Raw genomic sequence first — 57,671 nt, forward strand, 5'->3', positions numbered from 1 at the left:
CCCCGCTTTTTCCAGACCTAAATTCCATCCAAAATACATTCCTGAAATTACATAACCTACTCCCAAACCCCAAAGTAATAGAGGGGACAACGATTTTTTTAAATGTGTACTCATAAAATTTTGCTTTTGATTATTAAATGTTTTGTTTTTGAAATTGAAATCTTTGTTAAATATTACATATTCGTCTGCTGTTTTAAGAAAATTCTGTTTTTTTAAAGAATTATTAAATTTAGATTTAAAATCGATACAACAAGGAATTATTGCTGATTTTTATTGTAATCTCAGTTTTTGTTCGTAAAAACGCATTAAATAAAAGAATTTTGTTTATAAATATGCGATATATATTTATTTTTTATATTCAGTAACGATTTCTTTGACTATTTTTACCATTCCAAAATTTATATAAAATGAGTACAAACTTTAAAGTAAAAGTAAATGACACTTTTCAATTTGATTTTGAAAAGGAAAGTGTTTTACAACTCGATGCTGTTGTTGTTGATGAATATAAACTTCATGTTTTGCATCAAAATAGCCCCTATAATGCCGAAATCATCTCGTCTGATTTCAATCAAAAAAGCTATACCGTAAAAGTGAATAACAACAATTATACGGTTGCTATTTCAAACGAATTGGATTCACTCATCAAAGAAATGGGATTTGAAGTTGGTTTGACCAAACAAGTCAATGCCATCAAAGCGCCTATGCCAGGTTTGATACTAGAAATTAGTGTAGAAGTTGGACAAACGGTTAAAGAAAATGACAACTTAATTATTTTGGGAGCCATGAAAATGGAAAATAGTTTTCTTTCACCAAGAGAAGGAGTTATCAAAACTATTTTGGTCAATACTGGAGATGCAGTAGAAAAAGGACAGTTGTTAATTGAGTTTGAATAGAGAGATAAGAAGCAAGAACCAAGAAAGTAAGGAAACAAGAAGCAAGAAATGGATTAAAGGTATTTTATTTTTAATCATACTGCGAAACGGACTTTACTCTTTTATCTATTAAAATATGAAAAAAATATTAGTTGCCAATAGAGGAGAAATTGCTATTAGAGTAATGAAAACTGCTCAAAAAATGGGTATTAAAACAGTAGCAGTTTATTCTACTGTTGATAGAAATGCTCCTCATGTTAAATATGCTGATGAAGCTGTTTGCATAGGAGAAGCTCCTTCAAGTCAATCCTATTTATTAGGAAGCAAAATTATAGAAGTAGCCAAGTCATTAAACGTAGATGCTATTCACCCTGGATATGGATTCTTGAGTGAGAATGCTGATTTTGCTGAAGAATGTGAAAGAAATAATATCATGTTTATAGGGCCAAAGTCGAAAGCTATTCATATTATGGGGAGTAAGCTCGCTGCCAAAGATGCCGTGAAAGAATACAATATTCCAATGGTTCCGGGTATTGATCATGCCATTACAGACATCGAAGAAGCTAAGAAAGCTGCAGCTAAAATTGGTTTTCCAATACTAATCAAAGCTTCTGCTGGTGGTGGTGGAAAAGGAATGCGTGTGGTAGAAAGTGAAGGCGATTTTGAATCTCAAATGAATCGAGCCATAAGTGAAGCGATTGCTGCTTTTGGAGATGGTTCTGTTTTTATAGAGAAATATGTGGCCTCTCCTAGACATATAGAAATTCAGGTTATGGCAGACAGTCATGGGAATATTTTGTATTTGTTTGAAAGAGAATGTAGTATTCAGCGCCGTCATCAAAAAGTAGTTGAAGAAGCGCCTTCAGCAGTTTTGACTCCAGAATTGAGAAAAAGAATGGGGGAAGCGGCTGTTTTGGTAGCCAAGTCTTGTGATTATTTAGGTGCTGGAACGGTTGAGTTTTTATTGGATGAAAACAATAATTTCTATTTTCTAGAAATGAATACTCGTTTGCAAGTAGAACATCCCGTTACAGAAATTATTGCAGGAGTCGACTTGGTAGAAATGCAAATAAAAGTGGCTAGAGGCGAAGCTTTGACTCTAAAACAAGAAGATTTGACAATCAAAGGTCATGCTCTAGAATTACGTATTTATGCAGAAGATCCTATGAATGATTTCTTACCAAGTGTAGGACATCTGGATGTATATCAGTTGCCTGTAGGTGATGGGATTCGGGTAGATAATGGTTTCGAACAAGGCATGGATATTCCAATTTATTATGATCCTATGTTGGCGAAGTTAATTACTTATGGCGAAACCAGAGAAGAAGCTATTCAAATCATGCTGAAAGCCATTGATGGATATAAAATAGAAGGGGTTGAAACTACTTTGCCATTTGGAAAATTTGTTTTTGAACATGAAGCATTTCGTTCTGGGAATTTTGACACGCATTTTGTAAAAAAATATTACAGTGCTGAAATGTTAAAAAATCAAATTGCAAAAGAAGCTGAAATCGCTGCTCTTGTAGCCTTGAAACAGTATCTAGAAGATCAAAAAATACTACGTTTACCTATACAATAAATTATGCAAGACAAAATAAAAGTATTAGACGATAAAATTGCTGAAGCCCATTTGGGTGGAGGAAAAAAAAGAATTGAGAAGCAACACGAAAAGAAAAAGTTAACCGCCAGAGAGCGCGTAAACTATTTGCTAGACGAAGGTTCTTTTGAAGAAATAGGAATGTTGGTGACGCACCGAACTACTGATTTTGGAATGGAGAAAGAAATCTATTTTGGAGATGGTGTTATTACAGGGTACGGAACTATAAACGGAAGATTGGTGTATCTATTTGCACAAGATTTTACTGTTTTTGGAGGTGCATTATCCGAAACCCATGCGGAGAAAATATGCAAAGTCATGGATCTGGCGGTAAAAATGGGAGCACCCATGATTGGACTGAATGATTCTGGTGGAGCACGTATTCAAGAAGGCGTTCGTTCTTTGGGAGGTTATGCTGATATTTTTTTTAGAAACGTACAAGCCAGTGGTGTGATTCCACAAATATCGGCTATTATGGGACCTTGTGCCGGTGGAGCGGTTTATTCTCCAGCTATGACCGATTTTACCATGATGGTCGAGGACACGAGTTATATGTTTGTAACGGGACCGAATGTAGTGAAAACAGTAACCAATGAAACCGTGACTTCAGAAGAATTGGGTGGTGCAAGTACACATTCTACCAAATCGGGTGTTGCTCATATTACTTCTAGTAATGATATAGAATGTTTGGAAGATTTGAAACGATTGTTGAGTTATTTACCACAAAGTAATAAAGAAACGCCTCGTAATTTGCCTTATGAATTGAAAGATGAGGTACGAATGAGTTTAGCGAATATCATTCCAGACAATCCAAACAAGCCTTATGATATGCATGAGGTTATTAAAGGAGTAATTGATGAAGATTCTTTCTATGAAGTTCATAAAAATTACGCCGAAAATATTCTTGTAGGTTTTGCTCGTTTGGGAGGCAGAAGCATTGGAATTATAGCCAACCAACCGATGTTTTTGGCAGGTTGTCTCGATGTAAACAGTTCGAAAAAAGCGGCACGATTTACTCGTTTTTGTGACGCTTTTAATATTCCGTTATTAGTATTGGTAGATGTACCAGGGTTTTTACCAGGAACAGACCAAGAGTGGAACGGAATCATTGTTCACGGAGCCAAATTATTGTACGCCTTAAGCGAAGCAACCGTGCCAAGAGTAACCGTAATCACTCGTAAAGCCTATGGTGGAGCGTATGATGTAATGAACTCCAAGCACATTGGTGCCGACATGAATTTTGCTTGGCCTACTGCCGAAATTGCCGTAATGGGAGCCAAAGGCGCCTCTGAAATTATATTCAAAAAAGAAATTCACGATGCCGAAGACCATGAAGCCAAACTCTTGGAAAAAGAAGCTGAATATGCCGACTTGTTTGCCAATCCGTACACAGCAGCACAACGTGGTTTTGTAGATGAGGTTATCCTACCACAAGACACAAGACGTAAATTGATAAAAGCATTTAGTATGCTCGAAAATAAAGTAAGTGTTACTCCAAATAGAAAACACGGAAATATTCCTTTGTAATTCTTTTATAAAAAATGGAAAAACCACTTGATTAGTGGAAATGCCCCAAATAGTGTCTAACTTTTTGGGGCATTTTTCATTCTACTTTAAACCGAAACCCAATCCCGTGTAAATTCTCAATGGCAATCCCTTTTTCGTTGGCCAAAATTTTGCGCAAGCGGGAAATGAAAACATCAAGACTTCGACCCATAAAATAATCATCGTCTCCCCAAAGAGAAGTTAGGATTTGTTCTCGTTTTAAAACTACATTTTTATTGTCGAGGAAAAATTTTAAAAGATCGGCTTCACGTTGGGTAAGGCTGATTTTTTCAGTTTCATTGAATAAAACAAAATTTTTGGTGTCGAATTGGTATTTTCCTATTTGATAAATACTCTTTTCAATCGCCTTATTCTTATGGGAACGTCTTAAGAATATTTCAATTTTTAGTAATAATTCTTCGATGCTGAAAGGCTTTACCAAATAATCATCGGCACCCAAACGGAGACCTTTGATGCGGTCTTCTTTCAGTGTTTTTGCCGAAAGGAAAATAATGGGAACATTGGCATCGAGTTTCCTGATTTCGGTGGCTAATTCAAATCCATCCATTTTTGGCATCATAATATCCAAAATACAAATGTCAAAACGGCCTTTTTTGAAGGCTTCAAAACCAGATGCTCCATCTTCGCAATGCGTTACTTCGTACAGGTTTTGTTCTAGGTTGTCTTTGGTTAGAAATGCTAATGTTGCATCATCTTCGGTATATAATATTCGAACTGGACTCATTAATTTTGTGGAATTAGTAGTGAAAAGGTACAACCTTTTTCTGGATTGCATTTTACGGTTATTTTCCAGTGATGCAGGTCACACACTTTCTTGGCATAGTACAAACCCAAACCAAAACCAGTCACTTCATTGCTTTTTTGACTTGGAATTCTATAAAATTTATCAAATATAAAGGGAATGTTTTTAGAGGAGATTCCAATGCCATTGTCAGTAAAATCAAATTGTAAATGCTTTCCAACTTTTGCAATAGCGATACTGATTTCGGGTTTGTTTTCACAGTATTTTATGGCATTATCCAACAGGTTGTAAACCAAATTGGAGAAATGAAATTCATCGGCTTCGATGGTAACTGCTGCTAAATTTGTTTTAATTTCTATTTTGGTTTCGGGATGTTTTAGTTTAATGTTCTCGATTACAGATTCTAGAATTGGCAGAATATCTAGCTGGTTTTTATTTAAAACTAATGGAGCATTGTCAGACTTTGCAACGGTTAAAATTTTTTCGATATGCTGGTTCAACTTATTGCTTTGGTCAATGATAATGTGGGTGTACTTTTCCAGTTTTTCATCTTGCAGAATTGGATTTTGCCTGATGAGGTAATTGGAAGCAATTAGTATGGAGGACAAAGGCGTTTTGAATTCGTGCGTCATATTGTTAATAAAATCGCGTTGCAAATCGGAATATTTCTTTTGCTGTAAAAGCGTAAAAATAGAATACACATAGACCAGTAAAATAACAATTAATGCAATCGAAAGCACAAACCAAAATCGTAAGGAACTGAACAAATAACTCGTTTCATTGGGAAACCGAATGGCAAAATAATAGACTAAATTTTTATGTTTTGGAAAATGTACAGAATGTTTGGTTTGTTTTTTTTCGGATAAGGAGATGTAATTGCCGTAGACCATTTCGTCGCTTTGGCAATTGTACATAGCATATTCAAAATCGGTGGTGATATTCATTTTCTTGAACTCGGAGATGAGATAAAATTCTAAAATTTCGGGTTCAAAGTCGTTATCAATATTAACGATATAATAATCATTGGATATTTTTCGTACTGGATTTTTGCCAGGAAGTTCTTGGTTGGTTCCCTGATATAATTTTTTGGCTACTTCCAGTAAGGTGACGTGTGTTTTTTGGCTGAACTTTTTTTCTTCAATACTAAAGGCTTCTTTGGTCCAAAGCAATTGTGCCACAAGGATTCCTATAATGGCGATTAATCCGATCAGGATGCTGCTATTGAGTTTGTTTAATTTCATGAATGAGATTTCGGACTGTAATATTAATCAATATTTGGTTGCCTTTTATGCGTTAACAAGTCGTTAACAAAGATTGGATACCGCTTAACAAGGAGGTTTGTTTTTCTAATCTACTTTTGAATGGATCAAATAAAACAAACCATTAACCAGAATCTGAACCATTTCGATAATTTGAGACAGGTTTTAAAAAAGAAAATAAATTATGAAAATGATTAAAATTTCAATGTTGGCATTAACTCTAGGTTTAATGTCATTTTCGGCCATCGCTCCTGTAAAAACGTTAGTTTCAAAAGTGGCTGTTGCAGCCTCTTCAATCGTATGGAAAAGTGAGACGATAGATGTGGGTACAATTCCACAAAACACTCCAAAACCTATTGTTTTCGAATTCAAAAATACAGGAAAAACAACTGTTCTGGTTACCAATGTGCAAGGTTCATGCGGATGTACGGCAACAGATTATACCAAAACGCCAATTGCTCCAGGGAAATCGGGTACGGTTACAGCAACTTATAATGCGGCTAATGCAGGAGCATTTACCAAAACAGTATCGGTAACGACTAATAATGATGCGACTCCTAAAGTTTTGACCATAAAAGGAACTGTTGTTGCGGCATCAACTGGCGTGAAAAGCTAATTTTAGAATCAATAAAGTATCAGGAACCACCTAAAGAGGTGGTTTTTTTTGTACATAACCCCTTCGGTAGCTGAGGTGTTTAATTACAGTTTATGTCAAAAAGATATAAATTGTTGCAGTCTATATAATTTAGTTGAATTTTTTTAAGGAACATGTAACTTGTTTAATTTTAAATAAATAGATTCCAAAGTGAAATTGGAAAGATAGGATACGAAAAAAAAATAAGATTTAAAAAGACACTGGTTTAAAAAAAAAGGCAATAACAAGAATTGGTTTGTTAAACTCAAAACACAAATATTCAATGTGTTATGCTTTTTTTGTATTGTAAAAAAACAGTATATTGCGATACTATTTATGCCATAATTCTTCTAACTAAATGAGATTAAAATTAACGACTTATTCTAAATTGGTATTGTTGATCATTGGGATTTGCTCGCTTTTTATATTCCTATTTCTGTCACTTTACCTTTATACAATCAAACAAGAAAACCAAGTTTTTAGATCAAATACAGATCAATACCAAACTGAAATAAACAGATTGTTTGATTTTAATTCGAAAACTCAAATTGTTACGATAAACGATCTTAGTTATTGGGATGCATTAGTCAATTTTACAAAATCAAAAGATACGATTTGGTTTAATAGTTACATCGTAAATGAATTTCCTACCTACGAAGTGGATTATATTGGGGTTTATGATTTAAAGAGAAAATTTATCGTAAATACGGCTAACCCTAATTTTAAATCCAAAGATTTTATTCCAGCCCAAGCTATGATGTATTTGTATAAAAGCAAGTTTTCTAGGTTTTACATGCGTGTTCCCGAAGGAGTAATCGAAGTGTTTGGGGGAACTATTCATCCTTCAAATGATCCCAAAAAAGTAAAAACAAAACCATCAGGTTATCTGTTTATGGCTCGTTTATTGGATCAAAAATATTTTAAAAATTTAGAAGATATCTGTAGCTCCAATATTCAACTTTTAAACAACGTCGTAACGGATACTAGTTGCAATAAAAAAGTAACTTCAATAATAAAACTTAGAGATGCTGATAATCTTGTAGTAGCCAAATTATTGTTTCAGAGACCTTCGTATCTCAATTTTGAAAAAACCAAAGAATTGCTGTTGATTATAGTAGTTGTTACCTTAATTAGTCTTATTGCTTCAATATATTATTCTAGAAAATGGGTGTACAAACCTTTGCGGTTGGTTACTAATATTTTAGAGACAAATCGTGAAATTTCAATCACTCTCTTGAAAAAAGAACCTGGCGAATTTGGCTATATCGGGAATTTATTTGATGATCATAGAAAGAACCGATTTCAATTGGAGAAGTCTAAAGTAAAAGCGGAAGAAAGCGATAAGCTTAAGTCTACTTTTTTAGCTAATTTATCACATGAAATTAGAACGCCAATGAATGCAATAATTGGTTTTTCTGATTTGCTTTTGGATGATAATATAAGTGAAGAATTCAAAAAAAAATACCTAAAAATCATTAAGAGTAGTGGCAAAAATCTAGTTTCAATTATTGAAGATCTTATTGAAATGTCAAAAATTGATGCCAAACAAATTACACCCAATTACAAAGGATTGAATATAGAAAAATTTGTAAATGAGTTGTATAGTACTCTGAAAGTAATTATTCCAGAAGATAAAAAGGTTGATTTTTATTTGATAGAAAGTACAGAAAAGTTACAAAATGATATTTTAACAGATGAGGTTAAATTGAGACAAGTCATGGTTAATTTATTGACAAATGCCATAAAATTTACAGATAGAGGATATGTTTCTTTTGGCTACAGTCTAAATCATGAAATAAAGACCATAGAGTTTAGAGTTGAAGATACAGGTTTAGGAATTAGTGAAAAAGATTTAAAAGTTGTTTTTGACCGCTTTAGAAGAGTAGAAGATGATTATTCTATATCACTTAGTGGCTTGGGTTTGGGTTTGTCTATTTCTAAAGCTTATGTAGAAATGCTGGGAGGTAAAATTACAGTTGAATCTTTTTATGGTAAAGGTTCGGTTTTTAAATTTACCATTCCATTGGTTTATGATACTAACACTATTGATAGAGATTTAAAAACGGATGGAAATGTGCGTTTTGATTTTGGGTTAAAAACCATATTAGTTGCCGAAGATGATAATATTAATTATTTATTGTTAAAAAGGATATTAGAGTTAAAAAGTCATACCGTTTTGAGAGCTCGAAATGGTCTAGAAGCAGTAGATATAAGTACCGATAATGATGCTGTTGACTTGGTTTTTATGGATATAAAAATGCCAATTTTAGATGGTTATCAAGCCTTCGAAAAAATAAAACAAGTTAGGCCAGACCTCCTTGTTATTGCTCAAACTGCTCATTCTTCAGTAGAAGATAAAGAAAGAATTATCAAGGCAGGATTTTCGGGGTATATCACTAAACCATTAGACAGAGAAAAAATCTATGAAATGATAAATGATGTGTTTCAAAATGAAAGTGTTTGTTAAAGGAGCACAAAAAAAGAGAATTTCTTAAATTGAAATTCTCTTTTTTTTGTGGTGTATTTTTTCTAAACCAAATGTTCATCAGCAATGGATAAAGCTTGTGAAATAATGGCTAATCCTTCGTCTATTTCAGATTCGGTGATGCATAACGGCGGAGCTATAAAAATGTAGCCCCAACGCACAAAAGTATATAATCCCAGGGCTCTTAGTTTGGCAGCAATCCCGTTGGTTACTTTTAGTTCATCGCCACTGGCATTGTAGGGAGCGATTAATTCTCCCGTAGTTTTGTTTTTTAGAATATCTAAACATCCCAACAGGCCTGTGTTCCTAAAAGCCCCCATGCTTGGATGTTTCGCTCGCATTGCCTCGATTTTAGATTCTAGATAAGCGCCCATTTTTTGAGTGTTTGCTATTAAACTGTCACTTTCGTAAATGTTTATTACCGCCAATGCAGCCGCCAAAGCTACGGGATGGGCATTGTATGTAAGGCCAATCATCATTGGGGTATTATCAAATTTTGCCGCTATTTTATCCGAGACCATCAAACAACCTAATGGAAGATAGGACGCTGTTAATCCTTTGGCCATACACACCATATCAGGGATAATGTCATGGTTTTCAAATCCAAACCATTTTCCGGTTCTTCCAAATCCGCTCATGACTTCATCGGCAATAAAAAGGATGTCGTATTTTTCGCAAAGGGCTTTAACTCCCTTTAAATATCCTTTTGGATAATGCAAACAACCAGACGAACCGCTTTCTCCTTCAAAAATAAAGGCTGCAATGTTTGTTTTTCCTTCAAAATGAATGATTCTTTCTACGTATTCAAGGCTTAAATTCAATTTTGTGGTCTCATCGAGATCTTTCATGCCAAAGAAATAGTAAGGATCGTCTAAAAGTACTGCATTGGGCATTTGTTGAGCATCATTGGCTAGTTTTCTGGGATCTCCACCTACTGACATTCCGCCAATTGAACCTCCATGAAAAGCTCGGTATCTCCCAATGATTTTATGTCTCCCAGTATATAATCTCGCCAGTTTTATGGCATTATCTACAGAGGAAGTACCGCACAATGTAAAGAATGCTTTATTCAAATCACCAGGACATATTTCGGACAATTTTCTAGCCAGTTTTGCTCTTATTTCGGTGGTGCAGGTTGGTGTTACAAAACTCACTTTTTGCATTTGTTCCACTACTGCAGCGGTAACTCTTTGATCGCCATGGCCTATATTTACCGACATTAATCCAGATGAAAAATCGATTATTTTGTTGCCATCGTAATCGTATAAATAAACACCTTCGGCTCTTTCTATTGCTATTGGGTTTACACTGGCTTGTGCCGACCATGAAAATAAACTAAATTCTTTGCTGTCACTTATGATTTGTTCTTTGCTTAACATTGTTTATTTTAATTTGTTATAGTTTGTAATTAGTTGACGGTAAGGTCGTAACTGTAGAGGTAGTCTTCCCTTACAAAGCCCATCTTGTTGTATAAACCTTGGGCTACTGTATTGCTTTTTGCGGTTCGTAATCGTATGACATTGGAACCCAATTCTTTTGCGAACTCAACTGTTTTTAGAATTAGTTTTTCGCCAATTCCTTTTTTTCGAATAGAAGCATCAACAAATAGATCATTTAAAATCAAAATTTTATTGAGTGCCAATGAAGAAAAAGTAACGTAAATAAGAGCGAAACCAATGATTTTATCTGGATTAGCATCGTCGCTAGCGATGAAAATAGTAGCCTCATTATTTTCCATTCGTTCCTTTAGATATTCTCTGTGCTTTTCATAATCGGACGGTTTCTTATAAAAAACGACATATTGGTCAAATAAATTAGTCAATTGATCTAAGTCTTGTAGTGTAGCTTTTCGTATCATAATGAGTTGGTTTTGTGTGGTTAGAAAATTAAATTTACAAAAAAAATTCTAAAATCCCTAGCTCATCCAGTTTGTTCCCGCTTCCGGATTCCATTTGGTGGTGGTTTTCTTTTCTTTGGTAAAAAAGCCAATAGCACTTTTTCCGGTAATATCGCCAGAACCAAAACGGGATTGATTCCACCCTCCAAAACCAAAAGGCTCTCTTGGGACTGGCACTCCTATATTTATACCACACATTCCAGCCGAAGCATGCTCGGTAACATAACTGGCCAAACCACCACTTTGGGTAAAGACCGAACAGGAATTGCCATACGGATTGGCGTTTTCTATTTCCAATGCTTCATCAATGGTATTCACGCGAACGATAGCTAGAACTGGGCCAAAAACTTCTTCTCTGGCAATTTTCATATCGGCGGTGGCATAGTCAATTAAGGTTGTGCCTACATAAAAGCCATTTTCTTTTCCGGGAACAGTAGTGTTGCGACCATCCAAAATAATTTTAGCACCTTGTTGTTCAGCCTCGGTAATATAGGCTTCAATTCTTTCTTTGGCTGCTTTAGAAATAACCGAGCCTAGAGTAGTTCCACATTGAATTTTTTGGGCATCAGCAATTAGTCGATCCAGTATCGCATCACAATTTCCTACTGCAATTAAGGTTGCTGCAGCCATACATCTTTGTCCTGCACAACCGCTCATTGAAGCAACAATATTAGAGGAAGCCATTTCAGGATGGGCATCGGGTAATAATAGGATATGGTTTTTTGCGCCTCCAAGTGCCAGTACCTGTTTTAAATTGTTACTCGCTCTTTGGTACACAATTTTGGCGACTTTGGTAGAACCTACAAAAGTGACCGCTTGAATTCCGGGATGGTCACAAATGTTTTCTACGGTAGTTTGTGTTCCATTTATGATATTGAACAATCCATCAGGTAACCCAGCTTCTTTTAAGAGTTTGGCAGTATATTGACTGCTTATCGGTACCGCTTCCGATGGTTTTAGGATAAAAGCATTTCCAAGGGCAATTGCGTTTACGATTGTCCAATGTGGTACCATAGTCGGAAAATTAAAGGGTACAATAGAAGCTACAATCCCTAAAGGAACTTTTGTGGAAGAACAGAAAACACCTTTACTTACTTCCATGTTTTCACCATTCATAAATTGAGGTAAAGAACAGGCAAATTCAGTTAGTTCAATGGCTTTGTCAATTTCGGCTTTGGCTTCGCTATGAATTTTTCCGTTTTCTCTATGGATGATTTCGGTTAGTTCTTCGCTATTTTTTTCTAATAATTGTTTGTATTTATAAAATACTTGCACTCTTTCTTTTAAGGTAACTTTTTGCCAAGCCTTTTGCGCTTTTTGTGCTGTGGCTATAATTTCATTCAAATCTTCCATGGTAGATTCGCAGAAAGTAGATAATTCCTTACCGTCTAAAGGGGAGATAATCGAATGGATTTTTGTAGAACTTCCAGTCTTAAACTCCCCATTTATAAAGTTTTTTACTTCGTTAAATGACATAATGATTGTTTTTTGGTTTTTCCAAATATACAAAAATTAATAAAAAATCAATAAATTTTTTTGCGTGTATTAAAAATATTGTTAGATTTACAAAATAATCGCATAGATGTTAATTTATTTACAACTATAAAAAGTTAAAAATAACTCTTCTATATGGGTTGTTAATTTAAATCCTGACCAGTTTAAATTATTTTGATTAACCAAAACCAAAAACTAATCTACTAAAATTATGAAATCAGTATCTACTATTATTGGAGTTGCCTTATTATTCTTGGCCACACTTTGTTATTTTGTCCATTGGCATGCTTTAGTCCCTGCATTTACCGTATTGGGAATTGCCATGATTACCCGAAAAGCTTTAGAGCCTTTAATTATTGGTTGTGCTATCGGGTTTGTTTTATTGGCACAGCATGGCGGTTCTGAGGTGTATTTTCCAGAAGGGAAAGGAATGATTTTTCCTTTGAATATGTTTGATGGGATGTTTACTTCGATTTCGAGAGATGCACACGATCAAGGATTAATATGGGTTATTTTGGTTTGTATATTATATGGAGCGTTTGTTCAGTTGTTAAATGCGTCTGGTGGGATTAAAGCCGTTGCTAGATATTCTGAAAATCATGTAAAAAACAAAAAGCAATCTTTAATAATGACTTATTTTTTAAGTTTTTTCTTTTTCTTGGATGATTATTTGAGTGCCTTGTCAGTTGGAAACACGATGAGACCTATAACCGATAAATTTGGGGTTTCTAGAGAAAAATTAGCTTTGGTATTGACTACGGTTTGCGTACCTATTACTATTATTTTCCCTATTTCGACTTGGACTATATTTTACGGAACACAAATTGTTGCTATAGACGGTGGTGTTTTAGATAGTGCGGGTGTGGCAATGACCAATCCAATTCAGGCTTTTTTGGGAACTATACCTTATAATTTTTCGGCATGGATTTCATTAATCATGGGAGCTTTGATTGTTTTTAAATTAATTCCGGATTCAAAGGCAATTAAAGAAGCCGAAGCCAATGTTAAGCCTATCGATCAATCGATGGTTAAAGCACCAAAACCAAATGCTAAACCAGGTAAATTAGTTTATTTTATTCTTCCAATACTAGTTTTAATATGGTGTACTGTTTTTCCTTACCCATTTGATATGGATTATTGGGGAACCTTCACTTTTTCGACTGAATACATCTTTGGTAGTATCGATGCTTTACGCGGTATTGTTACAGCGGTAGTGTTTACGTATTTATACTTTTTACTTTTCAGAGTAATTAAATTTACTAAAATATCGAAACATTTTGTTTTAGGATTAGAAACTATAACATTCGTATTAACGGTTTTAGGCTTTACTTATTTGTTAAAAGACGTTCAAAACGCATTAGGATTTAATGAATTTGTTGCCGCAAAACTACAAGGAATCAGCTGGTTGAATAGTGCTACTTTGCCATTTATTGTTTTCGCTTTGGTATCCTGGATTTGTTGGGCAACAGGTTCAAACTGGGGTATTTATGCTATTTTGGTTCCTACTACAGCATTGTTGGCGCATACATTGGGAGCTAATTTTTGGTTAACCCAAGGCGCATTGGCCTCAGGGACAGTTTGGGGAGCGGCCGCTTGTTTCTTCTCGGATAATAGAGTACTAACGGCACAATCTTGTAAAGTCGATATGATGCAACATGCTATTACGCAATTTCCGTATCAATTGACAATATTTGTTGCTTCCTCGTTGTTATATCTTATAGCTGGTTTTATATTGTAAATGAATGGGTTATGATTAAAAAAGACGTCTTGTTTAATGAGTTTTTAATCCGAAATGCAACTCCGGAGGATGCAGTTCAGATGGAATATGTTCAGCAACAATGTTATCCTACTTTGGATCCAACAGAGTTGTTAAACAGGAATCATTTTATAAATCATATCAAAGTATTTCCGGAGGGGCAGATTGTGTTAGAAAGAGACGGGGTAATTGTGGGTTCTGCGAGTACGTTTCGATGTAATTTTCCAACACAGGAGTCTACTTTTTTGGAGTCATCGGATAATTTATGGATTACCAATGCACATGTTCCAGACGGAGAATGGATGTACGGAATAGACATGGGGATTTTGCCTGAATATCGAGGATTAGGGCTTTCTAAAGAAATGTACACTGTTAGACAGGAAATATGTAAAGAACTGGGTTTGAAAGGACAGCTTATAGCGGGAATGACCATAGGTTATGGAAAAATGAAAGAGAAAATGACCATTCAAGAATATTGTTACGCATTAGAAATCAAGAAGTTTACGGATCCAACCGTAACACCTCAAAAGAAAGCGGGGTTTAGATGGATAAAACCATTGTACAATCATATCAATGATCCCGAAGCCGGTTTTGCTTGTGTTTTTATGTACTATCCTGTAGATGATAATTATAAGCTAGAGTGTAAACTTTAAAATTAATCAAATAAAGAAGTAATGTATGATTGATAAAAAGATTTTGAACGATAGATTTTTGATACGCCATGCAAAAGTTGAGGATGCCATTCAGATGGAATACGTACAATCAAGATGTTATCCTACTTTGCATGAGTCCGAAATCTTGAATAGAGATCATTTTGCCAATCATATTAAGGTTTTTCCGGAGGGGCAAATCGTTGTAGAAAAAGATGGGAGTATAGTTGCTTCGGCCAGTACTTTCAGATGTGATTTTCCGGAACACGACAGTACTTTTCTGGAAGAAACAGATCATTTATGGATTACCAAAGTGCAAATTCCAAATGGCGATTGGATGTACGGAATAGACATGGGTGTTTTGCCGGAATATAGAGGAATTGGACTTTCTAGAGAGATGTATAAAGCGCGAAATGAGGTGTGTAAGGAATTGGGTTTGAAAGGACAAATTATTGCAGGAATGACCATTGGTTATGGAAAAGTAAAAGATCAAATGACCATTGCTGAATACTGCGAAGCATTAATAAAAAATGAATTGACAGATCCAACGATTACGCCACAACGAAATGCCGGATTTCGATGGATTCGCCCTTTATACAATTATATCAATGACCCTGAATCTGGATTTGGAAGTATATTAATGTATAGACCTGTCGATGAGAATTATTATTTGGAAATTGAAAAAATCTAAAGAAGTTGAAAAAAATAAAATATAAAAAGTCTAATCCTGACGTTTCAGGGGTAAGAAATCTAAAGTCTAAAATTTAAAATTTAAAATAAAAAAATGGGAACTCAAATTAAAAAAGTATCAGAAATTCCAGGTCCAAAGAGTAAAGAAATGTTAGCAAGAAGAGCAGCGGCTTTACCTGCAGGTCTTGGAAAATCTACCGAAGTGGTAGTTGAAAAAGCCGAAGGAGCATTGGTATGGGATGTAGACGGGAATCAATTAATTGATTTTGCAGGTGGAATCGGAATGGTAAATTTAGGACACAGACCCCAAGTGGTGGTTGATGCCGTAAAAGCACAATTGGACAAGCATATTCATCCAGGGGCTTTGGTAACTACATTTGAATTGTACCTAGAATTTGCTGAGTTGTTAAATAAAATTGTTCCGGGAGATTATCCTAAGAAAACATTATTGGCCAATTCAGGTTCAGAAGCGGTGGAGAATGCAGTAGCTATTGCTCGTTATTATACGAAAAGACCAGCAGTAATTTGCTTTGAAGGGGCTTATCATGGGCGTACCATGCTTACGTTGAGTTTGACCAGTAAATATGGTTTATTCAAGAGAGGATTTGGAAGCTATGCCCAAGATATTTATCGTTTTCATTCTCCAAATGTCTACAGAAGACCCAACAGCATGACAGAGGATGAGTATATCGATTTTTGTATCGAACGTTTTGATCAAAATTTAATTTCACACGTTGATCCATCAGCGGTTGCGGCTATTATCATTGAGCCAGTTCAAGGCGAAGGTGGATTTATTCCAGTGCCAAAACGTTTCTTGGAAAAAATCAGAAAAGTGTGTGACGAACACGGTATCGTTTTCATTGCCGATGAGGTTCAAGCCGGTGCAGGAAGAACAGGAAAATTCCTTTCTATTGAGCATTCTGGTGTAATTCCGGATATCGTTACTATGGCAAAATCAATTGGTTCTGGTTTACCAATCTCTGCCATTACTGGAAAAGCCGAAATTATGGATGCACCACATTTAGGTGGAATTGGAGGAACGTATAGCGGAAGCCCGATTGCAGTGGCTGGAGCTTTGGCAACGGTTAAAGAATTGATTAAGCCAGAATTTCTAGATCGTGCCACGCATGTAGGTAAAATTATTACCGACAGAATTAATGCCATGAAAGAAAAATTCGAAGTTATAGCCGAAGTTCGTGGAATCGGAGCGATGCTTGTGGTTGAATTCGTAAAAGACAGAATTACCAAAGAACCCGATATGGATTTTGCTATGGCGGTTATCAAAAAATCGGTGGCCAATGGTGTGATTCTAATTCGCGCCGGATTGTACACGAACTGCATTCGTTTCTTGCCTCCAATTGTAATCACCGATGAACAATTACACGAAGGATTGGATGTAATCGAAACTGCAATTCAAGATGTATTGAACGAGAGAGTTTAAGGGAAAGTGTTCAGTTCCCGATAGCTATCGGGACAGTTTTTTAGTGATCAGTCTCAGTTTTCAGTTTTTTAATGTTCAGTCTCATGGAGTTGAGGATTTTTCTAACTTCTGACTTCCAACTTCTAACTTTTTAAAATAATGAATTTCCAATTAATACATAATGCCACTATTATTACTATGGATGACGCTTTTGCAAAAGCAGATTCCATGGTGATTAATGATTCAGGAAAAATTGAAGCGATTGGGTCAGCAATCGAGCTTCGAAATCAATTTGGTTTTTTTCAAGAGGAGATTGATTTTCAGGGTAAAACAATTGTTCCGGGACTGAATGATGCACACATTCACGTCTGGAAAATTGGACATCTTCGAACGTATATGTTAGATGTTCGAGGCATAAAATCGTTAGTCGAATTCAAACAAAAGCTAAAAGATTTTGCTGCCAAAAATCCAAAATCAGAGTGGATTATGGCTCGTGGTATCAATGAAATGGTACTCGAAGAAAAGCGTTTGCCTACCAAAGAAGATTTAGATGAAATCATTTCAGATCGACCTGTTTTTGTCATTCGGACCTGTGCTCATATTGGTATAGCTAATTCCAAAGCGATGGAGATTTCGGGAGTGAGTGAAGCTACTGAAGTGCCTTTTGGAGGCGAAATTCGCAAAAATCAAGACGGCAGTTTGCAAGGTATTTTTACCGAAAGGGCTTTGGGTTTAATCATGAATAACATTCCGCCTTTTACTTTTGAGGAATATAAGAACATGATTCTAGAAGCGCATTCGTATTTGTTAAGCCTCGGAATAACAAGCGCAACAGATCCTGCAGCTAATGAAGAACTGCTTGCAGCTTATATTCAATTGGATGCAGCAGGTTTGCTAAAAGTGAGAATGAATGTTTTCCCGCTTCGAATTCCAGACGGTAGCGACGAAATTCAGGTTTTGCCGGAACAATATGAGTCGGAATTTTTACAGATAAAAACGGTAAAGTTCTTTTCGGATGGCGGGTTGAGTTCGGCTACTGCTGCTTTGAATGTTCCGTATAAAAATACCGATGGCTACAAAGGAGTTTTGAGATTGGATTATGATAAATTTTATAACACTGCCAAAGAAGCGGTTGCTAAAGGTTTTTCGGTAGCTACGCATGCTATTGGTCATCAAGCAGTCGATTTGACTTTGAAAGTATATAGTGATTTGTTTAAAATCGATCCCACATTAAGACACAGAATTGAGCATGTTGGGTTTTTATCCCAAGATAATATTAATGATTTCAAGCGAATGAATATGACTGCTGCCATGCAACCTATATTTATTTATGAGTTGGCCAATAATTTCAAGAGTACGTTACCCGATGAATTATTGGATGTGGTTTACCCGTGCAAAACAGTTTTAGACAACGGAATCAATTTGGCTTTATCTACCGATGGACCGGTGGTGAAAGAGATTAATCCGTGGATCAATATCGAAACGGCAATTACCCGAAAAGCCGCTGATGGCTCTGTTATTGGCGAAAGCCAAAAAATCACTTTGCAACAAGCTTTATATGGGTATACCGTAGGAAGTGCAGTCGCTGATAATCTGGAAAATGCAAAAGGGAGTTTAACCGTTGGGAAATATGCTGATTTTATAGTTTTAAATGAAAATCCTTTTGAATTAAATGATGTTTCGAATGTTGAAACACTAGAAACGTGGGTTCAAGGAGAATTAAAATACAAAAAATAACTTTGTTTTTTAAAAATAAAACAAAATAATCGTTTTTTATTGTAAATAAATTAATTACATTTGACTTGTTATAAAATTTTACAAAAAACAAGCTAGAGATGAGTGTATTAGACGATGAATTAGATTTCCAAATTTTGACATTATTGCAAAAAGACGGTAGAATGTCATTTACTGAAATTTCGAAAGAGATTAATGTTGCTGTTAGTACCATTAGACACCGTTATATCAACTTGGTTGAAGATGGGACTTTAAAAATTATTGGAAGGATTGATCCGAATAAAATTGGGTTTAATGCCTATGCCAGTATTTTGATTTCGGTAAAACCAAAAACATTTATGAATTCCATATTCGAACAGCTGGCCAGTTTGCCGGAAGTTAGCTTTTTGGCATCGGTTTCAGGTGATTTTGATATTGAAGCGAACGTAATGTGCCGAGATATGGAACATTTGAATGAATTAATTGGAGATAAAATACATGTTTTGGAAGGGGTTTTTGATACTAAAACCAATATGTATATGAAAATTTATAAAATCGCACAACCCGATTTGGAGTTGGCAAAATTATCAAGCAAGCAAAATGAATAATACAGATAAATTATACGAAAGAAGAAAGAAAAGTGTTCCAAACGCTTTAGGAATTTTTAATCCCTCTAGTATTCAATCAGCCAAAGGAGCTATAATCACTGATGCCGATGGTAGAGAATTGATTGATTTTGCGGGTGGAATTGGAGTAAATAATGTAGGGCATGGAGTACCTGAAATTATTGAAGCGATTCAAAAACAAGCCGAAAAATTTATTCATGCTTCCTTTAATGTTTCGGTTTATGATCAATATTTAGATCTTACCGAGAAATTATGTGAGTTATTGCCACATGGCGAAGGTACCAAAGCAATGCTGACACTTTCGGGTGCTGAATCTGTTGAGAATGCTATCAAAATTGCTCGTGCCGTAACGGGAAAAGCGGGAATTATATGTTATGATGGTTCTTTTCATGGGCGTACAATGATGGCAATGACATTAACTTCAAACGTGAAGTATAAAGAAGGAGCAGGACCTTATGCCCCGGAGGTATATCGATTGGAATATCCGTATTACAAACCTAGTATGAGCTCTAGAATGACTTCGGATGAGTTTGATGATTTGATGATTATGAAGTTGCATAAAACTTTTTCGTCAACAGTTTCGATCAATCAAACGGCAGCCATTATTTTAGAATTGGTTCAAGGAGAAGGTGGTTTTACGGTTGCATCCAAAAAATACGTTCAATATTTACGCAAGTTTTGTACCGAAAATAATATCTGTCTAATTTTTGATGAGGTACAATCAGGTTTTGGTCGTACCGGAAAATGGGCAGCCTATGAGCATTATGATGTTACTCCAGATTTGTCTACTTGGGCAAAATCTATGGGTGGCGGAATGCCTATTGGTGCCGTAATTGGCAAGCAAGAAATTATGGATGCCATAAAGCCAGGACTTATTGGCGGAACCTATTTGGGTGGACCATTGAGTTGTGTGGCTTCATTGGCGAGTATCAATTACATGCAAAAAAATGACATCAACGCTGCTGGTCAAAAAGTCGGTAAAATTGTTAATGATAAATTCAAATACTGGCAGTCTTTATATCCTAAAACCATTACTGATGTTCGTGGATTAGGGGCTATGTTAGCCTTTGAGATAACAAACTCAGAAACTGGTATTCCAGACGGTGTTGCCACAAAAGCAATTGTAGACAAATGTTTGGCTAAAGGTTTGATTGTGATTACTTCTGGTACTTATGGAAACTGTATTAGAATTCTAAGTCCGTTGTTTATTGAAGACGAAGTTTTGCACAAAGGATTAATGATTTTGGAAGAAACGATAAAAGAGGTTTTAGCCCCCTAACCCCCGAAGGGGGAATAGAGGATTGGTGAAGTAAAGTGGTATAATCGATTTCAATTGCCTCCAGCTTTAGCTGGAGGAAAATGAATGGATGTCAAATTGGCTTTAGCCAAAATAGTTGTGCTTTTTTGGCTAAAGCCATTCAATACTATTTCTATTTTATCCCTCCAGCTAAAGCTGGAGGCAATTAAAAGTTTGTCTCTATAGATATTAGTATTATAAAAGAGAGAATTAGAACTCAATAAATTAACTTAAAATATTCCCCCTTTTGGGGGTCAGGGGGCTATGAGAAAGCAATATATAAATGGAGAATGGTGCGACGCAATTGACGGTGCAAAATGGGATTTGCAAAGTCCATCGACGGAAGAAATTTTAGATAAAGTTCCTTTCGGAAATGCATCCGATTGTAAATTGGCTATTGATGCAGCAGACTCAGCTTTTAAAGGATGGAAAAATACAACACCTTATTTTAGAGCGGAGTTTCTAAAAAAAGCAGCTACTTACATTAGAGAAAATGCTGAGGCTTTCGCCAAAGAAACGGCTTTAGAAACTGGAAAACCCATGCTGGAAGCAAGAGGGGAATGGCAAGTTGCCGCCAATCTTTTCGAATGGTATGCCGAAGAAGGAAAACGCAGTTACGGAAGAGTAATTCCTTCTAGTAGAATTGACAAACGTTCGATGGTTATTTATCAACCTTTGGGTGTTATTGGAATTATTACCGCTTGGAATTTCCCAGCGTATAATCCCGCAAGAGCAGTAGGAGCAGCATTGGCAGCGGGTTGCAGTGTAGTTTTAAGAGGATCTGAATTTACACCTTTGACCAGTTTTAATTTGGCGAAAGCCTTTCATGAAGCTGGAATTCCAAAAGGAGTTTTCAATTTAATTAATACCGAACCCGTTTCTACAGGGACTGAAATGATTGAAAATCCTTTGCTGAAAAAAATAAGTTTTACGGGAAGTACCCGTGTTGGAAAAATATTAATGGATGGTGCTTCTAAAACTTCGACTAAATTATCATTGGAATTAGGAGGAAATGCTCCTGTAATTATTGATAAAGATGTCGATGTGGAGGCTATTGCGCATCAGGCTTTGGTTGCCAAATTAAGAAATTGTGGGCAAGTTTGTGTTGCGCCACAGCGTTTTTATGTCCATTCCAGTATTTTTAATCAATTTGTTGCCATTGTAAAAGAGGATATTGCTAAACTAAAAACAGGCATAAATGGTGGCAACATTGATTTTGTTGGACCGCTGATCAATAAAACCCAACAAAACCATTCCTTGGCTATGCTCGAAAAAGCCAAAAACGAGGGTGCAATCGTTCATATAGGTGGTGAAAAATCGGATAAAGGATTTTTTGTACATCCCGCGTTGATTGAGGCTAGACAAAATCAAGCATTTATTAAAACGGAAGTGTTTGGACCATTGATGATTGTTATTCCTTTTGATACCCAAGAAGAGGTTATCGAATGGGCTAACGATACGGAATATGGGTTGGCTTCTTACGTTTTTACCAATCACATTAAAAATGCGAATGTTTATGCCGAAAACCTAGAATTCGGAATGGTAGGTATCAACGAATGGGCTGCGCATGGAACGGAATTACCTTTCGTTGGAATAAAAAGCAGTGGTATCGGACACGAATCAGGGTCAGAAGGATTGAAAGAATATTTAGAAATGAAATTGATTAGTTACGGGAATATGTCATAAATGTCAATATGATAAACCTGACGGGTTTTTAAAACCCGTCAGGTCTGCAAATCGAAAACCATAAATCAGATGAAAAAAGAAATTTTAGGTAAATACATTTTACAAACACCTTTACCAGAACATGCAAAACAACAGGCAGAATTACAGGAAATTGTATTTCCAACTTTATCTGCCGAAGAATTAATTACAGAAGAAAAATACAAAAGACATTTGGAGATTTTTCCCGAAGGGCAATTTATAGTGTTGGATGGAGATAAAGTAATTGCTTCGTGCACGACTTTGCGTCAAAATTACCATAAAGGACATCATACTTTTTTGGAGATTTCAGATGATTTATGGTTGGGGACACACGATCCAAAAGCGGATTGGATTTATGGACTGGATGTTTCGGTTCATCCCGATTATCAGGGAAAAGGAATTGGTAGAGAAATATACAATGCACGTCACGAAGTAGCCAAACAATTAGGATGTTTGGGACAAATGACCGCAGGAATGCCAATTGGTTATGACAAAGTGAAAGACCAAATGACCATTGCAGAGTATTGTGATAAACTGATAAAAGGAGAAATTATTGATCCAACCGTTACGGCTCAAACCAAATGCGGATTTATTTTAGTTGAGCCTTTATTCGATTATTTAGACGATCCACGAAGCGGAAATTGTTCGGTTTTAATGTATTGGCCTTTGGATCCAGCAACTAAATTAAGTGAGCATCATTGAGAAGGAAGTCTTCAGTATTCAGTTTTCTAGTATTCAGTTTTGTACAAAATTATAATAACACAATGTAACTCGGTTTCGGCTCCCCTCTCCTTTGGAGAGGGGCTGGGGGTGAGGAAATCTAAAAAAAAATGATATTCAAATCTATAAATCCGTTTACACAAGCAGTACTAGCAGAGCATGAGGTATTAACCAATGCTCAGTTGACTCAAAAACTGCAATTATCGGAATCAGCTTTCAAGAATTGGCGTATAACGACTTTTCAGGAAAGAGCCGATAAAATGAAAAAGTTGGCAGACATCCTAAGAGCCAACAAAGACGAACTGGGATTGCTTATTTCGAATGAAATGGGTAAAATTCTACCCGAAGGAATTGCCGAAGTAGAAAAATCAGCAGGAAACTGTGATTTCTATGCGGATAATGCCGAGAAAATGCTCAAAGATGAGTATTACGATACGCCTTTCAAAAGTATGTCGGTTTATGATCCGTCAGGGGCTGTTTTCGCCATTATGCCTTGGAATTATCCTTTTTGGCAAGTGTTGCGTTATGCGGCACCGGCAATCATGGCGGGAAATGTGACGCTTTTAAAACACGCTCCAAATGTAATTGGTTGTGCCAAAGCCATCGAAAATGCATTTTTGGAAGCTGGTTTCCCAGAAGGTGTTTTTCAGCAAATCAACATTGATATTCCACAAGTAGAAAGTGTCATCGCAGCTGATATTGTACACGGAATTACCTTAACGGGTAGTGAAATGGCAGGTTCTTCGGTTGCAGCATTGGCTGGAAAGCATATCAAAAAATCGGTAATGGAGTTGGGTGGATCGGATGCTTTCATAGTCTTGAATGATGCCGATCTAGAAAAAGCCGCTACGGTAGCCACACAATCGAGAATGCTCAACGCAGGTCAGGCTTGCATTTGTGCCAAGCGTTTTATCGTTACCGAAAAAGTAGCCGATGAGTTTGCTGCTCTTTTTGCCAATAAAGTAGGAGCGTTGCAACAGGGGAATCCATTGCAAAACGGAATTCACATGGGGCCTTTGGCGCGAATTGATTTGGCCGAAAAGTTAAGCTATCAATTAGAGCATTCGGTAAAACAAGGTGCCAAAATGGTAGTAGGAGGAGAGCGCGATCATTGTAATTTTCAGCCCACGTTAATTGATTTTGTAGATACCAATAATATTGCTTTTCAAGAAGAGACTTTCGGTCCATTGGCAACTATTATAAGAGCTAAAGACGAGAATGATGCCATTGCGATTGCCAACAATCATCGCTATGGTTTGGCTTCGGCAATTTGGACAGAAGACAGAGAACGGGCTTACACATTGGCCAGAAGAATCGAAGCAGGAAATGTTTTTGTCAATTCCTTGGTGCGATCAGATTCTAGAATTCCTTTTGGAGGCACCAAAAAATCAGGCTATGGAAGAGAATTATCCGAAATAGGTATCAAAGAATTTATGAACATGAAATCAGTGATTATTGAGTAGTTGTTTCGGCTCAATTCTAATAGTAGCAGCTAAGAATAAAATTCAAAACATATAAGTACTATAAGTTCATTTAAGTCTAGTTGTCTTTACTTGGCTTATGCGTCTTAAATTCAATACCAAATTTAATTAACACCAAAAAACCAAAACCAAATTAACATGAAGAAAGCAATAGTAGTTTTAGCATTAATGCTAACGAGTAGTTTAACATTTGCACAAGATACTGTCAAAGACACAACAACAATTGAAGAAGTAGAACCAAAATTTACCGCAGCAGTTGACGTTGTTTATCCGTATTTGTGGAGAGGTATAAAATATAATGGTGACAAAGTAGCTTTTCAGCCGTATATGAATTATGCTTTTACCGATAAATTAAGTGTAGGAGTATGGGCAACAACCAACTTTTCTAATGCTGCTGATGCCTATAATGAATTCGATTGGAATATTGCGTATCAAATTTCACCAGTTGTAAGTGTCATGTTAAGTGACTATTATTGGCCAGCAACTAAAAAAGCTAATGAAGAGGATCCTGCTAATTCAAGAGATTCTTATTTTGATTATTCTGAAGGTTCGGCTCAAACTTTAGATTTTTCAGTTTTATTTGATTTCTCTGAAAAAGGAGTACCGTTAGATTTTCAATGGAATACTATAATCGGTGGAAATGATTTTAATTATGATGAGAATGAAAATCCTACAACAAGAGCCTTTTCTAGTTATGCTGAAGTAGGATATACGCACAGTTTTGAAAGTGTTGGAGTAGATGTGAGACCATTTGTCGGTGCTGCAGTTATCAATGGTGGTTATTATGGTGCTGATGCTAATGGCGAATCTGGGTTTACCTTTAATAATGTTGGTGTAAATGTTTCGAAAGAAATTAAAGTTGCAAAAAATTACAGTATTCCAGTATTTGTAAGATACACAAACAACGATTATGGAGTTCAAGAGTTTGATGGAAATGGAGATTTGACTAAAACTGTTCGTAATTTCTTTTCTTGTGGAGTTACTTTTACAATTAAATAAATTGTATGCAAAGCTTTTTATAAAATTTCAAACAATCGTTTTGAAATTATGCTTTTGATAAGCTTAATGAAGTAGTCTTTACTAAATAGTTGTATTTTTTTTTAGAATCCTTAAACTCATTTCAATGATGAGTTTAAGGATTTTTTTTGTTCCAATAAAAAGCAAAGGAGTTAATTGTGTTTTTTGGTTCTACACTCAATCGTGTGGGTTTTAAAAATTAAAAATTTAATTTTTCTTTGCACCATTAAGTTATTAAGGTTCATTAAGTCCTAGAAAACTTAATTTTTCTTAATCTCTTAATGGTAAAAATTTTTCTTTATTTTTTTCTTACCCACACAATTCATGGTAGAACCTGTTTTTTGATTTTTTGATTTTCTCTTTTGAAGTTAATGCTGGAAAAAAATGAAGTGTAATTTTTGAGGATGTGTTTTTAGGATTTTGGTATGGGCTGCTTTATGTCTGAGGTATAATTCGATAATTTTTTTAAAAACAATCAAAATGTATAAAACTGTTGTAATTTAAAACTACCCTATATTTTTATGGGGTATGTATTTTAAATTTAAAATATACTTGTAATTTTGTTTGTTTTTGTTGTTTAATTTTAATGCATGTGTTGGGTTTTATTGGGTATTTTTAAAAAATAGTGATTATTGAATTTTTAAAATAAGTGTTAAAAAACGGGAAATACATATTATTTTTTGATGATTTTTGGATATCGATAATTCTTTTCAGAAATTTTAAAAAAAGGCTTTCAGTTAATCAAAAGTTAATAATTTCACTCAAAATAAATAACCAAAACCAATTTTAAAAACCAATTAAACATGAAAAAAGGGATAGCTATTTTAGTATTATTACTAACAACAAGTATAACATTTGCACAAGAATCAGAAGTATCAGCAGGGCCTCCTGCAACCACATTTGGAGGGTCGGCGGATGCGTATTATAAATATGATTTTTCGGGAGTGCCAAATGGTTATACCAGTTTTACCAATACGGATAACTCATTTGAATTAGGAATGGTTTCCCTTGAGGCCTCTCATAAATGGAAAAAAGCTGCTGTTTTTGTTGATTTAGGATTTGGTGGAAGAGCCAAAGAATTTACATATAATGATAACCAATATTCATTTATGATTAAACAATTGACATTTACCTATGACATCTCAGATAGCTTTAAAGTTACTGCAGGTGCCTTTGGGACTCACATTGGTTATGAGTTGCTAGATGCAGTGGATAATAAAAACTACAGTATGTCTTATGCTTTTACTTATGGACCATTCTTTAATACAGGTGTGAAAGCACAATATACTTCTGGTAAATTTAGTTTTATGGCTGGGGTTACGAATCCTACTGATTTTAAATCGGCTATGGAAACCAGTACTGATGCAAAAACTTTTATAGGACAAGTTGCTTATGTGGGAGAAACAGGAAGTGCTTATTTCAATGTGTCAACAGGTGCTTCTAATGGAAGTCCGATAAGAGATGGCAATGGTGATGTTATTGCGCCTTCAGACGAGGATAAATCACAGTTTGATTTTGTGGCAACCAAAAAATTGGGAGATAAATTTACTCTTGGCTTTAACGCAACATATGCCAATACTAGTAATAATGTAGATAGTGATTTAGACGGTGATTGGTTTTCATTAGTGTTGTATCCAACTTATGCCTTCAGTCCATCTCTTTTATTAGCGTATAGATTGGAATATATGGATACAAAAGATGCAGCTGCTTCAGTTGGAATGTTAGCTGGATCTTCTGTAATTGGGAATACATTATCTTTAAACTATAAAGTAGGTAACTTAACAATTATACCAGAATTTAGGATAGACTCTGCTTCAGAAGATATTTTTGAAGACAATGATGGCGCATTTAATGGAGTAAACACATACGCTCTAGTTGCCGCCACTTATACATTCTAAGTTTAATGCCGAATATTTTTTTTTTGCTGTCAAGACACTTTTATAGGGTTTTGGCAGCTTTTTTTTGTTTGAAAATTAAAGCCCAAAATTCATTATAGCTTTTTTATAGCTTTGAATTTTGGGCTTTTATTATCTTTAAAACTCATGTAAACCCGTAGCCCTTTTGATCGTTATGGATTCCATTTTTGAATAGTTATCGGTAGCTGTAATTGTTACTTTATATTTTCCTTCTTTCAATTTTGAAACATCGATGTTTTTATTCATTATTTTTCCAGGATGGTTGAATTGTGTTGAACTTACCAATTTTCCATTGGCATCTTTGATAGTAATTGTAACTGTATCTGGGTTTTTGCTGTTGAATTTGATATGAAATTCATCGTCAATGTCTTCAGTAGGATAAACAATACTAGAAGCTGTTGGAGTGATTTTGGTATCAATCACTTTATTAAATGTTGGAGAAACATAGACTTCTTTTCCGCCAAGTAGGGTCAATTCTACTTTTGCCTTGCTAATGGTATTTACTGGAATGGTAAAAATATCCCTGTCTAAAATGATAAGATCGGCATATTTTCCAACTTCTAATGAGCCTGTTTTGTCTTCTTGTCTCATGACATAAGCGGCGTTGATCGTATAACTTTTTACAGCTTCTTCAACACTTGGTAAGGCTTGAGGTTTTCTTGTAACCGCACCTTGTAAACCAACAAGAGGGTTCAACTCACTCACATCATAATCACTACTTAAAGTTACTTTTGCTCCAGAATCGAATAAACTTTTTAAGGGAATTTGTACATTCGATCTTTCAATTCCAATGAATTCATCATTATCATGCCAGTGACTTGGTTGACAAAAATCACCTACTACTTGCATGTCAGCAATTGCATTTAACTTTTTGAAACGTGGAATGTCTTTTGGATCCACTGTTTCAAGATGCGTAACTCTATGTCTTGCATCAATATCACCATTTAGTTTTCTTGCTCCTTCAATTGCATTTAGGGTTTCATAAACTCCTCTATCTCCAATAGCATGTATATGTGCATCATACCCTATTTTTTCCAATTCAGCGATAAAATGAGTCATTCTTTTTTCACTAATATAATTCAAACCTTTATGTCCAAAAGGAAACCCCATATCTTTTACATAAGGTTCTTTCAAGGCTGCCGTCGTGTTAAAAATAAGTCCGTCACTATACATTTTAAATTCAGTAGTACGCAACAGATCATCTCCTTTGTCATACATACGTGTTAAATTCTCAATTGTACTTTCATCAGAATCTCCTGGATATACCCATGGAGTAAGCACTACTCTTGCAGTCAATAAATTATTTTTCTTAATGTCCTTCCATGTTTTATCGAAGTTTTGTTTCCAATAGGTTCTTGCTTCACAAAAAGAGGTAATTCCGTTTTTAGCAATCAATGGAAGTCCAGTATTTACCAATCCGTCATAATTCATTTTTTCAATAGTTGGATTAATTGCAATGGCAGTTTGCAAAGCAATATCTCCGGCATTGTCTAATAAAATACCATTAGGCTCTCCCTTGGTATTTTTCATGATATGTCCGCCTACAGGATCAGGTGATTTTGAGTTAAATCCTAACAATTTTAATCCAGCAGTATTTGTCCATCCAGAATGTGATGTATATTCCCAGACATACATAGGTTCATTAGGCGAAATTTTATCTAATATTAATCTAGGTTCTATATTAGATTTCATTAAAATTTCAATACTATGACCAAATCCCATTCTCCATCCATTTGAATTTACAGGAGGTACATTTGCTTTTAATTCTGTCAGATATTGATCTGGATTGGTAATTCCTTCGGTAAAGAAAAAATTGCCAATTGCATCAGTAAAAGCTTCCAATGGGTGCATGTGTACATCGTGAAAGCCGGGTAATACCAGTCTTCCGCTTAAATCTTTAACTTTTGTTTCTTTTCCGATACACGCTTTGGCATCAGCATCAGTTCCAGTAAAAATGATTTTGTCTTCTTTGATCGCAATGGCCTGATCAAAATGCCCGCCTTTGGTATATACTTTCGCATTTACAAAAACGGTATCAGCTACTTCTTTTTCTGCGCCGCAAGAAAAGACAATGGAAATTACAGTTAAAAGTAAAATGAAGTAAATTACATTTTTTAAATTCATGATATTAGGTTTTGTTATAATGATAAATTTACTCTTGATTATTGCCAATAAATCGTCTCTTAATTGGCTCATAAGTATCAATTCGTCTGTCTCTTAAAAAAGGCCACAATTTTCTATAATGATCTGATTTTGCTAAATCTAGCGTTTGTACATGAGCAACTTCTCCTTCATGTGGCGCTTGAAACAAAACAGTTCCGTATTGATTGGTGATGAACGACCCTCCCCAGAATTTAGAATTTCCTTCAACACCCGTACGATTCACGCTTACCACATTTACCCCATTGGCAACAGAGTGTGATTTCTGGATAGTTTGCCAAGCATTAAATTGTTCTTTATTGGTTTCTTCGTCTAATGCAAGATGCCAACCAATAGCAGTTGGATAAAATAATATTTCGGCTCCCATTAATGCTGTAATTCTTGCCGCTTCTGGATACCATTGATCCCAGCAGATAAGAACCCCAATGGTGGCGAATTTAGTTTTAAATACTTTATATCCGGTGTCTCCAGGAGCAAAATAAAATTTTTCATAATATCCTGGGTCATCTGGAATATGGTTTTTTCTGTATTTTCCTAAGTAGCTTCCATCGGCATCGATCACAACGGTTGTATTGTAATAAAGGCCTGGTGCTGCTTTTTCAAACAAAGACAATACCAAAACCACATTTAATTCTTTGGCGATTACGGAGTATTTTTCAGTCGTTTCCCCCGGAATAGTTTCGGCATAATCAAAATTGGCATAATCTTCAACGTCGCAAAAATATAGGGATTTGTATAATTCTTGCAAACAAATGATTTGCGCGCCATTTTTTGCCAATTCATAGATTTTAGCATCTACCTTTTTTATGTTTTCTTCTACTACTTTTGAGCAGGATATTTGTGCAATCCCAATGTTTACTTTTGACATGTTTTTTAATTTAAAGGTTTTTATTTTCTAAAGGGTTAGTTTTAAGGTTGGTTGTTTTTTAATAAATCTTCGTATATTTTGATGACTTCATTAATTCTATCGTTCATTTCATCTTTATGTTTGAGCCACAATTCATTTATTCCGGGAGCGGCTTCGTGGTATTCAATTTCCAATAGTTCCTTTAGATTATTATCTCGTAAGGTTTCTAGGTATTCGATTTGCTCTTGTGCGGTTTCTTTCAGTGTGTTTTTTTGAAGATGTCCAGACGAGTCTATATGCACATACGTAGCGGCTGAATGTGCCAATGCTCGGTCTTTTCCTGAAGCACGAACAGCCATCCACGATCCTTTTTCTATGGTTTGTTTGTATTCTAAAGTAATTGTATTTGCCCCATTTGTCGCCTTTACTTTTTTGACCACTTCGCCATTGATTACTAATTCTAAACAGTCTAGTGTATCAATTTGTATGTAGTTTTTGACTTCTGCTTTTACATGAATAACGTCTCCTTTTTTGAGTTCTAGGGTAGCACCCATCGGCATATCATTGACCAAGAACGATAGCATTGGCCCATTGGTTACAAAAGTGTTTCCCGCTTTAAATCCTTTAAACCAGTTCTCAGGAGTAAATGTGCCATCAATTTTGACATAGCTTCTTACCGAACCGGGATGATCTAAATACGGAAAATCAGATCCCGCAATAGGTAATAATTTATAACCTAAACTTAGAAAATGATACCAAAGATGGGTTTGCATTTCGCCATATTGCATAATTTCTAAAAAATCGATAACTCCCAAAGGTACATCCAAAGCCAAACCACCTTCATCATTAAACCAGTTTCGATCCACATGCGCATAACCCGTTGTGCCTCCTTGCTTTTTGTAGGCTGCCAAAACTTTGTGGTATAAAAAATAGTCGTCTCTATTGTGTAGATTTTTGGTAACATTCAAAGCGATAGTATGACCATGATGAACTGTTCTGGGATCTTCAACACCAGCAACCAAAGCATGATTACCATTTATGTATTGTCCTTCTTTTCCGTATGCATATTGATGAAAGTGCGTTCCTCCGGGATTCCCCATTTCCAAGATATTAGAAACATGGACATCTTCGGCTTGTATGATTTGGTTAAGCGATTGGTTGACTTTTTTGGTACGTTGAAAATGAATGTGTGCATCTCCGGAATACCAGTTGTTTTCGGGCATATTAATCCATCGCTTTAAAGGAATCTTCAAATCGGTGATCTCTTTTTGCTTTATCTCAAACTCGGTTTCGGATATGAGATACTCTGGGCCTTTACTAATGATCATTTTATATTTTCCGATGGGTAAATTAGCTGTGTAATTTCCATCAGTATAGAAAAAATGCCTGTTTTCCGAAGGCCAATAATCAGGTCTCCATCCCTGCGATCTAAGGAATAATTCATTTTTTTTATCTGAAAAATAATCGAATCCAATGGCTTTGTTAGACGGTAGAGGCATCCAGTTATTTTCTAGGGCATATATTCCGATTCTTGCCGGTACTATTTTTCCGTTTTCGTCAGCCGTGTTTATTTTTAATTTTCCTTTGGGTTTAGCAGTTGCCACTTTCTTGTCTCTAGTAATGGTGATATTACTAATGGTTAGCGTATGGGTTTCATCCATTTTTAGATTGAAGGCATCAGCCCCAATGGCTGTAATTGTAAAATCGGTTCCGGCATGACCGCTATTGACAAAACGAGCTCTTTCTAAAACCACAGTTGCTTCGTACCATCCATTTCCGATAGGTGTTGAAGTTGCGAAAACCTGAGCCATAGATTGTACGTTTTTATCATACGTAATGGTGAAATTTTCGCATCCTTTGTCTCTCATTAATACCGTAAGTGTAATGTCTTCATCTACATCATATATAAAGTCATCATCTACATCAAAAGAAAAGTAACTTCCCGTTTGGCAAATTTTACCATCTACTAGGGTTTGAATGGGCATTCCTTTTCGGGGATAGGTTTCTATTCCAAACGAAAATCCCCAAGCTGCCGTGACCACTTTGGTAATGTTTGGCAATTTCCAATCCATTTCAAGAGTCCCTCTGGGATCATCGCTATGAGTTTGATCAGCAGCTGTAAAGTGACTGTGTTGCGCCTGCAAAGAAATAGGTGCTATTAGACCGATTATTAGCACTATATATCTTAATTTAGAAATTGAATTGGTACACATATTATATCTTTATTGAAGTGTAATTTGTCCCGAAAAAGGAATCTTTTTTAGAATTTATTTTTTCAAAGATATATTTTATTTTACAAAAAACAAGTGTATTTTTGTTTTGTAACTAACTAATTTTTAGATGTTTAGACTAGGTTTTGACCTGTTTGACTGCGTTTGACTTAACTGGATTTTTATGATTTTTTATTAGTTTTTAAATACTGTAAATCAGCGGTTTAAAAATTTTGTTCGATAATTAAAATTGACTCATTTTAATATTCATTTGACTAAAATACATTTGGTTTATAATTATTTAAATTAACTAACCAAACCACTAATTAAAATGAAAAAAGAATATCTAAAAAGAATTTTATTTGTGTTATGTACATTAATAGGATTCGTAGCTTTTGCACAAAATACGGTAAAGGGGAAAGTGATGGATAAAAATAATAATACCCCTTTATCTGGTGTTACTATTTTAATTCAAGGGGATAAAGCCGGAGCTATTTCTGGTTTCTCGGGTGAATTTACAATCTCTAATGCTAAAGCTTTTCCTTGGACGCTTGTATTTAGTTACATGGGATCAAAAACGAAAACGGTGGTTGTGAACGAAAATACCTCTGCACTTTCTATTGATTTGGAAATTGACAATAGTGTGCTAAAAGATGTGGTAGTTACAGCCAATAAAAGAGCTCAATCTGCCCAAAAAGTAGCGATGTCAATAACGACACTTTCGCCTACTAAATTAGCGCGTTCTGGAGCCGAAGAGTTTAAAGACTATGCAGTTGGAATACCAAACATACAGTTCAATCCATCGGGTGACGGGAACTCTGGTAGAGCAAGTTCTAATGTAGCCATTCGTGGAATATCGGGTGCCAATACAACAGCAATGTATCTTGATGACACACCGTTACCAACCAATATTAATATTAGATTAATGGATGTTGCCCGTGTCGAAGTTTTGCGCGGTCCCCAAGGAACGCTGTATGGCGCCCGTAATATGGGAGGTGCTATAAAAACAATAACCAATCAGCCTTCTGTTAAAAAAGTGAGTGGGTCATTAATCGCAAATGTTTCAACCGTAAAAGAAGGAGAACAGGATTATAGCTTTCAAGGAATTGCAAATGTTCCATTAAGTTCTAAATTGGCTTTAAGAGTGGGAGGTTTTTATGATTATCAATCCGGTATTTTTGAAACTCAACTGAACCCATTGGCTGTGGTTCAAAATAAAAACCCAATCGTAACGGTTACTGACGGAATCAATAGTATCGATATTAATACAGATGGTTGTGATATTTGTTTAACAAAGGATAAACAAAATGTTGGTAACGTAAATCAGTATGGTTTTACGGCCAGTTTGGGGTATTTTCCAACAGATAAAATTAGTATTATTCCAAAAGTGATTACTCAAAACATAAAAGGGGGAGGGTATGATTTTGCCGAAAGTGAAACGGGTTCTTTTCAGTCTCAAGGGAATTGGACTCAAATAAGAGCATCTGGTATTCCAGAGTCATTTACAGATAAATGGCAGTTTTATAGTTTGACTGCAAAAGTAGAAACCGATTATGGGTCATTTATATCCAGTACTTCTTATATGAATAGAAATATTTTAGAAAAAGAGGATTCAGGCGAAATCACATTACGATTATTCAGTTTCTGGGATCAAATATGGAACCCTTCGGCGGGTAAATACAATATGTGGGCGTATTATATGTCTAGAGAAGTTAAAAATGAACAATTTAATCAGGAGGTTCGATTTCAATCCAATTTCAAGAATAAATTTGAATTTACGGCTGGAGCCTATTATGCCCATGAAGACAATACTGCAGACTGGCTTGCCCAAGAAAATGGAAAAGGCTATATAAGTTACATTAGTGCCGCACAATGGGGGAATTATGATGAAGCCAATAGACAAAATGTAAAACAAACTGTGCCTATTTATAACTATTATGGGACAGATATTAATTCGGAGGTTGCTGTTTTTTGCGAACTGTATTATAAATTCACTCCAAAGTTGAAGGCCACAGTAGGTCTTCGTTATTTTGATGCAAAAACGACGAAAGATGTTTATGACTGGGGATATACCGTTTATGATGGTGTTACTGTAAATCCTGATGGAACGCCGGATTATCAGTCTAGTAAAACGGTGGTGCAAGGTACAAGCAAAGAGCAAAATGCCATCCCGAAGTTTAATTTAACCTACGAGATTTCCAATAATAAATTAGTGTATGCTAACGCTGCCAAAGGTTTTCGTCTTGGAGGTGTAAACGATATTGTAAATAACTATTTAAGTCATGACCAATTAGTAGAATTGGGATTTGCGGATGGGAAACAACCTGCTAATTATGGATCGGATTATTTATGGAGTTATGAAACAGGATTTAAAGGGGCTTGGGCAAATGGAAAATTAATTACCAATGTTGCGGTTTTCTACAATGATTGGCAAAATTTGCAGCAATCAAAAGCACTTAATTCTGGCTATTCTTTTATAAGTAATGTTGGTAACGCAAGATCATATGGGTATGAAATAGAACTTAGGGCAAAAATCATAAAAGAATTAGACATTTCTGGAGGATATGGATATCTTAATGCCGAATTAAGTGAGGATGTACCAACATTGGGAGCTCAAAAAGGGGATAAGATTTTGAACACAGCTCCAAATTCAGCAAATGTGTCATTAGATTTTAATAAAGAATTGTCTAATAATAAGCAGTTGTACGCTACTGCAAGTTACCAATACATGGATAAAAGATATGGATCTTTTGCACCAGAAATTGATGTGAATAAAGTATATGGTTCATTTAGTGTAGTAAACGCAAGGGTTGGATTGCAAATCAAAAAATACGATCTCTCCCTTTACGGAAATAATCTAACCAATACTTTTGCCAATTTAGGATCTCCAAATGCTTTTAGTGGTGATTTAACGAGTAGACCCCGTTATACCGTAAACAGACCCATTACTTTTGGATTTGAAGGAAGATATTCATTTTAGTACAATTTGTTTTTTTTTATTAGTCAGCGAGTTTATCAATACTCAAAAAGGCTTATTGTCTTTTGTAAAAATTGATGTTTTGGTATTTTTGGTTAACCTCGGGAGTTTTTGCTTTCGAGGTTATTTTTTTTGGTAGTAATTTATGTTTGTTTTTTGAGGATGATCTAATGATATTTAAAATCTAATTTTCAAATATTTTGAACCATTAAGGGATTATGTTTTATTAAGAAAGACTGTAAATCTTAATGGTTCAAAAAAAATTGAATGTTTAAAATATTTCCAGATAATAGAAAATTACAAATTACCCAAAGTTTCTTTAAAATCGGCTAAACTACAGCCAAATTCGGCAAACATGATTTGAGATTCATGCTTTTTGAAATAGTTCAGTACCAACGCATCTTGTTCATTCTCTACGGTGTGGTCGATATAAAATTCTTTCTCTTTTACTTCATCCAAAAAATGAATGTCTTGACTTTGTCGGATCAAGATGTTTTTTAGCGCCATAGGAAATCCACCATATTTAGACATGGTTATAGAAACTCCAAAAAGCACTTCGGGATTGGTTTCCATACCAATGTTGATAAGATGCATTTCATTGATCTCTTCCCAATCTAGATTTTTACCCATAAAACAAAGGGCATTTGCCATTTTTTGAGCGGGATAACTGATGTATCGCTGTCCTTCATTGATGGTTCTAAAAAGGATTTCCCCTTCTTCATCTTCATAGATTATAAAAGGAGCTTTTACTACTTTGCCATGTTTGTCGCTTTTTAAATAATAAAGAAAATAGCTTCCTAGATAATACTTGCTAATGCATTTTAAAAAATGGTCTTTGACTGTTTTTGATTTACTGAAATTAAAATAGCTCTCTGTTAAATTATTTGGCTTTGAGACATTTTCATTTGGGATGATTATGGCTTCTCCATACTTCCATTCGTCCCATTCTTGAATAGGAACTGCTAAGAAAGTAAGTAATACATTCAATTTTAATTCTTTTGGACTCCCTCCAGACCAATAACTTTGCAGCGTTTTTCCGCTGACCCAATTAAAAGGTTTGTTTGGTTCTAATGCTTTGAGATATTCTACCAAATCGTGCGAATTATCCAGTTTTAATTCGCTTAAAAGCATTTCGAATTTTTGCTCGCCAAATAAAAGATGCTCTTGTAATAAATAAGGATTCTCTACAACCGTTCTAGTGACATTTTGATTGATATATTTGGCAATTAAGTTGAAAACGGTTCGTGTAAAAGTTTTCCAATCTGATTTTACCGTTCGTTGTTTCAAAATAGAAGCAATTCCTTCATGTATCTCTAATGCATCAAGTACTCTTTTGGTTATCATAGAATGGAATTTTTTTTTGAATTTTTATGGAATAGAAATCGGGAAACAATATTAAGTCAAATTTAAGACAAATGCAAATATGTAAAAAAACAGGTAGCTATTCAGTACAACAAACACTAATCTAATTTCTATCCCAATTAGCTCAACAATTTTAATAAAACAGTACTAATGCGATCTCTATCAGAATCGGTTATATTAGATCCTGAGGGCAAACTCAGTCCGTTTTCAAAAAGCGTTTCGGCAATTTTATTTCCATAAAAAGGATAGTTTTTATACAAAGGTTGCAGATGCATGGGTTTCCATAAGGGTCTGCATTCTATATTGGAATCCAATAGCGTCAATCGGATGGTTTCTCGGGTAATTCCGTTTTTAGTCTCAGATGGGTTTACCAGTATCGAGGTCAGCCAATAATTGGTAAAATAATCTGGGTTTGCTGTAGAAAAAATAGTAATTCCGGGAATATTTTTAAAAAGTGATACATAAAAATCATGCATGGCTCTTCTTAAAACAATATGTTCTTCTAGGACTTTCATCTGACCGCGACCTATTCCTGCACAAATATTACTCATTTGGTAATTGTAACCAAGTTTACTGTGTTGATAATGAGGGGCTTCATCTTTGGATTGAGAGGCTAAAAATTGCGCTTTTTTCTTTAATTGGTGGTTTGATGTTATAATTGCCCCGCCTCCAGAGGTGGTTATGATTTTATTTCCATTGAATGAAATAACACTAATGTCTCCAAAAGTACCACACTTTTGCCCCTTGTAACTGCTTCCCAAAGCCTCGGCACTGTCTTCCAGAATTGGAATGTTGTATTTGCTGGCAATAGCTCTTATTTCATCTATTTGATAGGGTACTCCATACAAGTGAACCGTGATAATCGCTTTTGGGATTTGCCCCTTGTAAATACAGTCTACAATGGCTGCTTCTAAAGCAATGGGACAAAGATTCCAGGTTTCGAGTTCACTATCAATAAAAACAGGAGTTGCTCCTTGATATAAAATAGGATTTGCTGATGCCGCAAATGTCATGGATTGACAAATAACAACATCGCCCGCTTTTACATCCAAGAGGATTAAGCCCAAATGAATGGCGGCTGTTGCTGAGTTTAGTGCCGTAACGAAAACGCCATTACATAAATAGTTTTCTAAATCACGTTCAAATTCGGTAATATTAGCCCCCAATGGAGTAATCCAATTCGAGTCAAAAGCTTCGTGTATGTAACTAAGCTCGGTACCTCCCATGTGCGGAGATGAAAGCCATATTTTTGGATTGCTCATTGTCTTTAGATATTAAAATCACAAGAATTTGGAAAAGTGATTTTGGCGGCTAATTATTATAATTTAAATGTAAGTAAAAATAATCTTTTTTGATACAGTATGGATTTGAATAATGCCAAAACACAAAAAACGCTTTTTGAAAGATTCAAAAAGCGTTTTTTGTATAAATAAAAATATTATTTCTTGTAAATAGAGTAGATGGTATTTATGGTTTTTTCATCTAAAACTGCATTGACTTCGCTTTGAATAAAATGAAGCTTGAATGCCGAAATAGCAGCCGAATAGTTTTTTGTGTTATAACCAATTACCTGTAAACCTTGTTCTACATTGAAATCACTGGGTGCACAGGGTAATTCATCATCCGGCCAAACACCAAAACCATTTAAGGCTAGAAGTTTCCATGGAAAAAAAATAGAGGGATCTACTTTTCTAGTTGGAGCAATGTCTGAATGACCAATAATATTTTGGGTGGGAATACTGTAGTCTTTTTTTAATTTGGTCAGCAGCGCCAACAAGCTATTGATTTGTATGTCAGAAAAAGGCTCTGAACCATTGTTGTCCAATTCAATTCCTAGAGAAACCGAGTTAATGTCGGTGTCTTTGCCCCAAGAACTGTTACCTGCATGCCAAGCTCTTAGGTAATCATTCAGCATATGAACCACTTTGCCATCTCTCGAAATTACATAATGGGCGCTTACTTTAGTTTTCGGTGAGGTAAAAGTGCGTAACGTTTTTTGAAGCGAATCCTGAGCGGTATGATGAATAATGATAAAATTTGGTTTCCTTAAATTAAAATTTACGGTACCTACCCATTCGGATACAATGCCGTTTGGCAAAATGCTAGTGTCGGTTTTAGAGAGGGTATCTTTGTAATTCAGTAATTGATTTTTATAGCGATAAGCAATACTGTCAATGATTATTGCAGACTCATTTGTTAATGGTATGGCTTCTTTTTTTGAAATGGCTTCTTTTAAAGAATTCATTTGAGTGTCATAGGCTTTCTCACTTTTCTTATAAGGATTGGTGGAGCATGATGTGGCTATAACGGCTAAAATAAGATAGTAAAAGTGTTTTTTCATATTGAGAGTTTATGGCTGTCCTCGGTCACATAGTCAGCTATGTGTGTTTTAAATAAGTGAAACGCCTACTTTTTAACTTGCAAAATCTATGGCAAAAAAGGCATACTTGGTACACAAAGGGTAAGGTCATATTGGATTTTGAAAAAAAACAAAAAATTTTAATCAGTGTTTTCTGGATTCAATTTTGCTTTTTTGCTCTTCGATCAAGTTACGGTATTTTGCTTTTTGATCTTTGTTTAGAATCTGCATTACCTCTAAATCGGTCATTTCGCTCAGTACTTTAAATTCCTTTGATTTATCTTCGTCGCTCATTTCTTTTTTCAAAAAAAGAGCCTCTTGTTTTTTTATCGATTTGGTATAAATATTAGTAACAACCACTTCTTGTAGTGCATCTAAATTGAGTTCTTTTTTATAATAAGCCACAACTTTGGCTGCGGTTACTTCGGCAGGAATAGGTTTAGGAGCGCTCTGTTGATTGCTCTGTGACATTTGTGACATCTGGCTGGATCTGCCATTGTTACCATATCCATTGCTTCCTCCGCCATATCCGTTCCCACCATATCCATTTCCATATTGCGCGGTAATGGTGTTTGCTGACAAGAGTAAAAAGGTCACAAAAAGGACTGTTTTAAATGTTTTTGTAATCATAAGTATCGCGAAAAATTAAAATTAAATCTTAAAGGTTTAAGAACTAACAGCAAAAAAAAACACCCCGCCCGTTGGGCACCCCTCCAAGGGAGGGGAATTACACACGACTTCCCCTCCTCTGGAGGGGTGTCCGTAGGACGGGGTGGTTTTTTTAGGCTCAATGCTTTTTCAAAAGCACAAGCCTTTTGAAAACCTAAACTGGTTCTCCGTACAAATCAAATTCGGTTGCTTCAATAATTTTGATCATTACAAATTCACCTGTTTTTACATAGTGTTTTGTAGCGTCAATCAATACTTCATTATCCACATCTGGACTGTCAAACTCGGTTCTACCCACAAAATGACCACCTTCTTTTCTGTCAATAATACATCTAAAGGTTTGTCCCACTTTCTCTTGGTTCATGTCCCATGAAATTTGTGATTGTAATTCCATTATTTCATTGGCACGAGCTTGTTTTACGTCGTCCGGAACATCATCTTCCAATAAATAAGCGTGTGTATTTTCTTCATGAGAATAGGCAAAACATCCCATTCTGTCAAATTTCATTTCTTGGACAAAATCTTTCAGGATATTGAAATCTTCTTGTGTTTCTCCAGGATAACCAACAATCAAAGTCGTACGGATAGCCATTCCGGGAACCGCCGCTCTAAAGTCTTTTAATAATTGTGTCGTTTTTTCTTGTGTGGTTCCACGACGCATTGATTTCAAGATAGAATCCGAGATATGTTGCAACGGAATATCAATATAATTACAAATTTTAGGTTCGCGTTTCATGATTTCAAGTACATCCATTGGGAAACCGGTAGGGAAGGCGTAGTGCAAACGAATCCACTCGATACCTTCTACTTTTACCAAAGCCTCTAGCAATTCGCCCAAAGCGCGTTTTTTATATAAATCAAGACCGTAATATGTTAAGTCTTGCGCAATCAAAATCAATTCTTTTACACCATCTCTTGCCAATCCTTCTGATTCTTTAACCAGTTTTTCAATGGTTTGCGAAACGTTTTTACCTCTCATTAACGGAATAGCACAAAAGCTACACGGTCTGTCGCAACCTTCCGAAATTTTCAAGTAAGCGTAGTTTTTTGGAGTCGTAGTCAAACGTTCTCCTAATAATTCGTGTTTGTAATCGGCGCCTAAAGCTTTTAATAAAGCTGGCAATTCGGTAGTCCCAAAATATTGATCCACATTTGGAATCTCTTTCTCTAAATCTGGTCTGTATCTTTCTGATAGGCAACCTGTAACAAAAACTTTGTCTACAAGTCCTTTTTCTTTTTTATCTGCATATTCCAAAATCATATTTACCGATTCTGCTTTGGCATTATCAATAAATCCGCAAGTATTAATCACGATAATATTTCCCTCATCTTCAGCTTTGGCTTCATGGGTAACCTCTTTTCCGCTTGCACGGAGTTGCCCCATTAGCACTTCACTGTCATACACATTTTTCGAGCACCCAAGAGTGATCACATTTATTTTATTCTTTTTTAAAGACTTCGTTCTCATAGTATTACATTCCCGATAATTTAGGAATTTTGCAAAATTACAATTTTTTGCTCAAACCCTGCTTGTTTCCAATCCAAAAAGCTCCTAAAGTTTCCATAAAAAGGATTGGGAGCAGCACATTAGGTTTATTCAAGAGGATTTGTCTTGTCTAAATTATTCTACATAAAAAAACAAAACCACTTTTGATAGGCTTCAAAGGTGGTTTTAGTTGCAGTAATGTTTGTGTTTTACATTTCAAATAACAAAGTCATAGTGAAATTGTTTTTGTAGGTATTGATGTGGGCGCTTTCTGTAAATCCTTGTGAAAAGAATTGTTGTTGAGAAGTGCTATGGGTATAAACATAAGCAAAATCCAGTTTTATGGAACCAAAACTATAGCCTAAACCACTCGAAAAACTGTTTAAGTCCCCTATGGTTGCCGAATTTTTGTATGGGCTTCCTTCAAAACGATATCCGCCTCGTAATCTGAAATTTTCAATTTTGTATTCGGCACCTACTCTTACTTCGTTTGAAGCGCCTAGTGCGTTATGCATGGCGCTATTTAATCCTCTATAGTAGGGATCGTTTTCTGGAGAAAATTCGGTACAACTGTAGTCTTTGTATTTGTAATCAAGACTGATTAATCCAGATTTTCCAAAAACATAGGCAGTACTTGCTGTAAAACTGCCAGGAGTACGCAAATCATAAGGGGCGTAATAATTAATGACATACGGATCGACCACATTTGGTGGAAGTATATCTATAGTATTGCTTCTGACAGAAGACAGTCTTTGGGAAAATTCATCCTGTAAAGTGTACCATGTTGGTGACTCATAGGCGAGACCCAAACGGAACTCATTGGTTAGTTTTGCAATAGCCCCTATTTGAAATGAAAAACCGGCACCATAAGTGTGTAGATTATTGGAGAAATTCAAATTCCTAACCTCGTAATCTGAATTCAAAGGATTGTTGTTGGATTCGTAGAAGTTGGAGTTTTTTACATAATCGGTAAAATGAGAGTTCAAATTAAATCCAAAATAGATTTTGTCTTGGTATTGTACGGCACTGTTAAAAATCAGTTTTCCATTATAACCATTAGAGTAAACGCTGTTTTCTTGGTAGTAATTTCCGCCAGATCGAACATTTGAGGTGTATAGTACGTTGTCAGGATCGTCTTCGTTTAATGGATTTATAATGAATCCGTAATATCCAAGGTAAGCTTGTTGCGCTCCGTTGTTTAGATTGGCATAATTAGTGCTTGTTATTAGACCTAAAGGAACGCCATTGGCGTAGCTTAAAAAATAATTGGCAACCGAATTAACGGGGCTTGTTCCTGCAGAAAATAAAGCGTTGTCGTAATTATTGGTGTTCTCATAATTGATGGCCATACTGAATTTTCTCCAATCGCTATTTGGGTTTCTGTTTTTAAAAACGAAAACACCTCCTGCTTGGTTGAGGTCAAAAGAATTATCACTTGCCGAAGTTGTAGTGCCAAAATAATTGGAATTGTTTTTGGTGTCATAATTGCCCATTGTAAAGGCAAATTGATTGTTCATGAATACGGCTGAACCTCCAGGATTTACATTCATAGCTGATAAATCCCCACCAAGTGCTCCAAAAGCACCACTCATGGCGGTAAAGCGAGCCGTTCCTTGCAAATCGCGTTGGGCATAACGCATTGCGTCCGAAATTTCTTGGGACTGAGCCGCACTAAATGATAATCCGACTGCGAGTAACAATAAGTGTTTTTTCATTTGGTTGAGCTTTGGGTTAGTTAATTTCTAATAAATATATATTATCGTCTTCCGCCGCCACCGCCGGACATTCTTCCGCCGCCGCCAGACATTCCTCCCCCAGAAGATCTATATCCACCACCACTTGACATACTGCTACTGTTACTTCTGTTGGAGTTGTTGCTTGGTGTGTAACTGTTTGATGAACGTTGGTAATTTTGACTGGAGTTTGCTCTATTGTATTGATTGTAATTGTTTCTGGATTGCCCTTGTGAATAGTTTCTGGTTGTGCTACTATTTCTATTGGTGAAAGTGGGGGATGTTCTGTTGTAATTGGTAGCGCTATTTCTGTTGTAAGTACTGTTTCGAGTGTAGGTACTATTTCTGCTATAGGTACTGTTTCTAGAGCTGTAGTTTCTATCGTAATTATTGTAGGTGCCAGCATAAGAGGAGCCTCTTCGGCTATAATTGTAATTATATGCGTACGGGCTGGCTATGCCGCAACCATATCCGTAACCATAACCAGGATAACCCCAGCCATATCCATAATAGGGATATCCGTAGCCATAATAAGGATATCCGTAGCCGTAATATGGATAGCCCCAGCCGTATCCGTAACCATAATAAGGATATCCAAACCCAAAACCAATAGACCAGTAAGAGTCAGGATAAACATTAACTACTGTTTGTTGTGATCCGGCTCCCCAACCGGCATAGCCTGCAGTTGGAGACTGTATGCTGTCATTTGCGATATTGTCATTGTAGTTGTTGATATCTGTAAAAATTTCGCCAGTTGATTGGCCTGTGTTTTGCAAAGAGCTGAAGTATTCTTTGTATTGAACAGAGGCTGAATTAGTTTGGGTTCCCTTTGTAACAATTTTGTCTCCATTTGTGCCATAAATACCATCGTTCTCATAATAAGAACTGTTTTGGTAAGAACCACAAGAAGTTACCAGTAAACTCAAAAATCCGACTAAAAAATAAAGCGATGTTTTCCGGGTAGTATTTATGTTAGTTTTCATTTCGGTAGATTATTTTATTGTTGGACAATACAAATTTAGTTAGTTTTGCGTAATTATTTAGTTAAATTATATATAAACAAATATTATGCCAAACGATTCAATATGAGCAAGAACCTTACAACAAGAGCAGAAGATTATTCAAAATGGTACAATGAGTTGGTTGTTAAAGCCGATTTAGCCGAGAATTCAGGGGTTAGAGGCTGTATGGTAATAAAACCTTATGGGTATGCTATATGGGAGAAAATGCAAGCAGAACTCGATAGGATGTTTAAAGAAACGGGACATCAAAATGCCTATTTCCCTTTATTCGTTCCAAAAAGCATGTTTGAAGCAGAGGAAAAAAATGCGGAAGGATTTGCAAAAGAATGCGCCATTGTGACTCATTATAGATTAAAAAATGATCCAGATAAACCAGGTAAGTTAATGGTTGATCCAAATGCAAAGTTAGAAGAAGAGCTTATTGTTCGTCCTACTAGTGAAGCGATTATTTGGTCTACTTATAAAGGATGGGTGCAATCATATAGAGATTTACCTTTATTAATTAATCAATGGGCTAATGTAGTGCGTTGGGAAATGAGAACCCGATTGTTTTTGAGAACCGCTGAGTTTTTATGGCAAGAAGGACATACTGCACACGCAACAAAAGCGGAAGCTGTAGAAGAATCGGAAAAAATGATGCATGTATATGCTGATTTTGCTGAGAATTTTATGGCGATTCCAGTTATAAAAGGATTAAAAACCGAAACGGAACGATTTGCAGGTGCCGAAGAAACCTATTGTATCGAAGCCTTAATGCAAGATGGGAAAGCATTGCAAGCGGGAACTTCACACTTTTTGGGGCAAAATTTCGCAAAAGCTTTTGATGTTAAGTTTGCCAATGCTGAAGGGAAACAAGAATATGTTTGGGGAACTTCTTGGGGAGTTTCGACCCGATTGATGGGAGCATTAGTAATGACGCATTCAGATGATCAAGGATTAGTGTTGCCTCCTAATTTGGCGCCTATACAAGTCGTGATTGTTCCTATTTATAAAACAGACGAGCAATTAGAAGCGATTTCTGCTGAAGTAGCTGTTTTGGTTGCGGCTTTTAAGAAATTAAATATATCTGTGAAATTTGACAACAGAACGACTCAGAAACCAGGATTCAAATTTGCCGAATGGGAATTGAAAGGAGTGCCGGTTCGAATTGCGGTGGGGCCAAAAGATTTAGAAAACGGAACTTTTGAAGTGGCTAGAAGAGATACTTTGACCAAAGAAGTAGTTTCGAAAGATGGAATTACAACCTATATCGGCGATTTATTAGAGCAAATTCAAAAAGATTTGTTTGAAAAAGCATTGAATTATAGAAATACGCACATTACTGAAGTGAATAGTTTTGATGAGTTTAAAGCCGTTTTGGATAGTGAAGGAGGCTTTGTTTCAGCACATTGGGATGGTACTGCGGAGACTGAAGAGAAGATTAAGGAATTGACCAAAGCGACGATAAGATGTATTCCTTTGGATAGAGTAGAACAGGCGGGAAGCTGTGTGTTTACTGGGAATCCTTCTGTAGGAAGAGTGTTTTTTGCGAAAGCGTATTAAAAAAAACAAATTTTTTAGCATCTACTATTGTGCGTTTCAAAAATAGTTGTATTTTTGCATCCGCATTAGAGAAGCAGGCCCGTTCGTCTATCGGTTAGGACGCATGGTTTTCATCCATGTAAGAGCGGTTCGATTCCGCTACGGGCTACTATTTTTTTGCAGATTAAAGTCATCCTGAACTAAGAGGGAAAATGGCCCGTTCGTCTATCGGTTAGGACGCATGGTTTTCATCCATGTAAGAGCGGTTCGATTCCGCTACGGGCTACAGGTTTTTTGAAGGTTAAAGTTATCCCGAACTAAGAGGGAAAATGGCCCGTTCGTCTATCGGTTAGGACGCATGGTTTTCATCCATGTAAGAGCGGTTCGATTCCGCTACGGGCTACAATTCAGTTATAGAAGATTGAAAATAACTTAGGAGGATAAGGTCCGTTCGTCTAGGGGTTAGGACGCCAAGATTTCGTCTTGGTAACAGAGGTTCGATTCCTTTACGGACTACAAAAAAAAATAGTAAAAGATAAAAAAGCAATAAAATGGCAAATCATAAATCAGCTCTAAAAAGAATTAGAAGCAACGAAAAGAGAAGAGTATTAAACAGATACCAACACAAAACTACTCGTAATGCAATCAAAGCATTAAGAATTGCTACTGATAAAGTGGATGCTACTTCTAAATTATCAAATGTAATTTCTATGATTGATAAATTAGCTAAGAAAAACATCATTCATGATAATAAAGCTTCAAACTTGAAGTCTAAATTAACTAAGCATGTTGCAAAATTGTAAGTAATACAATTTATATAAAACAAAAAAAGCCCCTTTGTAGGGGCTTTTTTTTGTTTTATATTTTGATGTTTTTTTTAAATCTTTGTTTTTAAATAATCGAGTATTGAGGTGGTAATGGGTTTGGGTAAAAAATCAATAACTATGGGGTAGGTTTTGGATTTGCTAATGTCTTCAGGATCTATGGTTGAAGATAGAATAACAACTTTGATATCGTTAAAGTTGAGGTATTCAGGCGTGTTAAAGCAATCTAAAAACTCCCAGCCTCCCATTACGGGCATGTTTAAATCAAGGAATATTAATTGAGGCAGGTTTGTGGTTGTGTCTTTAGTGAGGGTGTTTTTTAATGATTTAAAGAACTCTAATGCTTCTTCTCCATTTTGAGCTGTTATTGTTTCTTTTGAAAAGGCGGCTTTGTCAATGACCTTTTTTAATAACATTAAAGTTATAGGGTCGTCATCAACACACATGATTAGGTCTAACATTTTTTTAGGCTTTAAATGTTAATGTAAAAGTAGTTCCTTTGTTTACTTCGCTTTCGATACTAATTGTACCTCCCATGGATTCTATTTGAGATTTTACTAAATAGAGTCCTAGTCCTTTGCTGTCTGGGTGATTGTGAAATCGTTGGTATAGTCCGAATATTTTATCTTTGTGTCGTTCTAGATTTATTCCGATTCCGTTGTCTTTAACTGTAATGACAATGGTGTTATTGATTTTGGCACCAGTGATTTCTATAATAAGTTTTCGGTCTTCGGATCTGTATTTGATGGCGTTAGTTAATAAGTTTAAAATAATGCTTTCAAAATAAGCTTTGTGCGTGTATATTGTGGTGATATCTCCGAAATTAATATTTAATTCTGGTTTGTGTGATTCTATTTGGAAACGAAGTTGATTAAAGATGTTCTGAAAAACATTTTTAATTAAGGCTTCTTCATTTTGTATAGCCGAATTGTCTCTTATGGTGATCACCTTTGCGAGGTCGTTTATGGTTTCATTTAATAAATGAGTAGATTTATTGAAGCCTGTTATGATTTCTTTTAATTCTTCGTCTTCAATAGAAATGTCTTTGATTAGGTTTAATAACCCAGTCAGATTGGATAGTGGTGCTCTCAGGTTGTGAGAGGTGATGTATGAAAATTGTTTTAAGTCTTTATTGTTTTTTGTTAATTCTTGGATGAGTTGTTCTTTTTCTTTTTCTAATTCTTTTTCTTCTGTGACATCTCTTTGAATGGAAATCCAATGCGAAAGTTCATGTTCTAAGTTGTATACTGGAATAAAAGAAAGTTGAACGCGGTACTCTGATTGGTCTTTTTTGTAGCAAATGATTTCTAAAAGACATTCTTCTTTATTGGTTATGGCGTTGGTTAGTTTCTCTATTTGCTGTATGTCTGAATTTTTTCCCATGAATAAATTAGGTGATTTCCCGATGATTTCATTTGTTTTGTAACCGGACATGTTGATATAGGCGGGGTTTGCAAATACTATTTTTGGAATCTGACCGTCATTAGACTCGGCTTCAGTAATAATGATGGAGTCTTTGGCTTGGGTAAAAACGGTTTCTAATAATTTGAGTCGATTTTCTTCTTCTTTTTGTTTGGTTATGTCTTGTATGGCTCCAATCATTCGAACGGCTTTTCCGTTTTTGTCTTTTAGGAGGAATCCCCTGTCTAAGACGTGTTTATAGGTGTTGTCAGCGCATTTAAAGCGGTATTGATCTTGCCATTTTTCGGTCTTTTGCTCTAAAAAGGAGTAGAGTTTGATGGACATTTTGATGCTGTCTTCCGGGTGGATATTGTTAAACCACCATTTCGAATTATTTTCAATTTGGTCTTGGTTGTAGCCGTAGATTCCTTTTATTCCTTTGTTCCAGGTAAGGTTGTCTTCTGGGATTTTCCAGTCCCAAATGGTGTCGCTGGTTGCTTTTGCTACAATGTCGTATTTCTCGTTGGATTCTTTGATCTTATCGTTGGTCTGTTTTAGGTTTTCGTAGAATTTGGTGTTTTTCTCATCGTTCTTGTGTAAAATGTATCTAAAGAATAAACCTGTGATGGTAATGAAGATAAGGTCTTTTATGAAGCTGTATAGGTGACAATCAAATGTAGAGGTATAAGTTTTCAATAATTTAAAGCTAATTATAGCGATAAATAATGAAGCAAGTATATAAAAAGCGGTAATTTGATTGGTTTTGTTTTTCATTACTCAAATGTAAATAAATATTGTCAAAGATTAAAATTTGGATAATAATATAATTATAAGTTTAGTTTAATAGGGTTCTTTAACTGTTTGTACGTTAATAAAATAGCAAACTATTGCATAAAGGTTTTTTATATCAAAATAAAGTGTACCTTTGCACCCATTAAAAATCACAGATGGAAGCTATTAGAAACATTGCAATTATTGCCCACGTCGATCACGGTAAAACAACTTTGGTTGATAAAATTATGTATCACTGTCAATTATTTCGTGACAACGAAAATACAGGTGACTTAATTCTTGATAACAACGACTTAGAACGTGAAAGAGGTATTACTATTACTTCAAAGAATGTTTCGGTTCAGTATAAAGGTACAAAAATCAATATCATCGATACTCCTGGTCACGCCGATTTTGGTGGTGAGGTAGAGCGTGTATTGAATATGGCTGATGGAGTTTGTCTTTTGGTAGATGCTTTTGAAGGGCCAATGCCACAAACGCGTTTTGTATTGCAAAAAGCAATTGACTTAGGATTAAAACCGTGCGTTGTAATCAATAAAGTTGATAAAGAAAACTGTACTCCTGAAGAAGTGCATGAAAAAGTTTTTGACTTAATGTTTGAATTAGGTGCTACCGAAGAGCAATTGGATTTTCCAGCTGTTTACGGTTCAGCTAAAAACAACTGGATGTCTGATCATTGGGAAAACGTAACTGATAATGTGGAAGCATTATTGGATATGGTTCTTACTCATGTACCAGCTCCTAAAGTTTCGGAAGGAACTCCTCAAATGTTGATTACCTCTTTAGATTTCTCAGCTTTTACAGGTCGTATCGCTATCGGTCGTCTTGAAAGAGGTGTTTTGAAAGAAGGTATGGCAATCTCTCTTGCAAAAAGAGACGGTACTGTCTTGAAATCACGTATCAAAGAACTTCATACTTTTGAAGGTCTTGGGCGTAAAAAAGTACAAGAAGTAATTGCTGGAGACATCTGTGCTGTTATTGGTATTGAAGGATTTGAAATTGGAGATACTATCTGTGATATTGATAATCCAGAGGCGTTGAAAACAATTGATATTGACGAGCCTACTATGAGTATGTTGTTTACAATTAATGATTCTCCTTTCTTCGGAAAAGATGGTAAATTTGTAACTTCTCGTCATATTAGAGAACGTTTGACAAAAGAATTAGAGAAAAACTTAGCAATGAAATTGGGTGAAACTGATTCTGCTGATAAGTTTATGGTTTTTGGTCGTGGTGTATTGCACTTGTCTGTTCTTATTGAAACAATGAGAAGAGAAGGGTATGAGTTACAAATCGGTCAACCACAGGTTATCATCAAAGAAATTGATGGTAAAAAATGTGAGCCTATTGAGGAATTGACAATTGACTTACCAGAAACTCTTTCTGGAAGAGCGGTAGAGTTTGTTACTTTACGTAAAGGTGAAATGCTTTCTATGGAAACTAAAGGGGAGCGTATGATTGTGAAATTCAATATTCCATCACGTGGAATTATTGGTTTACGTAATCAATTGCTTACTGCTACTGCTGGTGAGGCTATTATGGCACACCGTTTTATAGGATATGAGCCTTACAAAGGAGAAATTTCTGGACGTAACAAAGGTTCGTTGATTTCTATGGAAAAAGGAAAAGCAATTCCTTATTCTATCGATAAATTACAAGATCGTGGTAAGTTTTTTGTTGAACCAAATGCTGAAATCTACGAAGGTCAAGTAATTGGAGAAAACTCTCGTGGTGATGATATGTGTGTGAACGTAACTAAAGAGAAAAAACAATCTAACGTTCGTTCATCTGGAAATGATGAAAAAGCTAGAATTATTCCACCAATCATTTTCTCTCTTGAAGAAGCTTTAGAATACATTCAAAAAGATGAGTATGTTGAGGTAACTCCAAAAAACATCCGTTTGAGAAAAATCTATTTGACAGAAACTGATAGAAAAAGATTTAAATTCTAAAAGATTTAAATTTAAATATTTAAAAACCCAAATTCCTAAGTACTGGAATTTGGGTTTTTTTTTGTTTTATTTTGAAACTAATTATGTGTGGTATAGAAAATATTCTTGATCTACGTGAGCGTGAGGGATAGAAGTAAGCTACCGTAGTAGCACGGATAGCCCGACCGCATAAATACAAAGGGCCGACTCACCAGTTCGATGAGTAGGCCCTTTGTATTTATGGGGTCACGCCCTAATGATTATTTTACCTTTTTAATAAAAAATGCCCTTTGGCTTCTCGCCCGTCTTCTAGTTTTATGGAGTACCAATAATCGTCTGCGGGCATTGGGTTTCCGGTATAGGTACCATCCCAGCCATTGCTTGAGGGAAGTACTTGTTTGACTACTTTTCCATATCGATCGTAAATGAAGATTCGGGCTCCCTTATTGAACGTTTCATTTACTTCCTTAATGTTCCAGGAATCATTGTAACCATCATTGTTTGGAGTGAAAAATTTAGGAATTCCAAGTACGGCAATTGGTTTTGTTATGGTGCCACAGCCATTTTTATCATTGATGTAAACATCATGAATTCCTGAAGAGACGTTGTCAAAGAAATTAGATTGTTGAAAAGGACCAAGGGGCTCATCTAAACTATATTCATAATCACCTGTTCCCGTAATGTTTATGGTGACTGTATTTACATTGGTTAAATCAATAATATCAATATTTTGAATATGTGCAATATCCGAAGCGGTAACTGTTATAGTTCTCGTTTTACCACAACCAGAATGTGTACTTACGATCACTGTGTAAGTTCCTTCTGTGTTCACATCCAATGTTGGTGCAGTCTTACCAGATAGAATAATTCCATCCTTTGTCCAAACATAGGTGTAATTGCTTGTTGGGGAACCATCTTGAATTCCTGAATCGAGCTGTACAAAAAAGGAAGGAAGATTCGAGCAAACCATTGCACTTGATGCGGTTTCAATATTGGGTAATTTTTGGACTTCTAATTTAATATTGCTAATACCAAAGCAATCATTTCCATCTTCAACACGAGCATAAATAATTTGATTGTATACAGTTTCATTGAAAAAAGAAAGTGGGTTTACGATTGCATTTTGTTCTAGTAAAGCATCGTTTATATTCAAATAATAGATAATTTTTTGGGTGCTTGTAGTTGGAATATTTGAATCTTTTAAGTTAAAGGTATGTTTACCATCTTCTGTTCCATCGTCATCGCAAGTGGGATTTATAAAGTATGTTTTTTCTGGAATCACATTGACTTTTAATTGTAAAGAGCTAAAACTATAACAGCCTGTTGTATTATTTGTCACTCTAACTATAATAGTTTGTGGATTGATTGAATTATTAAAAGTCGTGGTTAAGTTGTTTGTATTATTTACAGCATCAGCATTATTTACAAAAAAAGAAGTAGAGAGATTCGAATCATTGTTGGTTATTATTGAATTCGCCTCACTTAAATTGAAGAGGCTAATGCCATCAGGATTTAAACCAGTGTCACATTGAACAAGAATTGCAGTAGTTTTTTGCGGAAGCGGATTTACAATTAAGTCAATTTTAGTTGTAGATACACATAAATTGGAACTATATGCTTTTATGTAGATGGATTGTTGATGGGGTATTGTGTTATGGAAGAATTGGGATAATGCATTAGAATTTGTGTTAGCATCATTTTGAGTTAAGTAATATTTAATAGTAAAGGAAGTTGTGTTTTGATTGGCAAACACATCAGAAGTAACTTTGTTTAAATCAAAAATTGCCTTTCCATTTGCATCATTCCCGTCGGTTGCATCGTCACAAATAGAAGATTTCGTTATGGGGAAACTCATGTTAGCATTTGTACGAATAAAAAACTCAGAGGTGTTAAAACACCCCGTTATTGTATTTGTTATTCTTGCAAAAAGGGGTTGCGGATTTATCGAATTAACGAAAGAGGTCAGATTTTGAATAGCATTTGTACTTGTTAAGGCATCATTTTGTTGGGTATGATAAGTTACAGTAACGTCTGTTTGTGTCCCAATAATAATAGGTGTATTTTTTGTTAAATCGAATGCTGTTGAAAAGTCATCTGTCCCGTCAAGATCACATTGGGTAATATCCATACTAATTCCTGTTGGCACATCAAAAGTGGGTGGAGTATTGAAAGTTGCCGTTCCAGTCCATTGTAATGAAAAATTACTCGATCCTATAGGTCTGTCTATCACTAGAAAATAGGAGTCACCTGCAGCAACGGTTAGCCATTTTATAAAACTATTTCCAGCACCACCAGGGCCTTCCGAAGTGTCGGTCTCATTCTCATTCATCCCAGTGTAATTATTATTTTGATTAATTGCTAGAGGATTTGTCGTAGAACATCTTATGGCTTGCCCGAGCGTATTACAGCTTGCGTTTGGTCCAAAAACAAAAAAATCATAATCTTCATTGATGTCATTGCTTCCCGGGACTAGTAAAAAACCTAGAGTACCGCCGGTATTAATAGATAATTTCAACCAAAGACTATTGTTTTCTTGGCTTTTGCATGTGTTTAACCCTGTTAGTTCTTGAGTGGTGCCTATACCTGTTACGGTTAGCCCTTCAAAACCTGTGTTTCCACAAACAATAATGGCGTCACTACAATCACTTTGTGCAAAAGAAGTTATTGATAAAAATATAAAGAAAAGGAGAGCTATTTTTTTCATTTGCTAAAAATAACAAAAAAAGTATTATCTTTTTAATGAAAAATGTCCTTTAATGATTTTTCCGTCTTCAAATGTGATTATAAACCAATAATCATCTGCGGGTAACTCTCTACCGTTATAAGTACCGTTCCAGCCAATGCTATTGGAACCCAATTGTTTTAATAATTTTCCATAACGATCTAATATGGCGATTGTAGATTTTGGCAGAAGATCTAGATTTTTTATTTTCCAAGTGTCATTATACCCGTCATTATTTGGGGTAAAAAAACGAGGATAATCTAGCACATAGACTTTGTAAGACATTGAAATTCCACAACCGTTTTTGTCTCGAATGGTTGCGTTATAAGTACCCGCATTTAGACCAGTAAACAAAGGATTGTCTTGATAAAAATTGTTGTCTAATGAAAATTCATAATCACCATTACCAGAATAAGAAATTAAAACCGAGTTGTCGGTTCCGGAAAAATCAGTAACCGTTGCGTTTGTAATCACCCCGATTCCAGAAGGCTTGACAATGAATTTTTTTGTTTTTGTACAACCGTTAGTATTCGTTACTGTTACAGTGTAATCTCCAGGAGCACTAATGTTTGCCGTATTTGTCGTGCTTCCGGTACTCCATGAATAACTTGAATAACCAGAGTCAATAGTTAAATTTAAATTGGATCCATCGCATAAAGGGAAGGTATCGTCTTGAAAATTAGGAGGGTTGAAAGTGTTTACCACAAGTGTTTCTGGAGTGATTCTAAAACAATCGGGACCATTTACAATTCGGGCATAAATTATTTGTTGATTGGGAATCGTATTGGTAAACAGATTGGGTAATTGGTTCTTTTGGACAATGGCATCCGTTTGGTTCAGATAATACTCAACGGTCAATCCGTTAGTCAATCCATTAATTACTTGAGGCGTTATTTGGGTATTCAAATTAAATTGGGTCAAACCATCTTGTATCGCATCAAGATCGCAAGTCTCAATTGGATTTTGGATCGCGATAGAATTGTTAGAAATAATCAAATTCAACGTAGCATAATCAGCGCAACCAAAAGCATTGGTCACTCGGGCATGTAAAACCTGATTGGGCGTTCTATTATTGTAAGTGCTAGGATTTAAAATGGGGTTGATTTCTCCTTGAGCTTCTGCTAAAGAATTAAAATATACCACTTTGACTAGTTTTGGGTCGTTATTTTTTAGGATAGGATCTGCCTTAGTTAAATCAAAAATAGAAATCCCGTCTCCATCATCATCACATTGAGCAAGAATGGTGTTGCTTAAAACGATTTGAGGAGCATACTCTATTTTTATCTCATCTTCGGCGGTACATGTTGATGGAGATAAAGTGACTTTTACTTTATAGGTTCCAGCTTCGGTAACGGGATAAGATGGATTTATGGCCGATGAAATTAATGTGCCGTCTTTGTACCATTCGTATTTATAACTGGCAAGTAGTTTGGTGTCAATAGTAAAGTTTTCACCAAAACATAAAGGATTACTGGTAGTGGATGAACGATCAGTACCTAAATCTATTTTGGCGGTAAAACTTCCTGCTTCTAAGAAAACGGCTGAGTCATAATATTCTTCTTTATCATCCGCAATTACTAGTTTTATATGGTAGGTCTTTCCGGCAATTACATCCGTTTGGGCATTTAATTTAATGGTTTGTCCACTATAATTAATGGGGCTAGCAGCGGTGTTGAATCCATTAAAATAAGATTCGTTTATGGCAGGGCAACCGGGATGACTGATTCCATTTGCATCTACAACGGTGTTTGTAATTAGGTGTACATTTTCAGATGAAACCGGGGTAGTGGTTCCGGGAAGAACGGCAATGTTCTTATAGGTTGAACCACTTACATTTTCTTTAATCAAAAAAGCAAAACCATCCGAAAAGGCGCAAGGGAAATAAGATTGATATTCATTCGATGCAAAAACATAATTGAAACTGATGTAATTGGTCAAGGGAACAAAATCAAACTCCAATACAGTTGCATTTACACTATTAATGCCTAAAGTCTGATCAAGATCAGCATCTCCAAGCCAAGTGTCCCCTCCACCTCCGCGATTACTTACATATGGACCTATTGCATTTTTACTAGCCGATGTGCTTAAAACTACCCCTTCAGAAAATGGGAAATTACTACCACCAGAATTAAAATACGCAAAGCTATTTTCTATAGGGACAGCGTTATTTCCACTGCCATTAATATTCAGCACATTGGCACAAGTACTGTTTACCAAAACATCCTTAATCAGTTCTTGAGCTGTTTTGGTGGCATCTACAGTGATATACTGAGCCGTTGCAACGGTTGAGTAGCAGTAGAGTAGTAGAATTAAAATATTTTTCAAACCATTCATAGCGTACAAAGATACTACAAATCTCTGTTTTTTAATATTCTATAGGATAGGAATAGAAAGATAACAGTCCAACATAAAACAATTAGTACAGCCGAAAAAGGGACGCTATAATCTTTTAAATTTTCCACGCCCATTTGAGTGCCAATTGATTTAATAACTGATAATCTTGTGAAGGGTTCCAGTATTAAATTAGACATTGCTTCCAAAGGGAAAAACTGCGTGATGTAACTCGCAATTTTGCCTTCGGGGAAAATACGAAAGTTCAAAATTCCTTTTGTTATGGCTTCTATAATAGTCCAAACCAATAAAAAACCCAATGCAAAAGCAGATCGTTTTACCAATATTCCTAAGAACAAACAAAAAGAGAAAAATCCAACCAGTTTTACAAAAAAGGCCAAAATATATTCCAAATCAGTAAAAACAATACTCAGTTCGGTATACGATGAAAAGCTATAGCCCAAAATTAAGGTCATTATAAAGACAAAAACTGTAGAGCATAGTGAAAATAACACTATAGTTACGAATTTTGAGAGAATGAATTCTTTCTTGCTCAATCCGTCTATAAGGTTTTGTTTTAAAGTCCCGTAACTGTATTCATTTGCCATCATGGAGACGATAACGATTGCTAAAAAGAGTTTTAATATGGCAGCAATATACGTGTTGAAGTGCCAGATGTAAGGGAAGTTAAAAATCCCCATTTCGGCAACTTGAAAATGAATGGTGCCAATGTCGAATTTAATAGAGGCTATCAAAGCAATAAAAGAAAGTAATATAAAATAGGTTAATGTCAGTACGCGACTGGCTTTGTTTAACCATATTTTTTGTAATTCTATAGAGAGTAATCGTTTCATGTTTTTTCGGTTGTGAGTTATGGGTTTTGTGTTGTCAGTTATATGTCATGTGTTTTAGTTATCGGTTATTCGAAAACTGAAAACTAAAAACTGAAAACTATTTTTTCGTTAATTCCAAGAATTGTTCTTCCAAGCTATTTTTGCGTTTTACCAAATGGCTCAGGCAAATGTTATTCGAAAACAAAAACTGATTCAAATCCTTTGACTCTAATTTTGTTTTTAAATACACCAAAACCTTTCCGTCTGTGATTTTTGTTTTTTCAATGGCGGGATGCGTATTCAAAACATGGATTAATGATTCAGTGTCATCAGCCTTTAACTCAAAGTGTCCTTCATTGGCAGAAATGCCATCTACCAATCCAGAGTATAGAATTTGGCCTTTTCTTAAAACCAAAACATGCGAACATACTTTTTCTACTTCGTCCAGTAAATGAGATGCCAATAATATGGTGGTTCCTTTTGCGGCTATTTGTTTTATGATATCCCGTATTTGATGAATTCCTTGAGGATCTAATCCATTGGTAGGTTCATCAAGTATTAAAATCTCTGGATCATTCAATAGGGCAGAGGCAATAGCTAGACGTTGTTTCATCCCTAAAGAAAAAGTGCTGAATTTGCTGTTTTTTCGATCATTCAAACCAACGAGTTCTAACTTTTCTGTTATTTTAGAATAATCGATGTTTTTTATTTTACAGACTAACTTCAGGTTTTCCTCAGCGGTCATATACGGGTAAAAGTTAGGCCTTTCGATAATGGCTCCTACTTTTTTTAAGGCTTCATGTGTTTGCAGTTTGCCGCCAAACCAACTGTATTCCCCAGAAGTTTTGTTGACCACATTAAGAACAATACCTAAAGTGGTTGATTTCCCGCTTCCGTTAGGACCTAGAATTCCGTAAACATTCCCTTTTTTTATTTCTAATGAAACATTTTTTAA

The 57,671-nt window shown here is 35.5% G+C and carries 43 protein-coding genes and 4 tRNA genes (2 of these 47 cut by a window edge); 25 read left to right on the forward strand and 22 right to left on the reverse strand.

The annotated features are described in order from the left end of the window. Window positions 1-114, reverse strand: the start of a protein-coding gene (eat, locus tag DB891_RS03025; RefSeq protein ID WP_116760465.1) for an ethanolamine permease. Its footprint begins 1,182 nt before the window's first position; the window shows 114 of its 1,296 coding nt (coding positions 1-114); the start codon lies at window positions 112-114; its stop codon lies beyond the left edge, outside the window. 293 nt (window positions 115-407) lie between these two features. On the opposite strand from eat, the gene DB891_RS03030 reads away from it, so the two are divergent. The 3 genes from DB891_RS03030 (at window position 408) to DB891_RS03040 (ending at window position 3,996) form a co-directional block, all read left to right on the forward strand. Further along, a complete protein-coding gene (locus DB891_RS03030) occupies window positions 408-893 on the forward strand; it encodes an acetyl-CoA carboxylase biotin carboxyl carrier protein subunit (RefSeq protein WP_116760467.1) in 486 nt (161 codons plus the stop codon). A gap of 115 nt (window positions 894-1,008) precedes the next feature. Then, entirely contained in the window at window positions 1,009-2,451 is a 1,443-nt protein-coding gene (gene accC / locus DB891_RS03035; protein ID WP_116760469.1) for an acetyl-CoA carboxylase biotin carboxylase subunit, read from the forward strand. Between the two features lie 3 nt (window positions 2,452-2,454). Next, window positions 2,455-3,996, forward strand: a complete 1,542-nt coding sequence (locus DB891_RS03040; protein WP_116760471.1) for an acyl-CoA carboxylase subunit beta — start codon at window positions 2,455-2,457, stop codon at window positions 3,994-3,996. 76 nt (window positions 3,997-4,072) lie between these two features. Here DB891_RS03040 and DB891_RS03045 read toward each other — a convergent pair whose 3' ends face one another. Both DB891_RS03045 and DB891_RS03050 read right to left on the reverse strand, forming a co-directional pair. After that, window positions 4,073-4,759, reverse strand: coding sequence for a response regulator transcription factor (locus tag DB891_RS03045; RefSeq protein WP_116760473.1), 687 nt, complete (start codon window positions 4,757-4,759; stop codon window positions 4,073-4,075). Beyond that, window positions 4,759-6,018: a sensor histidine kinase gene (locus DB891_RS03050; protein ID WP_116760475.1), complete on the reverse strand. Its 1,260-nt coding sequence runs from the start codon at window positions 6,016-6,018 to the stop codon at window positions 4,759-4,761. The genes DB891_RS03045 and DB891_RS03050 overlap by 1 nt, the downstream gene beginning before the upstream one ends. A gap of 202 nt (window positions 6,019-6,220) precedes the next feature. On the opposite strand from DB891_RS03050, the gene DB891_RS03055 reads away from it, so the two are divergent. Then, the gene (locus DB891_RS03055) at window positions 6,221-6,652 is read left to right on the forward strand and encodes a DUF1573 domain-containing protein (protein WP_116760477.1); all 432 of its coding nucleotides are present in this window, start codon (window positions 6,221-6,223) and stop codon (window positions 6,650-6,652) included. A gap of 376 nt (window positions 6,653-7,028) precedes the next feature. Further along, window positions 7,029-9,137 (forward strand): ATP-binding protein, encoded by a 2,109-nt coding sequence (locus DB891_RS03060; RefSeq protein WP_116760479.1) that lies wholly within the window; start codon window positions 7,029-7,031, stop codon window positions 9,135-9,137. Window positions 9,138-9,199: 62 nt separating this feature from the next. Here the strand turns inward: DB891_RS03060 and DB891_RS03065 are convergent, their stop codons facing one another. From DB891_RS03065 to DB891_RS03075, 3 genes are read right to left on the reverse strand one after another with little or no spacing between them, the layout of a single operon-like run. Continuing rightward, entirely contained in the window at window positions 9,200-10,534 is a 1,335-nt protein-coding gene (locus tag DB891_RS03065; protein WP_116760481.1) for an aminotransferase class III-fold pyridoxal phosphate-dependent enzyme, read from the reverse strand. A gap of 29 nt (window positions 10,535-10,563) precedes the next feature. After that, window positions 10,564-11,013, reverse strand: a complete 450-nt coding sequence (locus tag DB891_RS03070) for a GNAT family N-acetyltransferase (RefSeq protein ID WP_116760483.1) — start codon at window positions 11,011-11,013, stop codon at window positions 10,564-10,566. A 57-nt stretch (window positions 11,014-11,070) separates the two neighbouring features. Next, window positions 11,071-12,528 (reverse strand): CoA-acylating methylmalonate-semialdehyde dehydrogenase, encoded by a 1,458-nt coding sequence (locus DB891_RS03075; RefSeq protein WP_116760485.1) that lies wholly within the window; start codon window positions 12,526-12,528, stop codon window positions 11,071-11,073. A gap of 229 nt (window positions 12,529-12,757) precedes the next feature. Between DB891_RS03075 and DB891_RS03080 the strand changes: the two genes are divergently transcribed. The 12 genes from DB891_RS03080 to DB891_RS03135 all read left to right on the forward strand — a co-directional run bounded on the left by DB891_RS03080 (window position 12,758) and on the right by DB891_RS03135 (window position 27,518). Then, a complete protein-coding gene (locus DB891_RS03080; RefSeq protein ID WP_116760487.1) occupies window positions 12,758-14,284 on the forward strand; it encodes a Na+/H+ antiporter NhaC family protein in 1,527 nt (508 codons plus the stop codon). A gap of 11 nt (window positions 14,285-14,295) precedes the next feature. Continuing rightward, a complete protein-coding gene (locus DB891_RS03085) occupies window positions 14,296-14,955 on the forward strand; it encodes a GNAT family N-acetyltransferase (RefSeq protein ID WP_116760489.1) in 660 nt (219 codons plus the stop codon). A gap of 25 nt (window positions 14,956-14,980) precedes the next feature. Then, entirely contained in the window at window positions 14,981-15,643 is a 663-nt protein-coding gene (locus DB891_RS03090) for a GNAT family N-acetyltransferase (protein WP_116760491.1), read from the forward strand. Between the two features lie 93 nt (window positions 15,644-15,736). Further along, a complete protein-coding gene (locus DB891_RS03095) occupies window positions 15,737-17,083 on the forward strand; it encodes an aspartate aminotransferase family protein (RefSeq protein WP_116760493.1) in 1,347 nt (448 codons plus the stop codon). Between the two features lie 138 nt (window positions 17,084-17,221). Beyond that, window positions 17,222-18,799: an amidohydrolase gene (locus DB891_RS03100; protein WP_116760495.1), complete on the forward strand. Its 1,578-nt coding sequence runs from the start codon at window positions 17,222-17,224 to the stop codon at window positions 18,797-18,799. Between the two features lie 98 nt (window positions 18,800-18,897). Continuing rightward, window positions 18,898-19,383: an Lrp/AsnC family transcriptional regulator gene (locus DB891_RS03105; RefSeq protein WP_116760497.1), complete on the forward strand. Its 486-nt coding sequence runs from the start codon at window positions 18,898-18,900 to the stop codon at window positions 19,381-19,383. Then, on the forward strand, window positions 19,376-20,680 hold the full coding sequence (locus DB891_RS03110) for an aspartate aminotransferase family protein (RefSeq protein ID WP_116760499.1): 1,305 nt from the start codon (window positions 19,376-19,378) through the stop codon (window positions 20,678-20,680). The genes DB891_RS03105 and DB891_RS03110 overlap by 8 nt, the downstream gene beginning before the upstream one ends. Before the next feature lie 282 nt (window positions 20,681-20,962). Beyond that, entirely contained in the window at window positions 20,963-22,384 is a 1,422-nt protein-coding gene (locus tag DB891_RS03115) for an NAD-dependent succinate-semialdehyde dehydrogenase (RefSeq protein WP_116760501.1), read from the forward strand. A 69-nt stretch (window positions 22,385-22,453) separates the two neighbouring features. Then, entirely contained in the window at window positions 22,454-23,104 is a 651-nt protein-coding gene (locus DB891_RS03120) for a GNAT family N-acetyltransferase (RefSeq protein ID WP_116760504.1), read from the forward strand. 128 nt (window positions 23,105-23,232) lie between these two features. After that, window positions 23,233-24,585 carry an NAD-dependent succinate-semialdehyde dehydrogenase gene (locus DB891_RS03125; protein WP_116760506.1) on the forward strand — a complete coding sequence of 451 codons (1,353 nt, stop codon included), beginning with the start codon at window positions 23,233-23,235 and terminating at the stop codon, window positions 24,583-24,585. Between the two features lie 156 nt (window positions 24,586-24,741). Next, window positions 24,742-25,602: a TorF family putative porin gene (locus tag DB891_RS03130; RefSeq protein ID WP_116760508.1), complete on the forward strand. Its 861-nt coding sequence runs from the start codon at window positions 24,742-24,744 to the stop codon at window positions 25,600-25,602. A gap of 821 nt (window positions 25,603-26,423) precedes the next feature. Continuing rightward, window positions 26,424-27,518, forward strand: coding sequence for an outer membrane beta-barrel protein (locus DB891_RS03135; RefSeq protein WP_116760510.1), 1,095 nt, complete (start codon window positions 26,424-26,426; stop codon window positions 27,516-27,518). A 135-nt stretch (window positions 27,519-27,653) separates the two neighbouring features. Here the strand turns inward: DB891_RS03135 and DB891_RS03140 are convergent, their stop codons facing one another. The 3 genes from DB891_RS03140 to DB891_RS03150 are packed head-to-tail and all read right to left on the reverse strand — an operon-like array spanning window position 27,654 to window position 32,756. Further along, entirely contained in the window at window positions 27,654-29,660 is a 2,007-nt protein-coding gene (locus DB891_RS03140; protein ID WP_189337087.1) for an amidohydrolase family protein, read from the reverse strand. Between the two features lie 28 nt (window positions 29,661-29,688). After that, complete coding sequence (locus DB891_RS03145; protein ID WP_116760514.1) at window positions 29,689-30,564, reverse strand: carbon-nitrogen hydrolase; 876 nt, start codon at window positions 30,562-30,564, stop codon at window positions 29,689-29,691. A 41-nt stretch (window positions 30,565-30,605) separates the two neighbouring features. Continuing rightward, window positions 30,606-32,756, reverse strand: a complete 2,151-nt coding sequence (locus DB891_RS03150) for a CehA/McbA family metallohydrolase (protein ID WP_116760516.1) — start codon at window positions 32,754-32,756, stop codon at window positions 30,606-30,608. 328 nt (window positions 32,757-33,084) lie between these two features. Here DB891_RS03150 and DB891_RS03155 point away from each other — a divergent pair, with 328 nt between their 5' ends. Further along, a complete protein-coding gene (locus tag DB891_RS03155; protein WP_116760518.1) occupies window positions 33,085-35,733 on the forward strand; it encodes a TonB-dependent receptor in 2,649 nt (882 codons plus the stop codon). 294 nt (window positions 35,734-36,027) lie between these two features. Here the strand turns inward: DB891_RS03155 and DB891_RS03160 are convergent, their stop codons facing one another. The 7 genes from DB891_RS03160 to DB891_RS03190 all read right to left on the reverse strand — a co-directional run bounded on the left by DB891_RS03160 (window position 36,028) and on the right by DB891_RS03190 (window position 44,322). Next, entirely contained in the window at window positions 36,028-37,074 is a 1,047-nt protein-coding gene (locus DB891_RS03160) for a hypothetical protein (RefSeq protein WP_116760520.1), read from the reverse strand. A 137-nt stretch (window positions 37,075-37,211) separates the two neighbouring features. Continuing rightward, window positions 37,212-38,354 carry a DegT/DnrJ/EryC1/StrS family aminotransferase gene (locus DB891_RS03165; RefSeq protein WP_116760522.1) on the reverse strand — a complete coding sequence of 381 codons (1,143 nt, stop codon included), beginning with the start codon at window positions 38,352-38,354 and terminating at the stop codon, window positions 37,212-37,214. A gap of 176 nt (window positions 38,355-38,530) precedes the next feature. Beyond that, window positions 38,531-39,433, reverse strand: coding sequence for an N-acetylmuramoyl-L-alanine amidase (locus tag DB891_RS03170; RefSeq protein ID WP_116760524.1), 903 nt, complete (start codon window positions 39,431-39,433; stop codon window positions 38,531-38,533). 162 nt (window positions 39,434-39,595) lie between these two features. Beyond that, a complete protein-coding gene (locus DB891_RS03175) occupies window positions 39,596-40,048 on the reverse strand; it encodes a hypothetical protein (RefSeq protein WP_223256039.1) in 453 nt (150 codons plus the stop codon). Window positions 40,049-40,274: 226 nt separating this feature from the next. Further along, the gene (rimO, locus tag DB891_RS03180; protein WP_116760528.1) at window positions 40,275-41,588 is read right to left on the reverse strand and encodes a 30S ribosomal protein S12 methylthiotransferase RimO; all 1,314 of its coding nucleotides are present in this window, start codon (window positions 41,586-41,588) and stop codon (window positions 40,275-40,277) included. 227 nt (window positions 41,589-41,815) lie between these two features. Next, window positions 41,816-43,321 carry an OmpP1/FadL family transporter gene (locus DB891_RS03185; protein WP_116760530.1) on the reverse strand — a complete coding sequence of 502 codons (1,506 nt, stop codon included), beginning with the start codon at window positions 43,319-43,321 and terminating at the stop codon, window positions 41,816-41,818. A gap of 41 nt (window positions 43,322-43,362) precedes the next feature. Further along, a complete protein-coding gene (locus DB891_RS03190) occupies window positions 43,363-44,322 on the reverse strand; it encodes a hypothetical protein (RefSeq protein WP_116760532.1) in 960 nt (319 codons plus the stop codon). Between the two features lie 102 nt (window positions 44,323-44,424). Between DB891_RS03190 and proS the strand changes: the two genes are divergently transcribed. From proS to rpsT, 6 genes are all read left to right on the forward strand, one after another. Continuing rightward, a complete protein-coding gene (proS, locus tag DB891_RS03195; protein ID WP_116760534.1) occupies window positions 44,425-45,903 on the forward strand; it encodes a proline--tRNA ligase in 1,479 nt (492 codons plus the stop codon). 76 nt (window positions 45,904-45,979) lie between these two features. Then, a tRNA-Glu gene (locus DB891_RS03200) sits at window positions 45,980-46,051 on the forward strand. 45 nt (window positions 46,052-46,096) lie between these two features. Next, window positions 46,097-46,168, forward strand: a tRNA-Glu gene (locus DB891_RS03205). 45 nt (window positions 46,169-46,213) lie between these two features. Next, window positions 46,214-46,285, forward strand: a tRNA-Glu gene (locus DB891_RS03210). 41 nt (window positions 46,286-46,326) lie between these two features. Further along, window positions 46,327-46,398, forward strand: a tRNA-Glu gene (locus tag DB891_RS03215). Between the two features lie 35 nt (window positions 46,399-46,433). Then, the gene (gene rpsT / locus DB891_RS03220) at window positions 46,434-46,685 is read left to right on the forward strand and encodes a 30S ribosomal protein S20 (protein ID WP_073207384.1); all 252 of its coding nucleotides are present in this window, start codon (window positions 46,434-46,436) and stop codon (window positions 46,683-46,685) included. Window positions 46,686-46,759: 74 nt separating this feature from the next. On the opposite strand, the gene DB891_RS03225 is transcribed toward rpsT, so the two are convergent. Both DB891_RS03225 and DB891_RS03230 read right to left on the reverse strand, forming a co-directional pair. Further along, entirely contained in the window at window positions 46,760-47,167 is a 408-nt protein-coding gene (locus tag DB891_RS03225) for a response regulator (RefSeq protein WP_116760536.1), read from the reverse strand. Between the two features lie 4 nt (window positions 47,168-47,171). Then, window positions 47,172-48,881 carry a PAS domain-containing sensor histidine kinase gene (locus DB891_RS03230; RefSeq protein WP_116760537.1) on the reverse strand — a complete coding sequence of 570 codons (1,710 nt, stop codon included), beginning with the start codon at window positions 48,879-48,881 and terminating at the stop codon, window positions 47,172-47,174. Window positions 48,882-49,054: 173 nt separating this feature from the next. Here DB891_RS03230 and typA point away from each other — a divergent pair, with 173 nt between their 5' ends. Continuing rightward, the gene (typA, locus tag DB891_RS03235; protein ID WP_116760539.1) at window positions 49,055-50,851 is read left to right on the forward strand and encodes a translational GTPase TypA; all 1,797 of its coding nucleotides are present in this window, start codon (window positions 49,055-49,057) and stop codon (window positions 50,849-50,851) included. Between the two features lie 244 nt (window positions 50,852-51,095). Here the strand turns inward: typA and DB891_RS03240 are convergent, their stop codons facing one another. The 4 genes from DB891_RS03240 to DB891_RS03255 all read right to left on the reverse strand — a co-directional run. Further along, window positions 51,096-53,534: a T9SS type B sorting domain-containing protein gene (locus DB891_RS03240; RefSeq protein ID WP_116760541.1), complete on the reverse strand. Its 2,439-nt coding sequence runs from the start codon at window positions 53,532-53,534 to the stop codon at window positions 51,096-51,098. 24 nt (window positions 53,535-53,558) lie between these two features. Continuing rightward, entirely contained in the window at window positions 53,559-55,886 is a 2,328-nt protein-coding gene (locus DB891_RS03245) for a T9SS type B sorting domain-containing protein (RefSeq protein ID WP_116760543.1), read from the reverse strand. A gap of 14 nt (window positions 55,887-55,900) precedes the next feature. Beyond that, window positions 55,901-56,737, reverse strand: a complete 837-nt coding sequence (locus tag DB891_RS03250; protein ID WP_116760545.1) for an ABC transporter permease — start codon at window positions 56,735-56,737, stop codon at window positions 55,901-55,903. A gap of 97 nt (window positions 56,738-56,834) precedes the next feature. Further along, window positions 56,835-57,671, reverse strand: the 3' portion of a protein-coding gene (locus DB891_RS03255; RefSeq protein ID WP_116760547.1) for an ABC transporter ATP-binding protein. Its footprint extends 57 nt past the window's final position; the window shows 837 of its 894 coding nt (coding positions 58-894); its start codon lies off the right edge, out of view; its stop codon occupies window positions 56,835-56,837.

The organism is Flavobacterium laiguense (assembly GCF_003097655.1).
GTDB lineage: Bacteria > Bacteroidota > Bacteroidia > Flavobacteriales > Flavobacteriaceae > Flavobacterium > Flavobacterium laiguense.

What these genes read in the sequence shown, in the direction of transcription:
- DB891_RS03160 (WP_116760520.1), bottom strand. Translation starts at nt 37,074, where the DNA reads ATGATAACCAAAAGAGTACTTGATGCATTAGAGATACATGAAGGAATT.
- DB891_RS03130 (WP_116760508.1), top strand. Translation starts at nt 24,742, where the DNA reads ATGAAGAAAGCAATAGTAGTTTTAGCATTAATGCTAACGAGTAGTTTA.
- accC (WP_116760469.1), top strand. Translation starts at nt 1,009, where the DNA reads ATGAAAAAAATATTAGTTGCCAATAGAGGAGAAATTGCTATTAGAGTA.
- DB891_RS03040 (WP_116760471.1), top strand. Translation starts at nt 2,455, where the DNA reads ATGCAAGACAAAATAAAAGTATTAGACGATAAAATTGCTGAAGCCCAT.
- DB891_RS03190 (WP_116760532.1), bottom strand. Translation starts at nt 44,322, where the DNA reads ATGAAAACTAACATAAATACTACCCGGAAAACATCGCTTTATTTTTTA.
- DB891_RS03150 (WP_116760516.1), bottom strand. Translation starts at nt 32,756, where the DNA reads ATGTGTACCAATTCAATTTCTAAATTAAGATATATAGTGCTAATAATC.
- DB891_RS03075 (WP_116760485.1), bottom strand. Translation starts at nt 12,528, where the DNA reads ATGTCATTTAACGAAGTAAAAAACTTTATAAATGGGGAGTTTAAGACT.
- rpsT (WP_073207384.1), top strand. Translation starts at nt 46,434, where the DNA reads ATGGCAAATCATAAATCAGCTCTAAAAAGAATTAGAAGCAACGAAAAG.
- DB891_RS03140 (WP_189337087.1), bottom strand. Translation starts at nt 29,660, where the DNA reads ATGAATTTAAAAAATGTAATTTACTTCATTTTACTTTTAACTGTAATT.
- DB891_RS03245 (WP_116760543.1), bottom strand. Translation starts at nt 55,886, where the DNA reads ATGAATGGTTTGAAAAATATTTTAATTCTACTACTCTACTGCTACTCA.
- typA (WP_116760539.1), top strand. Translation starts at nt 49,055, where the DNA reads ATGGAAGCTATTAGAAACATTGCAATTATTGCCCACGTCGATCACGGT.
- DB891_RS03165 (WP_116760522.1), bottom strand. Translation starts at nt 38,354, where the DNA reads ATGAGCAATCCAAAAATATGGCTTTCATCTCCGCACATGGGAGGTACC.
- DB891_RS03250 (WP_116760545.1), bottom strand. Translation starts at nt 56,737, where the DNA reads ATGAAACGATTACTCTCTATAGAATTACAAAAAATATGGTTAAACAAA.
- DB891_RS03070 (WP_116760483.1), bottom strand. Translation starts at nt 11,013, where the DNA reads ATGATACGAAAAGCTACACTACAAGACTTAGATCAATTGACTAATTTA.
- DB891_RS03090 (WP_116760491.1), top strand. Translation starts at nt 14,981, where the DNA reads ATGATTGATAAAAAGATTTTGAACGATAGATTTTTGATACGCCATGCA.
- DB891_RS03240 (WP_116760541.1), bottom strand. Translation starts at nt 53,534, where the DNA reads ATGAAAAAAATAGCTCTCCTTTTCTTTATATTTTTATCAATAACTTCT.
- DB891_RS03110 (WP_116760499.1), top strand. Translation starts at nt 19,376, where the DNA reads ATGAATAATACAGATAAATTATACGAAAGAAGAAAGAAAAGTGTTCCA.
- DB891_RS03085 (WP_116760489.1), top strand. Translation starts at nt 14,296, where the DNA reads ATGATTAAAAAAGACGTCTTGTTTAATGAGTTTTTAATCCGAAATGCA.
- DB891_RS03050 (WP_116760475.1), bottom strand. Translation starts at nt 6,018, where the DNA reads ATGAAATTAAACAAACTCAATAGCAGCATCCTGATCGGATTAATCGCC.
- DB891_RS03095 (WP_116760493.1), top strand. Translation starts at nt 15,737, where the DNA reads ATGGGAACTCAAATTAAAAAAGTATCAGAAATTCCAGGTCCAAAGAGT.
- DB891_RS03065 (WP_116760481.1), bottom strand. Translation starts at nt 10,534, where the DNA reads ATGTTAAGCAAAGAACAAATCATAAGTGACAGCAAAGAATTTAGTTTA.
- DB891_RS03230 (WP_116760537.1), bottom strand. Translation starts at nt 48,881, where the DNA reads ATGAAAAACAAAACCAATCAAATTACCGCTTTTTATATACTTGCTTCA.
- DB891_RS03145 (WP_116760514.1), bottom strand. Translation starts at nt 30,564, where the DNA reads ATGTCAAAAGTAAACATTGGGATTGCACAAATATCCTGCTCAAAAGTA.
- DB891_RS03080 (WP_116760487.1), top strand. Translation starts at nt 12,758, where the DNA reads ATGAAATCAGTATCTACTATTATTGGAGTTGCCTTATTATTCTTGGCC.
- DB891_RS03135 (WP_116760510.1), top strand. Translation starts at nt 26,424, where the DNA reads ATGAAAAAAGGGATAGCTATTTTAGTATTATTACTAACAACAAGTATA.
- proS (WP_116760534.1), top strand. Translation starts at nt 44,425, where the DNA reads ATGAGCAAGAACCTTACAACAAGAGCAGAAGATTATTCAAAATGGTAC.
- DB891_RS03125 (WP_116760506.1), top strand. Translation starts at nt 23,233, where the DNA reads ATGATATTCAAATCTATAAATCCGTTTACACAAGCAGTACTAGCAGAG.
- DB891_RS03225 (WP_116760536.1), bottom strand. Translation starts at nt 47,167, where the DNA reads ATGTTAGACCTAATCATGTGTGTTGATGACGACCCTATAACTTTAATG.
- DB891_RS03100 (WP_116760495.1), top strand. Translation starts at nt 17,222, where the DNA reads ATGAATTTCCAATTAATACATAATGCCACTATTATTACTATGGATGAC.
- DB891_RS03170 (WP_116760524.1), bottom strand. Translation starts at nt 39,433, where the DNA reads ATGAAAAAACACTTTTACTATCTTATTTTAGCCGTTATAGCCACATCA.
- DB891_RS03060 (WP_116760479.1), top strand. Translation starts at nt 7,029, where the DNA reads ATGAGATTAAAATTAACGACTTATTCTAAATTGGTATTGTTGATCATT.
- DB891_RS03155 (WP_116760518.1), top strand. Translation starts at nt 33,085, where the DNA reads ATGAAAAAAGAATATCTAAAAAGAATTTTATTTGTGTTATGTACATTA.
- DB891_RS03045 (WP_116760473.1), bottom strand. Translation starts at nt 4,759, where the DNA reads ATGAGTCCAGTTCGAATATTATATACCGAAGATGATGCAACATTAGCA.
- rimO (WP_116760528.1), bottom strand. Translation starts at nt 41,588, where the DNA reads ATGAGAACGAAGTCTTTAAAAAAGAATAAAATAAATGTGATCACTCTT.
- DB891_RS03120 (WP_116760504.1), top strand. Translation starts at nt 22,454, where the DNA reads ATGAAAAAAGAAATTTTAGGTAAATACATTTTACAAACACCTTTACCA.
- DB891_RS03055 (WP_116760477.1), top strand. Translation starts at nt 6,221, where the DNA reads ATGAAAATGATTAAAATTTCAATGTTGGCATTAACTCTAGGTTTAATG.
- DB891_RS03185 (WP_116760530.1), bottom strand. Translation starts at nt 43,321, where the DNA reads ATGAAAAAACACTTATTGTTACTCGCAGTCGGATTATCATTTAGTGCG.
- DB891_RS03115 (WP_116760501.1), top strand. Translation starts at nt 20,963, where the DNA reads ATGAGAAAGCAATATATAAATGGAGAATGGTGCGACGCAATTGACGGT.
- DB891_RS03105 (WP_116760497.1), top strand. Translation starts at nt 18,898, where the DNA reads ATGAGTGTATTAGACGATGAATTAGATTTCCAAATTTTGACATTATTG.
- DB891_RS03030 (WP_116760467.1), top strand. Translation starts at nt 408, where the DNA reads ATGAGTACAAACTTTAAAGTAAAAGTAAATGACACTTTTCAATTTGAT.